The 57,671-nt window shown below is 49.9% G+C and carries 55 protein-coding genes and 2 tRNA genes (2 of these 57 only partly in view); 34 read left to right on the top strand and 23 right to left on the bottom strand.

Annotated features, from left to right (window positions below):
* The 7 genes in view from OGX66_RS16455 to OGX66_RS16425 are tightly spaced (at most 4 nt apart) and all read right to left on the bottom strand, a layout consistent with a single transcriptional unit that may run on beyond the window.
* Positions 1-743: the 5' portion of a glycosyltransferase family 2 protein gene (locus OGX66_RS16455; protein ID WP_270921902.1), read on the bottom strand. The gene continues 247 nt to the left of window position 1, outside the view; only the first 743 of its 990 coding nucleotides appear in the window; the start codon lies at positions 741-743; the stop codon falls past the left edge of the window.
* Positions 744-747: 4 nt separating this feature from the next.
* Positions 748-2,118, bottom strand: a complete 1,371-nt coding sequence (locus OGX66_RS16450; protein WP_003037174.1) for a hypothetical protein — start codon at positions 2,116-2,118, stop codon at positions 748-750.
* Complete coding sequence (locus OGX66_RS16445) at positions 2,115-3,326, bottom strand: lipopolysaccharide biosynthesis protein (protein WP_088903138.1); 1,212 nt, start codon at positions 3,324-3,326, stop codon at positions 2,115-2,117. Before OGX66_RS16445 ends, OGX66_RS16450 begins: the two co-directional genes overlap by 4 nt.
* Positions 3,323-5,452, bottom strand: coding sequence for a GumC family protein (locus OGX66_RS16440; protein ID WP_088903137.1), 2,130 nt, complete (start codon positions 5,450-5,452; stop codon positions 3,323-3,325). The genes OGX66_RS16445 and OGX66_RS16440 overlap by 4 nt, the downstream gene beginning before the upstream one ends.
* A 2-nt stretch (positions 5,453-5,454) precedes the next feature.
* Entirely contained in the window at positions 5,455-6,012 is a 558-nt protein-coding gene (locus tag OGX66_RS16435) for a polysaccharide biosynthesis/export family protein (RefSeq protein WP_003037180.1), read from the bottom strand.
* A 1-nt stretch (position 6,013) separates the two neighbouring features.
* A complete protein-coding gene (locus tag OGX66_RS16430; protein ID WP_016150852.1) occupies positions 6,014-7,300 on the bottom strand; it encodes an outer membrane beta-barrel protein in 1,287 nt (428 codons plus the stop codon).
* Entirely contained in the window at positions 7,290-8,705 is a 1,416-nt protein-coding gene (locus OGX66_RS16425) for an undecaprenyl-phosphate glucose phosphotransferase (protein WP_016150853.1), read from the bottom strand. Before OGX66_RS16425 ends, OGX66_RS16430 begins: the two co-directional genes overlap by 11 nt.
* Positions 8,706-9,745: 1,040 nt before the next feature.
* Here OGX66_RS16425 and OGX66_RS16420 point away from each other — a divergent pair.
* The 4 genes from OGX66_RS16420 to OGX66_RS16405 are packed head-to-tail and all read left to right on the top strand — an operon-like array spanning position 9,746 to position 14,724.
* The gene (locus OGX66_RS16420) at positions 9,746-10,333 is read left to right on the top strand and encodes a fimbrial protein (RefSeq protein WP_003839725.1); all 588 of its coding nucleotides are present in this window, start codon (positions 9,746-9,748) and stop codon (positions 10,331-10,333) included.
* Between the two features lie 54 nt (positions 10,334-10,387).
* Positions 10,388-11,059 carry a fimbrial biogenesis chaperone gene (locus tag OGX66_RS16415; protein ID WP_044713295.1) on the top strand — a complete coding sequence of 224 codons (672 nt, stop codon included), beginning with the start codon at positions 10,388-10,390 and terminating at the stop codon, positions 11,057-11,059.
* 13 nt (positions 11,060-11,072) lie between these two features.
* Positions 11,073-13,631, top strand: coding sequence for a fimbria/pilus outer membrane usher protein (locus OGX66_RS16410; protein WP_088903136.1), 2,559 nt, complete (start codon positions 11,073-11,075; stop codon positions 13,629-13,631).
* A 10-nt stretch (positions 13,632-13,641) separates the two neighbouring features.
* Complete coding sequence (locus OGX66_RS16405; RefSeq protein WP_121540396.1) at positions 13,642-14,724, top strand: fimbrial protein; 1,083 nt, start codon at positions 13,642-13,644, stop codon at positions 14,722-14,724.
* Here OGX66_RS16405 and OGX66_RS16400 read toward each other — a convergent pair.
* Together OGX66_RS16400 and tctD are read right to left on the bottom strand one after the other, a co-directional pair.
* Complete coding sequence (locus OGX66_RS16400) at positions 14,717-16,168, bottom strand: sensor histidine kinase (protein ID WP_044713301.1); 1,452 nt, start codon at positions 16,166-16,168, stop codon at positions 14,717-14,719. The two genes, OGX66_RS16405 and OGX66_RS16400, sit on opposite strands and share 8 nt — an antisense overlap.
* Entirely contained in the window at positions 16,155-16,829 is a 675-nt protein-coding gene (gene tctD, locus OGX66_RS16395; RefSeq protein ID WP_016150859.1) for a transcriptional regulator TctD, read from the bottom strand. Before tctD ends, OGX66_RS16400 begins: the two co-directional genes overlap by 14 nt.
* 153 nt (positions 16,830-16,982) lie before the next feature.
* On the opposite strand from tctD, the gene OGX66_RS16390 reads away from it, so the two are divergent.
* The 3 genes from OGX66_RS16390 to OGX66_RS16380 are packed head-to-tail and all read left to right on the top strand — an operon-like array spanning position 16,983 to position 19,934.
* Positions 16,983-17,960, top strand: coding sequence for a Bug family tripartite tricarboxylate transporter substrate binding protein (locus tag OGX66_RS16390; protein ID WP_003846007.1), 978 nt, complete (start codon positions 16,983-16,985; stop codon positions 17,958-17,960).
* Positions 17,961-17,974: 14 nt separating this feature from the next.
* Positions 17,975-18,409 (top strand): tripartite tricarboxylate transporter TctB family protein, encoded by a 435-nt coding sequence (locus OGX66_RS16385; protein ID WP_008321484.1) that lies wholly within the window; start codon positions 17,975-17,977, stop codon positions 18,407-18,409.
* Between the two features lie 10 nt (positions 18,410-18,419).
* Positions 18,420-19,934 (top strand): tripartite tricarboxylate transporter permease, encoded by a 1,515-nt coding sequence (locus OGX66_RS16380; protein WP_286511809.1) that lies wholly within the window; start codon positions 18,420-18,422, stop codon positions 19,932-19,934.
* A gap of 56 nt (positions 19,935-19,990) precedes the next feature.
* Here the strand turns inward: OGX66_RS16380 and OGX66_RS16375 are convergent, their stop codons facing one another.
* Complete coding sequence (locus OGX66_RS16375; RefSeq protein ID WP_088903395.1) at positions 19,991-21,361, bottom strand: sensor domain-containing diguanylate cyclase; 1,371 nt, start codon at positions 21,359-21,361, stop codon at positions 19,991-19,993.
* A gap of 749 nt (positions 21,362-22,110) precedes the next feature.
* Between OGX66_RS16375 and OGX66_RS16370 the strand changes: the two genes are divergently transcribed.
* Both OGX66_RS16370 and OGX66_RS16365 read left to right on the top strand, forming a co-directional pair.
* Complete coding sequence (locus OGX66_RS16370) at positions 22,111-22,407, top strand: PapB/FocB family fimbrial expression transcriptional regulator (RefSeq protein WP_071891781.1); 297 nt, start codon at positions 22,111-22,113, stop codon at positions 22,405-22,407.
* A gap of 19 nt (positions 22,408-22,426) precedes the next feature.
* Positions 22,427-23,002, top strand: a complete 576-nt coding sequence (locus OGX66_RS16365; protein WP_071891779.1) for a hypothetical protein — start codon at positions 22,427-22,429, stop codon at positions 23,000-23,002.
* 124 nt (positions 23,003-23,126) lie between these two features.
* Here the strand turns inward: OGX66_RS16365 and OGX66_RS16360 are convergent, their stop codons facing one another.
* Positions 23,127-23,801: a hypothetical protein gene (locus OGX66_RS16360; protein WP_143759629.1), complete on the bottom strand. Its 675-nt coding sequence runs from the start codon at positions 23,799-23,801 to the stop codon at positions 23,127-23,129.
* A 654-nt stretch (positions 23,802-24,455) separates the two neighbouring features.
* Here OGX66_RS16360 and OGX66_RS16355 point away from each other — a divergent pair.
* From OGX66_RS16355 to csiR, 7 genes are all read left to right on the top strand, one after another.
* Positions 24,456-24,800 carry a PapB/FocB family fimbrial expression transcriptional regulator gene (locus OGX66_RS16355; protein ID WP_044713312.1) on the top strand — a complete coding sequence of 115 codons (345 nt, stop codon included), beginning with the start codon at positions 24,456-24,458 and terminating at the stop codon, positions 24,798-24,800.
* A gap of 306 nt (positions 24,801-25,106) precedes the next feature.
* Entirely contained in the window at positions 25,107-26,084 is a 978-nt protein-coding gene (glaH, locus tag OGX66_RS16350) for a glutarate dioxygenase GlaH (protein WP_003839704.1), read from the top strand.
* A gap of 19 nt (positions 26,085-26,103) precedes the next feature.
* Positions 26,104-27,372 carry an L-2-hydroxyglutarate dehydrogenase gene (lhgD, locus tag OGX66_RS16345; RefSeq protein WP_088903133.1) on the top strand — a complete coding sequence of 423 codons (1,269 nt, stop codon included), beginning with the start codon at positions 26,104-26,106 and terminating at the stop codon, positions 27,370-27,372.
* A 23-nt stretch (positions 27,373-27,395) separates the two neighbouring features.
* Positions 27,396-28,844 carry an NADP-dependent succinate-semialdehyde dehydrogenase gene (gene gabD, locus OGX66_RS16340; RefSeq protein ID WP_088903132.1) on the top strand — a complete coding sequence of 483 codons (1,449 nt, stop codon included), beginning with the start codon at positions 27,396-27,398 and terminating at the stop codon, positions 28,842-28,844.
* A gap of 25 nt (positions 28,845-28,869) precedes the next feature.
* The gene (gene gabT, locus OGX66_RS16335; protein ID WP_088903131.1) at positions 28,870-30,153 is read left to right on the top strand and encodes a 4-aminobutyrate--2-oxoglutarate transaminase; all 1,284 of its coding nucleotides are present in this window, start codon (positions 28,870-28,872) and stop codon (positions 30,151-30,153) included.
* Positions 30,154-30,295: 142 nt separating this feature from the next.
* Complete coding sequence (gabP, locus tag OGX66_RS16330; protein WP_003839698.1) at positions 30,296-31,696, top strand: GABA permease; 1,401 nt, start codon at positions 30,296-30,298, stop codon at positions 31,694-31,696.
* A 45-nt stretch (positions 31,697-31,741) separates the two neighbouring features.
* Positions 31,742-32,428: a DNA-binding transcriptional regulator CsiR gene (gene csiR / locus OGX66_RS16325; protein ID WP_057102424.1), complete on the top strand. Its 687-nt coding sequence runs from the start codon at positions 31,742-31,744 to the stop codon at positions 32,426-32,428.
* Between the two features lie 12 nt (positions 32,429-32,440).
* Here csiR and lysM read toward each other — a convergent pair whose 3' ends face one another.
* Both lysM and OGX66_RS16315 read right to left on the bottom strand, forming a co-directional pair.
* The gene (gene lysM / locus OGX66_RS16320; RefSeq protein WP_003037241.1) at positions 32,441-32,890 is read right to left on the bottom strand and encodes a peptidoglycan-binding protein LysM; all 450 of its coding nucleotides are present in this window, start codon (positions 32,888-32,890) and stop codon (positions 32,441-32,443) included.
* 94 nt (positions 32,891-32,984) lie between these two features.
* Entirely contained in the window at positions 32,985-33,143 is a 159-nt protein-coding gene (locus OGX66_RS16315; protein ID WP_003037242.1) for a YqaE/Pmp3 family membrane protein, read from the bottom strand.
* Positions 33,144-33,327: 184 nt separating this feature from the next.
* Between OGX66_RS16315 and OGX66_RS16310 the strand changes: the two genes are divergently transcribed.
* The 3 genes from OGX66_RS16310 to OGX66_RS16300 all read left to right on the top strand — a co-directional run bounded on the left by OGX66_RS16310 (position 33,328) and on the right by OGX66_RS16300 (position 34,434).
* Positions 33,328-33,627, top strand: a complete 300-nt coding sequence (locus OGX66_RS16310) for an ArsR/SmtB family transcription factor (protein ID WP_003037247.1) — start codon at positions 33,328-33,330, stop codon at positions 33,625-33,627.
* A gap of 9 nt (positions 33,628-33,636) precedes the next feature.
* Positions 33,637-34,164, top strand: coding sequence for a rhodanese family protein (locus OGX66_RS16305; RefSeq protein WP_049002295.1), 528 nt, complete (start codon positions 33,637-33,639; stop codon positions 34,162-34,164).
* Between the two features lie 90 nt (positions 34,165-34,254).
* Positions 34,255-34,434: a GDFGVC terminal motif YodC-like protein gene (locus OGX66_RS16300; protein ID WP_088903130.1), complete on the top strand. Its 180-nt coding sequence runs from the start codon at positions 34,255-34,257 to the stop codon at positions 34,432-34,434.
* Positions 34,435-34,470: 36 nt separating this feature from the next.
* Here OGX66_RS16300 and stpA read toward each other — a convergent pair whose 3' ends face one another.
* Positions 34,471-34,872 carry a DNA-binding protein StpA gene (stpA, locus tag OGX66_RS16295; RefSeq protein WP_003839690.1) on the bottom strand — a complete coding sequence of 134 codons (402 nt, stop codon included), beginning with the start codon at positions 34,870-34,872 and terminating at the stop codon, positions 34,471-34,473.
* A 556-nt stretch (positions 34,873-35,428) separates the two neighbouring features.
* On the opposite strand from stpA, the gene alaE reads away from it, so the two are divergent.
* Positions 35,429-35,878 carry an L-alanine exporter AlaE gene (gene alaE, locus OGX66_RS16290; protein WP_003037259.1) on the top strand — a complete coding sequence of 150 codons (450 nt, stop codon included), beginning with the start codon at positions 35,429-35,431 and terminating at the stop codon, positions 35,876-35,878.
* Positions 35,879-35,914: 36 nt separating this feature from the next.
* Here alaE and OGX66_RS16285 read toward each other — a convergent pair whose 3' ends face one another.
* The gene (locus OGX66_RS16285; protein WP_003037262.1) at positions 35,915-36,265 is read right to left on the bottom strand and encodes a DUF2002 family protein; all 351 of its coding nucleotides are present in this window, start codon (positions 36,263-36,265) and stop codon (positions 35,915-35,917) included.
* A gap of 248 nt (positions 36,266-36,513) precedes the next feature.
* Positions 36,514-37,848, bottom strand: a complete 1,335-nt coding sequence (gene pdxR, locus OGX66_RS16280) for a MocR-like pyridoxine biosynthesis transcription factor PdxR (RefSeq protein WP_088903128.1) — start codon at positions 37,846-37,848, stop codon at positions 36,514-36,516.
* A 90-nt stretch (positions 37,849-37,938) separates the two neighbouring features.
* On the opposite strand from pdxR, the gene OGX66_RS16275 reads away from it, so the two are divergent.
* The 14 genes from OGX66_RS16275 to emrB all read left to right on the top strand — a co-directional run bounded on the left by OGX66_RS16275 (position 37,939) and on the right by emrB (position 52,106).
* The gene (locus OGX66_RS16275; RefSeq protein WP_088903127.1) at positions 37,939-38,370 is read left to right on the top strand and encodes a carboxymuconolactone decarboxylase family protein; all 432 of its coding nucleotides are present in this window, start codon (positions 37,939-37,941) and stop codon (positions 38,368-38,370) included.
* Positions 38,371-38,649: 279 nt separating this feature from the next.
* A complete protein-coding gene (nrdH, locus tag OGX66_RS16270; protein ID WP_003037270.1) occupies positions 38,650-38,895 on the top strand; it encodes a glutaredoxin-like protein NrdH in 246 nt (81 codons plus the stop codon).
* Positions 38,892-39,302: a class Ib ribonucleoside-diphosphate reductase assembly flavoprotein NrdI gene (nrdI, locus tag OGX66_RS16265; RefSeq protein ID WP_003037273.1), complete on the top strand. Its 411-nt coding sequence runs from the start codon at positions 38,892-38,894 to the stop codon at positions 39,300-39,302. Before nrdH ends, nrdI begins: the two co-directional genes overlap by 4 nt.
* The gene (gene nrdE, locus OGX66_RS16260; RefSeq protein WP_088903126.1) at positions 39,275-41,419 is read left to right on the top strand and encodes a class 1b ribonucleoside-diphosphate reductase subunit alpha; all 2,145 of its coding nucleotides are present in this window, start codon (positions 39,275-39,277) and stop codon (positions 41,417-41,419) included. Before nrdI ends, nrdE begins: the two co-directional genes overlap by 28 nt.
* A gap of 10 nt (positions 41,420-41,429) precedes the next feature.
* Entirely contained in the window at positions 41,430-42,389 is a 960-nt protein-coding gene (gene nrdF / locus OGX66_RS16255; RefSeq protein WP_088903125.1) for a class 1b ribonucleoside-diphosphate reductase subunit beta, read from the top strand.
* A gap of 354 nt (positions 42,390-42,743) precedes the next feature.
* The gene (proV, locus tag OGX66_RS16250; protein ID WP_003037282.1) at positions 42,744-43,946 is read left to right on the top strand and encodes a glycine betaine/L-proline ABC transporter ATP-binding protein ProV; all 1,203 of its coding nucleotides are present in this window, start codon (positions 42,744-42,746) and stop codon (positions 43,944-43,946) included.
* Positions 43,939-45,003: a glycine betaine/L-proline ABC transporter permease ProW gene (gene proW, locus OGX66_RS16245; protein WP_088903124.1), complete on the top strand. Its 1,065-nt coding sequence runs from the start codon at positions 43,939-43,941 to the stop codon at positions 45,001-45,003. The genes proV and proW overlap by 8 nt, the downstream gene beginning before the upstream one ends.
* 68 nt (positions 45,004-45,071) lie before the next feature.
* Positions 45,072-46,067, top strand: a complete 996-nt coding sequence (gene proX / locus OGX66_RS16240; RefSeq protein WP_003037288.1) for a glycine betaine/L-proline ABC transporter substrate-binding protein ProX — start codon at positions 45,072-45,074, stop codon at positions 46,065-46,067.
* 190 nt (positions 46,068-46,257) lie between these two features.
* Positions 46,258-47,442 carry an MFS transporter gene (locus OGX66_RS16235; protein ID WP_044713351.1) on the top strand — a complete coding sequence of 395 codons (1,185 nt, stop codon included), beginning with the start codon at positions 46,258-46,260 and terminating at the stop codon, positions 47,440-47,442.
* A 122-nt stretch (positions 47,443-47,564) separates the two neighbouring features.
* A complete protein-coding gene (locus tag OGX66_RS16230) occupies positions 47,565-48,302 on the top strand; it encodes an AzlC family ABC transporter permease (protein WP_003839672.1) in 738 nt (245 codons plus the stop codon).
* The gene (ygaH, locus tag OGX66_RS16225) at positions 48,292-48,627 is read left to right on the top strand and encodes an L-valine transporter subunit YgaH (protein ID WP_003037297.1); all 336 of its coding nucleotides are present in this window, start codon (positions 48,292-48,294) and stop codon (positions 48,625-48,627) included. The genes OGX66_RS16230 and ygaH overlap by 11 nt, the downstream gene beginning before the upstream one ends.
* A gap of 90 nt (positions 48,628-48,717) precedes the next feature.
* Positions 48,718-49,248, top strand: coding sequence for a multidrug efflux transporter EmrAB transcriptional repressor EmrR (emrR, locus tag OGX66_RS16220; protein WP_003037300.1), 531 nt, complete (start codon positions 48,718-48,720; stop codon positions 49,246-49,248).
* A 130-nt stretch (positions 49,249-49,378) separates the two neighbouring features.
* Positions 49,379-50,551, top strand: coding sequence for a multidrug efflux MFS transporter periplasmic adaptor subunit EmrA (emrA, locus tag OGX66_RS16215; protein ID WP_086529912.1), 1,173 nt, complete (start codon positions 49,379-49,381; stop codon positions 50,549-50,551).
* Positions 50,552-50,567: 16 nt separating this feature from the next.
* Complete coding sequence (gene emrB / locus OGX66_RS16210) at positions 50,568-52,106, top strand: multidrug efflux MFS transporter permease subunit EmrB (RefSeq protein ID WP_003037306.1); 1,539 nt, start codon at positions 50,568-50,570, stop codon at positions 52,104-52,106.
* A gap of 48 nt (positions 52,107-52,154) precedes the next feature.
* Here the strand turns inward: emrB and OGX66_RS16205 are convergent, their stop codons facing one another.
* The 7 genes from OGX66_RS16205 to OGX66_RS16175 all read right to left on the bottom strand — a co-directional run.
* Complete coding sequence (locus OGX66_RS16205; protein ID WP_016150873.1) at positions 52,155-53,522, bottom strand: carbohydrate porin; 1,368 nt, start codon at positions 53,520-53,522, stop codon at positions 52,155-52,157.
* 346 nt (positions 53,523-53,868) lie between these two features.
* On the bottom strand, positions 53,869-54,384 hold the full coding sequence (luxS, locus tag OGX66_RS16200) for an S-ribosylhomocysteine lyase (RefSeq protein ID WP_003037312.1): 516 nt from the start codon (positions 54,382-54,384) through the stop codon (positions 53,869-53,871).
* Positions 54,385-54,533: 149 nt separating this feature from the next.
* Positions 54,534-56,090 carry a glutamate--cysteine ligase gene (gene gshA / locus OGX66_RS16195; RefSeq protein WP_003037314.1) on the bottom strand — a complete coding sequence of 519 codons (1,557 nt, stop codon included), beginning with the start codon at positions 56,088-56,090 and terminating at the stop codon, positions 54,534-54,536.
* Between the two features lie 77 nt (positions 56,091-56,167).
* Positions 56,168-56,596, bottom strand: coding sequence for a YqaA family protein (locus OGX66_RS16190; protein WP_003839664.1), 429 nt, complete (start codon positions 56,594-56,596; stop codon positions 56,168-56,170).
* Entirely contained in the window at positions 56,593-57,159 is a 567-nt protein-coding gene (yqaB, locus tag OGX66_RS16185; protein ID WP_270921906.1) for a fructose-1-phosphate/6-phosphogluconate phosphatase, read from the bottom strand. The genes OGX66_RS16190 and yqaB overlap by 4 nt, the downstream gene beginning before the upstream one ends.
* A 247-nt stretch (positions 57,160-57,406) precedes the next feature.
* Positions 57,407-57,483: transfer RNA gene (locus OGX66_RS16180), tRNA-Arg, on the bottom strand.
* A gap of 171 nt (positions 57,484-57,654) precedes the next feature.
* Positions 57,655-57,671: transfer RNA gene (locus OGX66_RS16175), tRNA-Arg, on the bottom strand; it runs 107 nt beyond the window's last position.

The following is a 57,671-nucleotide window of genomic DNA, read 5'->3' as shown; positions in this document are numbered from 1 at the left end:
GCCTCGTTCCTGACCATTTTTAACGCTTTGCCGAAATAAGGTTTTCCCCAGGCACAACGTAAAAGCTCGCCAGGGGCCTGATAGTATCCGCTTTTCCAACGGTGCTTGAGCATCTGAAAGGTCGGCATGGTATGCGAAGTATGAATAAAATAAGGAATATCCAGACGCCGCAGTTTATAGCCCGCTTCGATTAAACGCAGACCCAGCTCAGCCTCTTCATACGCGTGCAAATTACGGTTAGTCAGATAACCAATTTTCTCAATCGCAGAGCGACGATATAATCCACCACCGCCTAAATGGTCACTATCCCCGAGCGGATATATTTTATTAATGCGTTGCTTACGAGACTTAAATTCATAGTTAACGGCATCATCCATTTCAACGGTTCCCGCAACGCCTGCATATTCTGGTTCAGCCTGCAAAAAGGCGACGGCCTGATCCACAAATCCTTCTTCCAGCTCCATGTCGCCGTCCATCAACAACAGATATTCCCCTTCACTATACAGATAACCTAACTGGTGCCCGACGCCACAACAGCGATCGCCAGGGTCAGTTAAGGACACTACGGTCACCCCTTTATCGATCGCAAGCTGTTGGGTGTTATCCGTTGAGAGACTATCTGCCACAATAATTTTATGTGGATAGTCAATAAGCTGCTTACGGATGCTGTCAATCGTCTTCTCAATACATTTAGATTCATTGAGTGTTTTAATGCTCACTGAAATAAACGGTTTTTGGTCCATACAATTACCCTACGCAGCGAAGGACGGTTCGACGAATCACTAAACTTGCCCCTAGTGATAAATAGAACAGGAATTGTAACATCGGTGTAATCATCAGTATCTGGCTGTAAGGTAAGCTAATTAAGCAACTGATAGCAAAAGCGTTAAACGCCGGTGCAAAACTCAGCAACTGGAGATCCTGCTGGTCCAGTTGTTCAAGTCTCAGTAATGGCTTTGGCTGACAAACTTTCAGGATATAAATGAATAAGCTAACAAAGAGTAATGTACCAATCGCCCCCACTTCCCACAGCAACATACTCAGGGAAGTCGAGTCGAGAATTAAGTTGTAGATAATATTTAAAAATCCCGGCGACACCGTACTACCACTGTTAGTGGCGTTGAGTCCGTAGCCAAATAACGTTCCTGAAAGCCCCCACAGATCGTTATTTTTCAACCAGAACAGGAACGTCGTAAAGCGCCCTAATTCACCGGTAGACATAATGTAGTTTGGATCAAAGATATAGCTTAAGGAGTCGATAAAAATACTTAACGAGCTTTTCGATGGATCGCCACCGAACGCCGTAGAATAATAGTACGCGAGGATCACAATCGACAGGCTAATGAGCAACAGCATTCCCGCCACAATAACCAATAACGTCTTCAGATTAACCTTACTAACGTCTTTGACGTAGCTCGGTGAGAGCCACACCCACGCCAGGAATATTGGCGATAGCAGGATGACAAACTTCACTTCACCAATTATGCATAACCCGATACCGAGAACAATATGCAGCGCCATGGATTTGAACGTGGTGAGCCCATGCTTATATTCGGAGACTTTTAACAACATAATTAACAGGCAAAACAGCCCCATTGCGGCAGTATTCCCGCCCCCCATGGGGTCACCGCCAAACGTGCCAACCACGGAGTCCCATTTCTCATCTTCGCCGCGCACCGCAACGCGCTGAGGAACGACCAGTAAAACCTGATAAATCATTACCGGGATCTGCGCGTAAAAAACCCAGTACAGATAGCGTGTTACACGATAAATCTGCGACTCCCTGCAAAACCCTAGCAGCAAACAGATCATCACCAGCGACAATGCAATTTCGTTTTTAAATGCCACAATCGCGACGGTGATCCCGCCCTGAATCAACGTCGATGTCCCAGCCAGTACCAGGAACGAGAAATACAACGCCAGAACAATCGTCTCCTGCGCATCCAGTTGCAGCGAGCCATCACGCGTCTGCATCACCAATAATCCCACCATCAATAAGGTGAGGAAAAAAGGTATCCACAGCACTGACTGCATACCGGTAAAGTATTGCACCAAGCCACACAGGATCAGCGTGACAAAAGTATAAACCTGTAAAAAGTATCCGGTATTCAGTGTCATATTATCACCGGCTTGTCTTTCAGGAGATTGGCTCGCTTATTCATTTTCAGATAAATGAAGGCGTAGCGAATAAATGTCAGTGAAGAAAACAAGATGACCGACGTTGCATAATCTTTATAAAAATAGGGCGTCACGACAAAAGCGAATAGTACAATCGCCAGCTGTTCCAGTTGGATACGCAGAAAATAGCGATGGGAACCAAAAATAAGTTCTATCACCGTCAGAGGGCTTATCGCCAGCGCAGGGAATAAATAGGGCAACATGTAGCGCGACGTCTCAATGGAGTTAATCCAGTCTTCGCTAAAACCGAGGCGCATCACAATCGGATAGAAAATAAAAACCCCAAGGGTACAGATAACCCCTAGTACCAGCAATAGCATACGTACCTTGGTATATTCCTGATAGTTAAAGGTATTATTTCTGAAGTCGATAGACCACTTGGAAAAAATAGTATTGCGTACCGCGTTGCCGATGATCACCACCGGTGCCAGGCAAAAGCGGCTAACCACGGAAAAATAACCCGCCGTCAGCGCCGAGAACCAAAAGTTAATCAGCATAATCGGCAAATTGCTGCTGGCCATCGCCAGCACTTCCGCACTGCCCACTTTGGTAATGTGATGAATATTCTGTTTGAAAAAATGCCAATTACTGGCGGGTCGCAGATGTCTGGCTGCCACCGAACGAATATCAAACGAATGCACAATACAGCTTATGGTCAGCACCATCGTCGCGCAGGCCCACGACCAATAAAACAGCTGTACATAATGCGTAACCAGAACCGAAAGTAATACCACCACTGAAACAGAAATACGCTGGAAAATCAGAAAACGAAAGTTAGCCGTGCGTAGCGACAGGTTTTCCGAGATCAAAACCCACGCCGTTGCCAACGTCAGCAAATAGAGAAACAGGATGTTCTGGTGAAACAGCCACGCGGTGAGCACGGCGTAAGGTAAGGCAATGATCGTGCTTTGGATCAGGCAAAACACAACATTCTGTACCAGTTCGTCATCCTGCTGTTTAGGAATTAACAGCTGTGATGCAAAGGTACATACCTGAGCGCCCACCACGGCGATACTGTAGTTGAGCGCATAAAGCCCCACCTCAGCCATATCGTACTTGTGTGAAATCAACCAAATAGACAGTGCACCAATCAACTGCGAGATGACTGATGAACCGGCTATCGTGGAAGCGCTCTTCAGTAGACTCATACGCGGCCTGGCGTGGTCATCAGTTGATCGGTACTGAAGTTCAGTGAACGCAGACCTTCTTGCGTCTCAAGATCTTTTTCTTCAACCGCATTAAGTACCGCGCCAATTACCACGCCGTTATTTTCTTCCAGCTTATCCAGCGCGTTGGCGATTTGCCCGGCGGACCCCGTCCCGGCTTTCACAATGAAAATCACCCCATCAACGGCGCGTTTAATCAGTTGAACATCCTGACTCTGATTCACAGCAGCGACATCAATAATAATGCGCTGATAGTGCGATTTCAGTTCACGCATTAAGGGCTCAACGTGCCCCGACGACAGCATCAGTAAAGAAGAGATGGTTGTCTTGCCGTGCGGAATAAAATCGAGATGATCACCGAGCGTAATCCGCGCCTGTTCAAGCTGAACCTCCCCGCGCAACAGTTCCGCCAAACCTGCGGATGTTGCCGACGCCAGTTCAGAAGATAGCCCGTCAGTGTTAAAGAAATCCGCATCAATAAGCAGTGTTTTCTGGTCGAAACTAAAAGAGTTAGCTAACAGATTCGCCAACAAAGAACGCCCATCGCCGTGCTCCGTCGACGCCACGGCAAGCGTCTGTAAAGGTCGATTATCCAGCATAATCCGGGTACGGATACCGTGCACAATATCGGCATTCAGCGGGTTCTTCATGATCATGTCCCGCACCTGCGCGCGCCCTGAGGTTCCGCTAAAACGACGGATTTCACCCAGCGGAGCAACATTGAGCCGTTTTTTCATGCGACTGAGGGTACCGATTGAGTTATCCATTGCCGCTTTAACAATGAAATACATGATACTGAACACCACCACCAGCATGACCACCATCAGCAACAGCAAAGATTTATTCGGTTTCGCCGGTTTTAAGGCGGGTACCGCAGGGTCGTATAACACCGCATCAGCATTCACGCCGGACAGAGACAGCTCTTGAGTACGTTGATAAAGCGATTTATACAGGTCTTCCATTTTATCTAACGACAGCTTTTGACTGTTCCAGGCATCCCGTTTTGACGCCATTTTCTGGAAGATCTCTTTCTGCTCAGTCACCTGCTGTTGATAGTTTTTTTCGTCCGCCAGCGCCGCCAGATATTGCTGGCGTAAACCGACTTTCAGCTCACCCAATACTCGTCCAGTCTGGTTTTGGATCGACTGAACATCGGCCTCTGCTTTTAAAATGGCGGGATTTTTTGGCCCGTAGACTTTACGCTGTTCGGACAATGTTCGTTGCGCCTGAATCAACGCAATGCGCAAATCCTGGATCTGAGCATGATTAGAGACCGAAGGCAGCGAGATAACGCTCTCAATGGACTTACCTCCCCCGTTCACCTCGTTATAGACGGATTCAGCGGCAACCCGACGCTGAGTTGCATCGGCCAGGCGATTGGTTACGATACTTAGCTGCTCGGTTTCAAAACCATCGATTCCACGGAAGGTCAGCAGCCCGGCATTTTTCAGATAGTTGTCCATCTCGTCTTTTTGCTTAGCTATCGACTTCTGAATCTCTTCCATTTTTTCAAAATTCAGTTCACGAGCTTGCTCCACTTTCAGACGCTTCTGCTCCACCGTGTAGTTGATGAAAGCCTGCGCGACGCCATTCGCAATGTCAGCCGCAACCTGTGGGGACGTTGATTCATAGGTAATAGACGCCAGGTTCGTCGTACGAATACCAATGACATTCAGATTTTTCGCCAGCGTTTTCAGCGCTTGTTCCATTCTCAGTTGCCGACTTTCATTGCTATCAGCCCCCCGAGCACCGGCTTTTTCCCCGGTAAACTCCGGGTTTTCATCCAGCTTCATATCACGTATGGCTTTCTCCAGCACAATACGTGAATGCATCAACGCATATTGTGTTTCGTAGTAACCACTACGCGTTGAATCGAAACCATCAACCTGTGGAAACGGAGAAACGTTATCAGCTTGCGCCTTAATCAGCACCGTCGCCGTTGAAACATACTTTGAGGACATCATGCTGATTAATGGATACGCGACGACCCCAGCAACGATACCGGCCAGCGCGATTTTCCAGGCGTTCTTTTTCAGCTCTTTGGCAAAGCGGGAGAATTCGACACTGCTTTCTCGTTTTTTGCCGTTTTCCACTATAGATAGTTTCATCGTTAGAAGAACCCCATGCCAATAATCACGACATCCCCTGGATGAACAGAGTGCGTTAAATCGACATTCTCAAGCAGCTGATTGCTACCCGACAGACGAATGTTGATATCTTGACGGTCCGCACGGTCTGTAAACCCACCCGCCTGCGCAATAGACTTCTCGACGGTAAGCCCTGGCTCATAGGCGAAGCCATTTGGACTTTTCACCTCGCCTGAAACATAGTATTTGCGGAACTCGGCGATGCTCACCGTCACCATCGGAGTGGTAAAATAATCTCCGGTCAGGCGTTGAGTTAATTCTTTTGTCACTTGATCAACGGTTTTATCTTGTAATTTAAGAGCACCAACAAACGGGAAATTAATTTCCCCACTCTTATCCAAAATAAACCGCATCGTCATATCGGGTTGACCATGAACAGCGATATTGACCGTATCCCCCGCCCCAAGTCGGTAATCCTGCTGAACAGTAGCAGGATCGTCCATTAATCGCGGGCTGGACGTTGTGCATCCGACCAACAGGATACTGAAAAGCAAAACCGCGCACAGTTCTATTATTTTCATTTTAGATCTGAACCTTAGCTTTAAGCATAATCATAGAATTATCATAACCCAACGTTCTAATGACTTCCTGATTGTCGTTGGGACCGATATAAAACGAGTCAGTATCCCTATTCGAATTTAATGTATCTATCTGATATTTAATCTCAAAATTAACCGACGGCGTATAGTCATAGCTCATGGTTACGCTAAACACACCATCTTTATCATGTCGATCCTTGTTCTGTTTTTTATAGTCTTCCGAAGTGAATGAGTAGTCCAATAAAGTAGAAAAACGAGTGCCTAACCAGAAATGCTGGTAAGAAAGACCATACTGGGTCACTAAAATATATCCACCAACTTCCGATGGGTCTTTAATGCTTTGCGCAGAGTGAGCCGTGAAAACAGATTGTTGTAATGGCTTCCACTCCGCTTTTATGTCCCAGTTTAGACCATTAAAATCATGCGAGTTTGCGTTGTTTTCAAATGTTTTATACAGCCATGAAATATTCATGTCGACATTGGTTTTCCCCGTCAACTGCGACTTCAGGCCATACAGCAAATAGTACTCATTCGTGTCTTTTTCTGAGTTGTTATCATAGCGACGCTGGTTAGTAATAAAACTATAGCGAAAGCGCGTTCTGGATGAGTATTGGTCAAAAACTTCCGCTATCAGGCTATTTTCATGCCATTCCTGTTCCTGAATATAATTGTAGAAGTCTTCACTGCTGTCCCGAACATCAGAAGTGTTACCGAAAGTCAGTTTTTTGTATAACAACGCCAGTTCCGCTTTGCCGCGACCATCAGGCGCACCGTAGCTGTAGCGCAATTCACTATTGATAAAATTTGTCGTCAGCGGGGATTTAATCCCATATTGCTCAAATTGACTCGGTAGAAAACCCTCGGTGATGTCACGACCACGGGATTCATGCCCAAGCGAATCCTCCAGATTAAGGGTTAAACCATGCTTGAGCCCATAACGCCAGGCACCGTTAAAACGGAAAAAATGATCGTTGTAGTTATCAGCAGAATCGCTTGAGTAGTTACGGTAATCCCCGGAGTACATCAGCAAATACTTATCCTGACCACGCTCTCCACTCATACTCAGCACTGGCGCTGCACTCTGAAATGAGGAACCGATAGCATCGTTGCTATGTGGCTGATAAGAGACGTTATCATTATAACCGTAGTCCACAGCAACCTTGCCCTGGAAGTCTATCCCCGCAAAGCCAATGTGTGATTTCGGTGTTAAATCAGCCCATGCGGACTGCGATATCACGATTCCGGTAATCACTATCAATTTAGTATGCATTCTTACCGACAAATCCTTTGAAAATAGTTTTAATAATAATTTTTAAATCCAGCCATAACGACCAGTTTTGAATGTACTCAATATCGTACTGAACCCGTTTTTCCATCTTATAAAGCGCATCAATTTCCCCACGGAACCCGTTGATCTGCGCAAGCCCAGTGATCCCAGGCTTAACTTTATGGCGGATCATGTAATTTTCAACCTGTTTGCGGTACTGCTCATTATGCGTAACCGCATGAGGTCTGGGACCGACAATCGACATACTTCCCTGCAAAACGTTAATAAATTGCGGAAGTTCATCCAGCGAAGTGCGGCGTAAAAAGCTCCCGAATTTGGTTACCCGCGGATCGTTTTTCGTGGCCTGAATAACCGTATCGGAATTCTCCATGACGCGCATAGAACGAAACTTCCAGACCTTAATTTTTTGCCCGCTAAGACCATAGCGGTCCTGTTTGAAAAACACCGGCCCGCGGGACGTGAGTTTGATACCAATGGCAATAGCCAGCATCAGGGAGGAAATCATCACCATAATGATGCTGCCAAGAACCAGATCTTCCGCCCGCTTAATAAACGACCCCGCCCCTTCAAACGGTGAACTGAAGATACCGATAGTTTGCAGGTTGTGGATGGAGCGTAACTTGGACATGTTGTTACTATAGGTATAAAAGTCAGGGACAATATAGGTATCTACGGTGGTGTCAGACATCATCGCTAAAAAATGACGAATTCGGTGTAAAGCAACCATCGGTAAAGCGATGTAGATTTCGTCTATATTTCCCTGCCTGGCTTCCTCAACTAAATTGCTCACCGAGCCGCGAAAGGGACTTTTTATTTTCTCCACCACATCGCCGCAACGGGATGGACTGCGCTCATCATAAAATGCCAGGTCTAATTTGATATTGGCATATTCAGTGGTCAATGCGTTTTCCGCCGCCAGACCGTTCTCAGTAAGCCCAATCACAGCAACGCGAATATTTTTCCTGGCGGTGTATTTGAAAAGAAAAAAGCGGATATAGTATAGAAAAGGTAATGGAATGAAGTACCAGTAAATAATGGCTGAATAAAACGGTGAAGGCAGTCTGTCTAAGTAGCCGAGTGATTCAGGCTCAGCCACCGTCATACTGACCAGTTCGTTAAAAAAAATCGCCAGCAGCGTACAAAAAACCAGGCGTTTTTGATTACGCAAACCGATCGTCTTAATCTTTTGCTGGTACATTTTAATGTATTCAGCAAACAGTAAGAAAAAGATCGAGAAGAGAAGACTCAAAATCGCAATGGTGTTAAAGGGCACCAAACCCAGCAGATGGGCGCTAAAAATTAACACCACATTGATAACAATGAAATCGACCAGTTTTAAAAAGACCGGATATCCTTGACTGCTAATCTTTAGCGAATTTTTAAGCATATCTCAACCTATTATCGATTGATCTTTAATTGTTTTTTTCTTATTTCATGAAGTTAATTATATCACAAGCTTAAAAAACACAAGGGTAGATTGTCAGCAAATGTAAAAAGAAAGATGATAAGTTGTGACAAGCACCTCACAAGATATCAGCATCAATATGATTTTATTGACTATTAAAATCAAGCTCGATTTATTTTCCACATTAGAAAATATAATTACCTGCAACAAAAATCGCATTGACAGATAACAGTTCATGAACTAATAGTAAGTGCAATTGTATGATGAATACCCGGGTCACTTACTGGGGTAGGCTCATCGGGAGCCTCTCACTTGCCGCCTTCCCACAACGAGAAATCCGTAGCATATATAAGCGTATATAATATCCTTTAGAAAAATAACACGGGAATATATTAACAAGAAAATGATTAGCAAGCTTATTGTGAGCGTGATGCTTACTGATTGGATCTTAGAATTATCGTCATTCTGATGTACAAAAATGAAGAACAATCAAATTCAGCACAAAAAATTTAGTTTAAATAATTGTAGCAACTCCGATGACTGAAGATGACCAACATGACTTTACAGGTATAAAAAACACACTGTAACTGTTCAACCCCAAAATGAATATCACATCTCGCTAATATCAACATTCTGCGAACTTATACATCTAACAACAGTAATTTCAACACAGATCAACCCGCTCATTCAAAACACCCAAAAAGAATAAATGACAACATTGATATTTTGTTAAATGTACCACAACGATAATCCCATACGTTATTTATAATCATGTATACACCGTGTTAAAAAACCTGAAAAGATTACTGAAACACCCTTTCATCACACATAAAAAATTATGTTTACTTATTTTTCGCAAATAAATAATATCCGCAGCGGATGACTTGTTGAGCAATTTACAAACGTTAATCGTTTCTTTTAAATGAAGTCCTGCATCATTTTTTGACATTGATGTACTCCGGCTGAATCTGCGCCTCTGACAAGTACTCTTCTGGGTAAATAATAAATTTAACGGAGTTATGATGAAGAAAATTACACTCACCTGCACCGCGCTGGTTGCTTTGTTTGCGGCTAATGTTGGCGCGGCAGGAAGTACTAATTACGCCACCACCGCGGGAGCAGGTTCTAAAGCCACCGCGACGGTCCATTTTACCGGTGAAATTGTTGCCAGCACCTGCGTAGTGAACACCGCCAATCCAACAAATACAAACGTCGTATTACCGCAAGTCACCAACCAGTTATTTGGCGGCGCAGGCTCTACCACCGGCGATACTCAGTTTACGTTGCAATTCACCGGCTGTAGTGGCGCAACGGGAGCACACAGCTATGTGGTGGTCTTTACCGGTAAAAATCCTGGCAGTAATACCACATTGTTGGAAGCAACTCGTACAACAGGAGCAGCCACCGATGTCGGCATTGAAGTGGACAATAAAGGTAACTCAGGTAAAGCCCTCGATTTCTCCGCTAGTCAGAATGAAGTGTCATTGACACCGAACCAAAACGGCGATGCACATATTGATTTGGTCGCCAAATATCAGCAAATAGGCGCAACGCTGCCTGCGGCAGGCACAATTACTGCGGATATGAATTACACCGTCATTTATAAATAACGGACGTTGATTGCTATGGATGGCACTGTTCCCTGAATCTGGAAAGTGCACCTGATGAATAAAGTCTTCTTTTATCTGTTGCTGTGCGTGGTTAGCACCGCACACAGCGCGATTAATTTGGGTCAAACACGCGTTATTTATAATGAGAACGATAAAGCAGCGATGTTTGACGTCAACAATAATACAGACAAGCCATATATGGTACAGACATGGCTGGATAAGGGTAATCCGGATGAGACGCCGGCCAATCTGCCAATGATAATTACCCCGCCGATCCTGAAACTCGACGGCCATAAATCCGCCGTGTTGCGGGCGATTTACCAGGGCAACGGGTTTCCCCAGGATGTTGAATCGGTATTGTGGATTAACGTGCAGGAAATCCCCACCATTGAAAACGAGGAAAATACCTTACAACTGGCGCAACGAATTCGCATCAAACTCTTTTATCGCCCTGCGGGGTTGAATATGACGCTACCTGAAGCGGTTGAGAAATTACAGTGGCAATGTCACGGAAATACTCTGCGTGCCGTTAATCCGACACCGTTACATATTTCTCTGACGCAATTGCATATTAACGGCCAAAACGTTGATGCCGATATGGTTAATCCTCATGGCGAACGCACGTTTACGCTGTCGCAGCAAAAAGTTAGCCACATCGACTTTAACTGGGTAGATGATTACGGCGGTACTAACGCGGTCAATAACGTCCCGATATCGTGTTATTAAGCCAGGGGTTGCAATGATGATAAAAAATAAGCAACCGCAACGGTTTAAGGAAAGGGTCTTTACGCTGTCAACGTTGGTCCTGTGTATGCCTGCTTACGCCAGCGGTGCGCCACAGTTTAATACCCGCTTTGTGCATGGTGCGCAAAATATCACCTCCGTGGTGCAAATCGCCCGTAATGATGGGCTTAGCGAAGGGACGTTTGAATACGATATTTATATTGATCATAGCTTCGTTGAGACGCGCAATGTTGCCTTCAAAAGACGTCAGCCAGAAGGCAAGCCACAACCCTGCCTAAGCGCTGACGATCTGCGCAGATACGGGATTAAAATCCCGGATGACCGCAGCGATACCTGCATTGAGCTCACAGCGCTGATAGCAAACAGCCGCCTGACGGCAGATGCAAACTACCAGCGTATTGATATTTCAGTGCCGGAAGCTTTTCTGCTCTCGACCGCACACGATGCAGTCCCGGAGTCTGCCTATGACGATGGGGTTAATGCCGCTTTTGTCGGCTACAACGTCAATACCACCCGCCTGGCCGAACAGGGTCAGGATCATGACTCCGTCTTTGCCAGTTTTGCCAACGGCATCAACCTGGCGGGATGGCATTTCCGTAACCAGTCCACGTTCAGCTACGCCAGCGGTTCAGGCCGCCAGTGGCAGGCGGTTTCTACGTGGGTGGAGCGCAATATTGTTGCGCTACGTAGCCGCTTGCGCATCGGGCAAACCTACACGGATGACAATGTGTTCGACAGCATCCAGTTTACCGGGGCGCAGCTCACCAGCGATGAAAATATGTTGCCTGATAGCCAACGCGATTTTGCCCCGGTCGTTCGCGGCGTCGCCAACAGCAATGCCACAATCGAAATCCGGCAAAATGGCTACCTGATCTACAGTAAAAACGTCGCGCCGGGCGCGTTTGACATCGACGATATTAACCCCAGCAACCAGAGTGGCGATCTGGATGTTAGCGTTATTGAAGCCGATGGCAGCCGTCTCAATTTCAGCGTGCCTTATTCGGCGGTACCGAACATGCTGCGCGCAGATAACAGCCGTTTTCAGTTTACGGCCGGGGAATACCGTGACGGTTACAGTGGCGGCTGGCGGCCCCGTTTTGTCCAGGGAACGTTGAGCTATGGCCTCAGTTCTGGAACCACGCTGTACGGCGGTTTACTGGCGGCGGAAAGTTACAACGCGATTGCCACCGGGGTCGCTCAGGATCTGCATCAGTTTGGCGCGATCTCCTTTGATATCACCACCGCCCGAGCACAGCTTGCCAGCGGAGAAGCGTCCACGGGGCAAAGTTACCGTTTCCTGTATTCTAAATCGCTGAACCAGTACGGCACGGATTTTCGTCTGGTTGGCTACCGCTACAATACATCCGGCTATTACAGCTTTAGCGACACCATTAACGAGCATAACAGCTGGTCCTCGGGTTATTACGACATCGCCTATGACGACCCCAATCAGCAGTTGCGTTACCCTGGCGAGCAGCACAACAAAAAGCATTACTACACCAGTAACTACAATAATCGCCGCCAACGTTTTGAGGTTTCTGTTAATCAGCGTTTGTGGGATAACGCCTCGCTTTACGTCAGCGCCAGCCAGCAAAACTACTGGCACAACGGGAGTCACGACCGCACGATACAACTGGGTTACAACGATACGCTGGGGAAAATTAACTGGAGCGTATACGTGCAGGACACCCGCAACCAGTACGACTACCAGGACCGCAGTATCAACCTGACGTTATCCATCCCATTTGATTTCATGGACAGCCACGGCTTTGTCTCTGCCAACGTGATGCATAGCCAGCAGAATGGCGACAGCTACTCCACCAGCTACAGCAACACCGCATTTGACGATCGTCTGAGCTGGGGCGTTCAAGGCAGTACCACCGATCGACAGGATTCCGCTGCCGGCGTTAACGCCGCCTGGCAAGGCGACAAGATGAACGTTCAGGGAGGCTATAGCGCCGGGCGCAACTACCAGAATATGAATATGGGCATCAGCGGCGGGGCGATGCTGCACGCAGGCGGCGTTACGCTTATGCACTCTCCGGGTGACACCATGGTGTTGGTCGAGGCTCAAAATGCCGACGGCGTCCATATCCAGCAACAAAACGGCGTGGCGATAGACGATAACGGCTATGCGGTCCTGACTGCGGCAGATGCCTGGCATTACAACGTGGTGAGTCTGAATACCGCCGATATTGGCGCCGGTCTGGATATTCCCCAGGCACAGAAAAAAATTGTCCCGACAGAGAAAGCCATCGGCAAAGTCGTGTTTGAAACTTTCAGCGGGCGCAACTATCTGGTGAATGCAGTCATACCCGGCAACATAGCCCCGCCGGTTGGTGCGATCGTTCGGGATGCCAAAGGCCGCAATCACGGCCTGGTCGGTTTGCATGGCGCTCTGTATGCCAGCGGCGTGGAAGATAATTCGCGCCTGGAAGTGCGCTGGGGCTCACATACCAATGAACACTGCTTTATTCAAATGCCGGATAACCATCACCAGCCGGTGAAGAAAATCGGATATACACAAATTACTGCCCAGTGCGTCGGTTCGTAAGGTGCAATCAATGAATCCGTTAAAAATAGTTAAACTCGTGGTGCTGTTTTGTTTGCCGATCTTCAGTAGTACAAGCTATGCGGTTACCTGTACAGCAAACAGCGTCTCTGTACACGTTGATCCGATTAAAATTAGCCATAGCACCACCGCCGGAGACACCGTCTGGGTGTCCAATTCACAGACCGTTAGCGTCACCTGCAGCGACACGGACCATATGCCCCAGGGCGAAGCGGCCAGAATCTACATCGATCCCGACCATGAGTTTGCGCATTTTTTGCAGGGAACCAATATGAAACTGGTGGTGAGCATCGATGGTCGTTCTTACGATCAGAGCGCGCAGGCCGTCACCACGCAATATCAGGCAACGCTGCCCCGAACAGGTTCAAACGGCTACTGCAATAGTAACAGCCACAGAAATACCAGTGCCTGCCTGGCACTTCCGCAAACTTTTTCTTTCACCTTTAACCTTAGTCTGGTCGCCACCGGAAAGCTCCCGGATCCTTTGCCCGCACTGGCGGGTCGCACCATCAACAAAGTTTTCGTCGTCGACGGTATTGGCAGCATTAACTCTTGCAGTACGCATTGTTCCGCCAGCAATCCGGCAAAAAACTTTGGCCCCGCGCTGACCGGCCTGAATAACATCAGTTATATCAACTGCGAACCGATCGTCTCTATTGCCTCAGACAAAGGAACGGATACCGTCGAGTTTGGCAGGATCAGCATTACCGAAGCCAAAGCGGGCAAGGATAACAGCCACAGCAAACAGTTTGCCGTTATCGCTGCAGAAGCTGCCGGGAAGCATGAATGTCGCGGCATCAATTACGCGATAACCTTTACCGGCACCACGCACAACAGCGGCACGGTTTTTACCGGTCAGGGTACGCCGGATATCGGCGTTACGCTTCAGGATGCTGCACGGCCCGGCGCCGGGGATATTATCAGCGGCAACCGCATCGATTTTACCAGCGGCGCGTTTAACAACCAGAGCGACAGTCGGCGCAAAGAGTTCATGGCGACCCTGTTCTGGCTGAAGAACCCTCCTCAACCAGGCGCATTTAGTATCCCGGTCAATGCGACAGTGACCTTTAAATAACGGGCGCTGGACGACACCGATCGTCCTGCCCTTCTCGCTCCAGACATAAAAACCGCATCCGTACGCTTAACCCGCCTAATGCTTCACTCCGGGATAGCTGTGGGTGCGTACGATGCAGGCGAGCAATGTCGTTGACCAGCGCCAGACCGATTCCTGCCCCAGGAATATTGCCGACGTTATCCAGACGATGAAACGGGAGCAGCGCCTGATGCACCATTTGTTCATCAATGCCTGGCCCGCTATCTTCAACCACCAGCACCACAGCCTCTCCTTCTCGCCGCAGTCGGGCAGTCACCACGCCTAACGGCGGCGTGTATTTCAGTGCGTTATCCAGCAGATTCCCGCACAGTTCCCCGAGCAAGACTTCGTCGCCCTCGACCCACACCGCGTCCTGATCCCCTTCATAGCCCAGATCGATCCCTTTACTACGCGCTTGCGCCAGTCGGGTAAAACAGCTGGTTTGCACCACCTCATACAGATTAACCGGCGAGAAATGCCTTTCCCCTTGCTCTTTGCGCTTCACCGCCGACAACTGTAACAGCCTTTCAGTCAGTTGAATGGTGTTATCCAGCGTGGTACTCATGGCTTGCAGACTCTCGTACCACTGCTGCGGCTGCTGACTGGCGAGAGCCACCGCCGCCTGAGTTTTCAGCACTGCCAACGGCGTTTTAAGCTGATGGGAAGCATCCGCGCTGAAGCGCTCCTGGCGAGAAATCAGGCCGCGAAGTCGGTCCAGATAGCGGTTAAACGCCACAATCAGTAGACGGGTTTCCGACCACGGCAGCAGCTCCGGCAGCGGCGTCAGTAGCCCCGGCTCACGACGCACCATCAGCGATGACAGCTGGCGCATCGGGCGTAGCACCCGGCGCAGCAGCCAGCCAACCAGCACCAGAGTCAGTAGTACCAGCAGCCCTTGCGAGACCCACGAGGAAAACAACAGCTGTCGCGCCAGATAACGCCGCGATTGCAGCGTTTCGGCAACATAAATCTCCGCCATGCCAACAATGCCACCTTCGTTGACAGGCTGCAGCAGACGCGCCACACGGATTGCCTCACCGCGATATTCAGTGTGATAAAACCATGCCAGCGCCGGATAAAGCCGCGTGCGCGAGGTAGCAGGCGGCATCGCCGGTAAATCGTCATAACCAGAGATAACCTTCCCCGCCGGATCAACCACTTTGTAATACAGTCGGTCGTTCATATTCAATTCAAAGCTGTCCAGCACCACCCATGGCACATTCACTTCTAACTGTTTATTGCGCACCACCAGCCGCTCGGAGACGGTCCTGGCGGATGAAAGCAGCGTGCGGTCATACGCCTGGGTCGCCGCCTGTAGCGCACTGACATAGCTGTTAAATGCTGACAGGCCCCACAGCAACATTAGCGGCAGGCCCAAAAACATCAGCAGTTGCAGGTATAACGATTGGGGTTTAACCCACTTCATCGCTACGCTCCAGCACATAACCCAGACCACGTAATGTGGCGATGCGCACATCGCTTCCCTGTAGCTTTTTGCGCAAACGATGGATATACAGCTCAATGCTTTCAGGACTGACCTCATCACTCAGGCTGAAGACCTGCTCAAACAACTGCTGGCGTGAAACTGGTCGCAACCGACGGTACATCAGCACCGTCAACAGCGCCTGTTCTCGCGGCGTGAGCGCCAACGGCTGCCCCTGCAACAGAAAATAGCCTTCATCGTGAAACGCCAGCTCCCCCAGTTGCTGTATGCCTTGCACCTGTCCCGCACTGCGACGCAGCAAGGCTCGCAACCGAGCATCCAACTCCTCAATCTCAAACGGTTTTGCCAGATAATCATCGGCTCCGACGTTCAACCCTTTCACCCTATCGGCCACTGCGCTACGCGCCGTCAGCAGCAGGACAGGAAGCGTCTGCCCGCGTTTGCGCAGCCGCTTAACGACTTCCAGACCATCCAGCCCCGGCATATTGATATCCAGCACCGCCAACGCGTATGTTTCGCCATGTAAAAGATGGTCGGCCGCCAGGCCATCAAAAACGCAGTCAACGGCAAAACCGTTTTGCACCAGCGCTTTCTCCAGCCAGTGAGCTAACTCACGGTTATCTTCCGCTAATAAGAGACGCATATCACATCCTGCAAAGTTTCTGCCGCATTGAAAGGGAATTGAAAGGTTAATGTTTTAACAATCACGCAACCGAACTGCTACACATCGGCTCACATAATCACAAAAATCTTCTTCCGTACCCGAAAATCCGGTTTTCCGGCGTGAGGATAAACAATGAAAAAACAGTTACTTCGTACCCTTACTGCAAGCATTTTACTGATGAGTACCTCTGTACTGGCCGAACAAGCGCCATCGCGCACTGAATGTATCGCCCCTGCTAAACCCGGCGGTGGTTTCGATCTCACCTGTAAGTTGATTCAGGTGAGCATGATGGAAACCGGTGCTATCGAAAAACCGATGCGCGTGACCTATATGCCTGGCGGCGTTGGGGCCGTGGCCTATAACGCGATCGTCGCTCAACGCCCGGCTGAAGCGGGAACCGTGGTGGCCTTCTCCGGCGGCTCCCTGCTGAACCTGTCACAGGGCAAGTTTGGTCGCTACGGTGTGGATGATGTCCGCTGGCTGGCAAGTGTCGGCACCGACTACGGCATGATTGCCGTACGTCAGGATGCGCCATGGAAGACGCTGAAAGATCTGCTTACGGCAATGGAGAAAGACCCTAACAGCGTGGTCATTGGCGCAGGTGCTTCTATCGGTAGCCAGGACTGGATGAAGTCGGCGCTGCTGGCGCAAAAAGCCAATGTCGATCCGCACAAGATGCGCTATGTGGCTTTTGAGGGCGGTGGCGAACCGGTTACCGCGCTGATGGGAAATCACGTGCAGGTAGTTTCCGGCGATCTTAGTGAAATGGTGCCCTACCTCAGCGGCGACAAAATCCGCGTGCTCGCGGTGTTCTCCGATCAACGCCTACCGGGCCAGTTAGCCAACGTGCCAACCGCCAAAGAGCAGGGTTATGACCTCGTGTGGCCTATCATTCGTGGCTTCTACGTTGGGCCAAAAGTCAGCGACGCTGAGTATCAGTGGTGGGTTGATGCCTTTAACAAACTCCAGCAGACCGATGAGTTTAAAAAACAACGCGATCTGCGCGGTCTGTTTGAGTTCAACATGAGCGGCAAACAGCTCGACGACTACGTGAAAAAACAGGTTACGGATTATCGTGAGCAGGCGAAAGCCTTCGGTCTGGCGAAGTAAACGCAGAGGCAAAGATGATGAGCGATCGTATTTTTGCAGGTATCTGGCTGTTGCTCTGCATAGCCGGGCTGTTCGTGGCCTGGCAAATCAGCAGCGAATACAGCTATGAACCCGTAGGGCCGCGTCCCTTCCCGCTGGGCATTATCAGTCTGATGTTGGTATGCGCCGTGGCGCTGCTGTTGCGCCATCCGGATACCATCAGTTGGCCCCGTCGCCACGTGCTGCAAAAGCTGCTGACGATGGTAATTGTTCTGTTGATGTACGCCTGGGGTTTTGAGTGGCTCGGTTTTCCCATCGCCACCGCCATTCTCACCGTGGTGATTGGCATGCTGTTCGGCGCAACCATCCCGGCTGCGGGTATTTCCGGCGCAGTGCTCGGCATTCTGCTGTGGTATGCCTTTGACCGACTGCTTGACGTCACCTTACCACTCGGCGCCTGGCTGGGTTAACGGAGAAACGATGGATACCTGGATTTATCTTTCTCAGGGTTTCGCGGTGGCAATGACGCCGGAAAACCTGGTCATCGCCTTGATAAGCTGTTTTGTAGGCACCATTGTGGGTTTGCTGCCTGGCCTTGGGCCAATCAACGGCGTGGCGATCCTGCTGCCGCTGGCCTTTGCTTTGCATCTGCCCGCAGAATCCGCGCTGATCCTGCTGGCTACGGTTTACATTGGCTGTGAATATGGCGGGCGCATCTCCTCCATCCTGCTGAATGTTCCCGGCGATGCGGCGGCGATTATGACCGCGCTGGATGGTTACCCGATGGCGCAGCAAGGACGCGGCGGCGTGGCGCTCTCTATCTCGGCGGTCAGCTCTTTCTTTGGTTCGCTTATCGCCATTGGCGGCATCATTCTGTTCGCCCCAGCGTTAGCCCAATGGTCGCTGGCCTTCGGTCCGGCAGAATACTTTGCCTTAATGGTTTTCGCCATTGCCTGTCTCGGCAGCATGATGGCGCAAAATCCGCTGAAATCATTTCTGGCAGCGCTTATCGGTCTCGGACTTGCGACCGTCGGCGTAGACGCCAACACCGGGGTTTATCGCTTTACTTTTGACAGTGTCCATCTCTCCGACGGTGTGCAGTTTATCGTAGTGGTGATTGGGCTGTTCTCTGTCTCTGAAATACTGTTAATGCTGGAACATACCAGCAGTGGCCAGACGCTGGTGCGTAAAACGGGCCGCATGTTGTTCAACGCCAAAGAAGGCGCACAGTGCGTAGGGGCCACCCTGCGTTCATCAGTGATTGGCTTTTTCGTCGGCGTTCTGCCTGGCGCTGGCGCCACCATTGCCAGTGCCATCACCTACATGACCGAGAAAAAGCTCAGCGGCAACAGCGACAGCTTTGGCAAGGGGGATATTCGTGGCGTAGCAGCACCAGAAGCCGCCAACAACGCCTCGGCCTGCGGCTCTTTCATCCCAATGCTGACGCTCGGCGTGCCGGGCTCCGGTACCACGGCGGTGATGATGGGCGCGCTGACGCTGTACAACATCACCCCGGGGCCGGCGATGTTCACTGAACAGCCGGATATCGTCTGGGGGCTGATTGCAGCGCTGCTGATCGCTAACGTAATGCTGCTGGTGATGAACATTCCACTGATCGGTCTGTTTACCCGCATGCTGACCATTCCGCTGTGGTTTTTGGTACCCGCTATTGCGGCAGTCTCCGCGGTAGGTGTGTACGCTGTCCACAGCACTACCTTCGATTTGGTGTTGATGGTCGCCCTCGGCGTGCTGGGCTACATTTTGCGTAAAATGCACTTCCCAATGTCGCCATTGATTCTGGGCTTCGTTCTCGGGGAAATGCTGGAGCAGAACCTGCGCCGGGCGTTGTCTATCAGTAACGGGAGTATGGATATTCTGTGGGCCAGCGGCGTGGCGAAAGTGCTGCTGGTGATGGCGGTACTGGTTATCGTGGTCCCGCCGGTGCTGCGCATGATCCGTAAACGCAACAGTAAACCGCAGGTAGATGCAGGTTAGTCAATATTGCCGGCCAACTACGCGATGGCGTTGTTGGCCGGCTAACATACTGCTGGTTATGGCTGTACGCACGGACACGTTAGCTCGTGGGGACCGCAGTAATACATCACTTTATTTCTGCCTGCATTTTTTGCGGCGTAAAGTGCAGCATCAGCATAGGAAACGACTTTATCACCCGATTCATCTTTCGGAGAACTAAAATAAACCCCGATGCTTATTGTCATCTGTTCTTTAATACCAAATACATTTGGCGGTAACGTGAGTTTTTCTACATTTTGTCGAATCCGCTCAGCCACCACCATAGCCTCCTGTTTATCATTGCATTTCAATAAAATACCAAACTCCTCTCCCCCCACCCGAGCAAATACATCGGAGTCACGAATCGATTTATTAATGATATAAACGATGGAGACGATCACCTTATCTCCCTCCTGATGTCCATAAGTGTCGTTAATCCTCTTAAATTTATCAATATCAAGCATCAACACACAAACATTTCCACGTAGCATGGCAGAGTTAAGTGTTTTATAGAACAGCTTACGATTATAAATTTTGGTTAGTGCATCTCTCATAGAGGATTCCGTTTCTCTTTTTAGTAGCAGGAAAGTATTAAACATTAAAATTGAGATTACGCATAATGCGCTTATTATTTCAAGTCCGCGACTGACGTACCAGATATACATACTGTACTCATCAAGAGTGATAAGTAATAAATTGGTTAATATCGCCGAGCAGCACATCAGAGCGATACTGACCCACAACGCATTGTTCAATCGGGTTTTCAACGTAAGGTAGACTAAAGCTATGGCCCAACCTGCAATTAACGAATAAATGTATCTTAATTCCCAATGCAACGTCACCAGATCGTCTTTTAAACAGGTGATATCTATCACGACATCGGGATTATAACTTGATAAATTATGAGCAAGAATACCTATTGCGACCACAACGATGACCGTTATCATCTCCAGTATCGGCTTCTTTTGTTGATCCTCAATGACAATCGTATCGTTTCTATACGCTTTAATGCCGATACACAGCGTAATGATAAAACTCAATTGCCGAAAGTAGTAAAAGATAGCAATGTCATTGCTTCTCTGTTCGATTGAAACACTATCATTAATCAGCGCCTGCACAATATAGATCGTTTCAATAAAATAGATATCACAGCTAATAAATGCTATACCCAGAATAAAGATATAGGATAACTCTTTTCGACATAGATATTGAAACAGCATAAACAAAAACATTATTGTATAGAGAAACAACAGTCCCACAATGACGATTAAGTATGTTGTTTGCGGGACGTTTTTTACACTTATTTTAAATTGCGAAAGACATAACCCCACGCCCAAATACAAGACGATCAATATAACATAAAAACCAATAATCCACCCATTACTAAATCTATACGTTTTTTTGTTCATACTTATCCAGGTGATGAATATTTCTGGCATTTTTATATTATTTATCTTTCCTTTGCAAATAAAGTTTATTAGTCATAATACAACTGTATGTTTTCTAAGAAAATTAAATTACTCATCAGCCAGATGTATAAAATTTATTATTGACATAAAATTCACTATTTTGTGTCGATATTGTTACCACACACAAAAAAATTATAATTTTCATAATAGCAAGTAATCCTCCTAAAAAAATTAACGTAGGTGCCTTAGAGATTTTTAAAAAGTTATACTCGTATGGCTTACACATCCAGTTACCAGAAGTACTTATGCTTTCATCACACAAAAGAGTTAATTTGCACCAGTCGGTTGTCTGGCAATGCATTGCACATTTCTTATGTTAGATCGATGCACATTTTAGTCCACATGGTAATTATTAGATCTTTATTCAAATTATATTATTTTTAATAAATTTAACATTTAATAAACATCAATTTTCTATTATATTGATTAAACCTTTATCATTATTTAATAAATACCAGGAGCATTATCGCCAAATTCATCAAAACACATAATGTTATAATTAACAAAAAAACATCTTCACAATTGATTTTATTGGATTTTTTGTAACTCCTGAATTAAATCAACCCGCAAAAATGCCAAATATAAAACTGTGAGCTATTTACTAAATCAATGTTAAAGCTATTATTAAAGAAGAGTTCATCAATGAACCATTCAAGCCAATAGTTATCATTTTGCGCCATGAGGAAGAAATGAACATTAAGGATGGCTTTGCAGAACATTACTCTTCTATTCCAGCGCCAGGGACCCTAACACCAGGAATGGTAGATAAAACCCATTTCCATTTGCTTATTGATATATCCAGTATATATAGTGAAAAGATTATATACGCACTCGAACTTCATTTAGTTAATGGATTAAAACGAAATGAAGCTTGTCTTATCAGCGGCATCTCACAGAGTTGTCTGTCAATTAAACTCAGGCAATTGCAACGCATTAGTCGCTCCGTCGTACAGATGTACCCTTGGTATTGTGCAAATATTAATTAACTTACCTAATTCATATAAAATGAGTAATAATATTAAGATCGTGTGCGTATCGGCTAATAGCTATCTGAAGTTAGCCATCCAGAACCTGGTGGATTTCACATGGATAAATGAATCAGACCTTTCGCCTGCGTTTTGCTATCCATCAGCAAGCATCGGCATCATGTTGCTAGTAACCACGGGTAGTACCCTTAAACAACGTATCAAAATGCTCGATATGACGCGTAAGATTTCCAACAACTACGGCTGGAAAGGCATTGTGTTATATGATCAAAAAAATGCGAATGAAAGACGTTTTGTCGATATGACCGGACTGAGGGCCTATGACATCAGAACGCCGATTGCGGATTTAAAAGATTCCATTGAAAGAAGTACTTATCTTCGCTCCCGTCATCCTCACTGTGCTAACGGCATATTGGGGCTTACAAAATATCAATGGGAAGCATTATGGCTCTCATTTATAGGTGTTGAGATAAAAGAGATTGCAGAAAAGACTGGACGTACACCACCAACATTGTATGCGCACAGGAAAGCAGGTCTAAACTATTTAAAATTGAATCATCTTCATGAATTCAAAAATGTCATAGCTAGCTTTTAATGTAGACACTTGAGAAAATCATTCTACTCCATTTTAAGTTCCTCTCCTCTATACGTTAATGAATATTTTAACGCCCCTTATCGATGCAAATCATCAGGGGCGTAATTACGTTAAGTGGAGCAGTTTACTTAATATTAAACTGACAATTTATACATTTATTTTCTTCTTGACGGTTATGGTAGCTTAACATCACCAATAACAAAGAAAAAATAAGTCCTACAAGCGCTGACAATAAAAGAACCATAGTAGTATTGTATCGAGCCACCACTACCGGCTCTGATATAATAACAATATCGCCCTTATCCAAATAACGTTTCGTTGCCACTGTGATTAGATAGGCACGCGATAGGGTCTCTGTTGATTTATTATCAGCGTGCCGCGCATTTAACTCCTGCAATACGTTGTCGACATCATCTGCATACCATGCATTGAGTGCGGCGTTAAGAGAGAGCAGTGAGTTCTCAATTTCATTTGCTTCATTCCTGGAAACCAAGGCTTTCAGATTCAGGGTATTACTTTTTTTATTTTCATTGACACTAAAGCGACTATCAACTCTGGACACCAATAATGTTTTGAATATTTCATTACGGCATTCAACATCATCGTTGCATGAAGTGTAAAAAAATGGTGAGTAAACTTTCGGTGTAATATCAAGTGTTAACGTCACCTTATCGTTATTGATGTAACAAAACACGCCACCTATTACAATACAGAAAAACACGATAAATGATATTAGTAGATATTTATTAAAGGCATACTTTATAAAATCTAATAAATCAATTTCTTCATTAGAGCTCATTTTTTCACCCAACATTTACAAAGTGACAATCCAGGAAAGCAAGCATGCGATAAAAACTGTGCTTACAGCCAGAGCACTAATGAATATCTTTGCTGATAAAGTATACTTCATTTAATCATCCATCTATCCCAGCCATATTTAACTTTGTATTATGATAGTAAAATAAGACCAAGTGTAAACATGGAAAAAAAGTGGCTATTTTTTTTGTTATTCAGCCTAACAAATATACAGTAAATTGTTAATAAAACAGTTAAAAAATTGTGATATAAAAATGCACGTATCGTTATTACAAATAAAAGTTATATAAATTTAATAAAATATATCGCTAAACAAAGAATAATCCATAACTCAAGTTAAAATGTAACAATATGTTTCATCAACCAAAGGAAAATAATCACCACCGCAAAATTTCATAAAAACACTTGAAAACCTACTCTATACATCGCCGTCCAGGATCGATAAACGCTTAATCATTCGCTCATGCTTCACAATAATGAACTCGTTATATATATCATTTTTTATATAAATTTATATAAAATTAGATTATTGATTTTTACGGATTTTAGATTAAATTAGAGTTATTACAAATTATTAAATTTTATATTTTTCTATGGCAAAAAATGAACTTTTGAAACCAAAGCCATGGATCCTTTTATGTCACAGCGCCATCCTTCTCAGTCACACTGCCGTCCACGTAGCTATCGTTCTTTGTCAAATGGAAGCCTCAGCGAAGAACATTTCAATGTTTTAATTAAAATCGCTCGCATCAACAGCAGGAATAATATTGCAGCACTAAAAGATTTCCTGGTCGTCGGGAAGAAACGCAAAGATGCCTGCAACGCGAATAAAACTTCATTAAGTTACTTCTCAGTTAAACTGCGTCAGTTACAGAGTATTAGCGACGATATTATTACCATCTACCCTTTCTACGCCGAGTATTCACAGTCGTATTCGGTCTCTGCCAATAGCGCAACTGAGCAATCAAAGCAGTCGCCATAAATCTGAAGAAGAAAAAGACTAATTGGCCACGTGGAACACGTGGCACCACTCAAAAAATTCATTAATATCCAAAAAGTTAGATAGACAAAAACTCTGCTGGTATGACGCCTGATAGCTCGCCTTCCCGCCTCACCCCGTGATATCCACACCGTTTACAATGTTAAATAATTGTTGCCTTTGATCACAAATAACAAACAAAGAAGCTCATTCTGTGCGCGCTTTTCAAAAATGTAGATATTTTTAATTTATGGCTACGAAACGAGCTGCGCCATATCTCCCTGACAATCTACTGAGAGGAACGATTTGATGAACGCACTGACTGCCGTAAAACCGAACGCTGAAGATCCAGCCCAGCACTACAGCGGTTTCACGCTGAAACCATCAGCCCAGTCCCCACGCCTGCTGGAGCTGACTTTTTCCGCTGAAACCACTGAGCAATTTCTGCAGGCCGTCGCGCAGTGGCCGGTGCAGGCGCTGGAATACAAATCCTTCTTGCGCTTCAAAGTGGGCAAGATCCTCGACGACCTGTGCGGCAATCAGTTGCAGCCTCTGCTGCTGAAAACGTTGCTCGATCGTGCCGAAGGCGCACTGCTGATCAATGCCGTTGGCGTGGATGATGTGGCGCAGGCAGAAGAGATGGTCAAGCTGGCGACGGCGGTAGCGCATCTAATCGGACGCTCGAATTTTGATGCGATGAGCGGTCAATATTACGCACGTTTTGTGGTGAAAAACGTCGATAATTCAGACAGCTATCTGCGCCAGCCTCACCGAGTGATGGAATTGCACAACGACGGAACCTATCTCGAAGAAATCACCGATTACGTGCTGATGATGAAGATTGACGAGCAGAACATGACCGGCGGTAACTCGCTGCTGCTGCACCTCGACGACTGGGAACATCTGGATCAGTACTTTACCCATCCGCTAGCGCGTCGCCCTATGCGCTTTGCCGCGCCGCCAAGCAAAAACGTGAGCCAGGAAGTGTTCCATCCGGTATTTGACGTTGACCAGCAGGGTCGTCCGGTGATGCGCTACATCGACCAGTTCGTCCAGCCAAAAGACTATGAAGAAGGCGTCTGGCTGAGTGACCTGTCCGACGCGCTGGAAACCAGCAAAAGTATTATTTCCGTACCGGTTTCAGTGGGTAAATTCCTGCTGATCAACAACCTGTTCTGGCTACACGGTCGCGATCGTTTCACCTCGCATCCTGACCTGCGCCGCGAACTGATGCGCCAGCGTGGTTATTTCGCTTACGCGACAAACCACTACCAGACCCATCAGTAAGCGCGAAGGAAAAAAGCGGATGTATGATTTTGTGATTATTGGCGGCGGCATTATCGGCATGTCGACCGCCATGCAGCTGATTGATGTCTATCCGGACGCCAGAATCGCGCTGTTGGAAAAAGAGTTCGGCCCGGCCTGTCACCAGACGGGCCACAACAGCGGCGTCATTCATGCCGGGGTCTATTACACTCCCGGCAGCCTGAAGGCGCAGTTTTGCCTGGCCGGAAATCGCGCCACAAAAGCCTTTTGCGACCAAAACGGCATCCGCTACGACGTCTGCGGAAAAATGCTGGTTGCCACCTCCCCTCTGGAAATGGAGCGCATGCGCGCGCTATGGGATCGCACCGCCGCTAACGGTTTGGAGCGCGAATGGCTGAATGCGCAGGAGCTTCGCGAGCGTGAACCGAATATCACCGGTCTGGGCGGCATTTTTGTTCCGTCGAGCGGGATCGTCAGCTACCGTGAAGTCACCGCCGCGATGGCGAATATTTTCCAGGCCAAAGGCGGTGAGATTATTTACAACGCCGAGGTCAGCGCGCTGAAAGAGCACGCTACGGGCGTGATTGTCCATACCCGTCAGGGCCAGAAATATGAAGGCGCGACGCTGATTAGTTGTTCTGGCCTGATGGCGGACCGACTGGTGAAAATGCTCGGCGTTGAACCTGGCTTTATCATCTGCCCGTTCCGTGGCGAATATTTCCGCCTGGCGCCAGAACATAATCAGATAGTTAACCATCTGATCTACCCCATCCCCGACCCGGCTATGCCGTTTCTCGGTGTTCATTTGACCCGGATGATTGACGGCAGCGTCACGGTCGGCCCAAACGCGGTGCTGGCATTTAAACGTGAAGGCTACCGTAAGCGTGACTTCTCGCTCAGCGATACGCTGGAGATCCTCGGCTCTTCTGGTATTCGCCGCGTGCTGCAAAACAACCTGCGCTCAGGGCTTGGCGAAATGAAGAATTCGCTGTGCAAAAGCGGTTATCTGCGTCTGGTACAAAAGTACTGTCCGAGCCTGACGCTTAAGGATCTGCAACCATGGCCTGCGGGCGTGCGGGCACAGGCGGTATCACCTGATGGCAAGCTTATCGACGATTTTCTGTTTGTCACCACGCCACGCTCAATTCACACCTGTAACGCGCCTTCTCCGGCGGCAACATCGGCAATCCCTATCGGTGCACATATTGTCAGCAAAGTTCATGCGCTGCTGGAGAACCAGAGTAATCCCGGACGCACGCTGCGTGCGGCACGTAGCGTGGAGACATTACACGCCGCATTTACCCGTTAAACCGATTAAGACAGGAAGCAATCATGCAACTTAACGATCCAACCTTATTTCGCCAGCAGGCATTGATCGACGGCAACTGGCGTGACGCCAACAGCGGCGAGACCATCGCGGTGACCAATCCCGCCAACGGTCAGAAATTGGGTAGCGTACCTAAAATGGGGGCAGATGAAACCCGCGAAGCGATTAACGCCGCAAACCGCGCTCTGCCGGCCTGGCGTGCGCTGACTGCCAAAGAGCGGGCCAACATTCTGCGCCACTGGTTCAACCTGATGATTGAGCATCAGGACGATCTCGCCCGCCTGATGACCCTGGAACAGGGTAAACCGCTGGCGGAGGCCAAAGGCGAAATCACCTATGCCGCCTCATTTATTGAGTGGTTTGCCGAAGAGGGTAAACGCATCTATGGCGATACGATCCCTGGCCATCAGGCCGATAAGCGTCTGATCGTCATCAAGCAGCCGATCGGCGTTACCGCCGCGATTACGCCGTGGAACTTTCCCTCAGCGATGATCACCCGTAAAGCCGGTCCCGCGCTGGCGGCAGGCTGTACGATGGTGCTTAAACCCGCCAGCCAGACCCCCTACTCCGCACTGGCACTGGCAGAACTGGCTAATCGCGCCGGGATCCCGGCTGGCGTTTTCAGCGTGGTGACCGGTTCTGCGAGCGCGGTCGGTAACGAACTGACCGGCAACCCGCTGGTGCGCAAACTGTCATTTACCGGCTCAACCGAAATTGGCCGTCAGTTAATGCAGCAGTGCGCCAAAGACATCAAAAAGGTATCGCTGGAACTGGGCGGCAATGCGCCGTTTATCGTCTTTGACGATGCCGATCTCGATAAAGCTGTGGAAGGCGCGCTGGCCTCGAAATTCCGTAACGCCGGGCAAACCTGCGTCTGCGCCAACCGCCTGTACGTGCAGGACGGTGTGTATGAGCGTTTTGCCGAAAAACTTCAGCAGGCTGTGAGCAAACTGCATCTCGGCGATGGTCTGCAACCAGAGGTCACCACCGGACCGCTGATCGACGATAAAGCGGTTGCCAAAGTGCAGGAGCACATCGCCGATGCTCTGGATAAAGGCGCGCGCATTATCGCGGGCGGTAAACCTCATGCGCTCGGCGGTAACTTCTTCCAGCCCACCATTCTGGTAGATGTGCCTGACAACGCGAAGGTCGCCAAAGAAGAGACGTTCGGACCGCTGGCTCCGCTGTTTCGTTTTAAAGACGAAGCCGACGTCATCGCTCAGGCCAACGACACCGAGTTTGGTCTGGCCGCCTATTTCTACGCCCGTGATTTAAGCCGCGTCTTCCGCGTTGGCGAAGCGCTGGAATACGGCATTGTCGGCATTAACACCGGCATTATCTCCAACGAAGTCGCCCCGTTTGGGGGAATCAAAGCCTCCGGTCTTGGCCGTGAAGGATCAAAATACGGCATCGAAGACTACTTAGAAATCAAATATATGTGCATCGGCCTTTAATAAAATAAATACTGGAGAACACCTGATGAGCACCAACAAAGAACTTATGCAACGTCGCAGCGACGCCGTTCCCCGTGGCGTAGGCCAGATCCACCCTATTTTTGCCGAGCGTGCAGAAAACTGTCGGGTTTGGGACGTTGAAGGCCGTGAATTCCTTGACTTTGCTGGCGGTATTGCAGTGTTGAACACCGGTCACCTGCACCCGCAGATCGTCTCTGCGGTAGAAGCGCAGTTGAAAAAGCTGTCCCATACCTGTTTCCAGGTACTGGCCTATGAGCCATACCTGGAGCTGTGCGAAATCATGAATAAGAAAGTGCCGGGTGATTTCGCCAAGAAAACCCTGCTGGTGACCACCGGTTCTGAAGCGGTAGAAAATGCGGTGAAAATCGCCCGCGCCGCCACCAAACGCACCGGCACAATCGCCTTCAGCGGTGCTTACCACGGCCGTACCCACTACACCTTGTCACTGACTGGGAAAGTGAACCCATACTCTGCCGGAATGGGGCTGATGCCGGGCCACGTGTATCGCGCGCTTTATCCTTGCCCGCTGCACGGCATCAGTGACGACGATGCTATCGCCAGCATTCACCGCATTTTCAAAAACGATGCCGCGCCAGAAGACGTCGCCGCCATCGTAATTGAACCCGTCCAGGGCGAAGGTGGTTTTTACGCCGCTTCCCCTGCTTTTATGCAACGTCTGCGCGCTATTTGTGACGAACACGGGATCATGCTGATTGCTGATGAAGTACAGAGCGGTGCGGGCCGCACCGGTACGCTGTTTGCCATGGAGCAGATGGGCGTTGCGCCCGATCTCACCACCTTCGCCAAATCCATCGCCGGAGGCTTCCCGCTGGCAGGCGTGACCGGACGCGCCGACGTCATGGACGCTATTCCACCGGGCGGTCTGGGCGGTACCTATGCCGGTAACCCAATTGCCTGTGCCGCTGCGCTGGCGGTACTAAACATTTTCGAGCAGGAAAATCTGCTGCAAAAAGCCAACGAGCTGGGGCAAACCCTGCGTGAAGGCCTGTTGGCTATCGCGGAAACCCACCGCGAGATTGGCGACGTACGCGGGCTGGGCGCGATGATTGCTATCGAACTGTTCGAAGACGGCGATCGCACGAAGCCCGATGCCAAACTGACAGCTGAAATCGTCGCTCGTGCCCGCGATAAAGGGCTAATCCTGCTCTCCTGCGGACCTTACTACAACGTGCTGCGCATTCTTGTCCCGCTGACTATTGAAGATGCGCAAATCCGCCAGGGGCTGGACATTATCGCCCAGTGTTTTGCCGAGGCAAAGCAGGGTTAAACCCGTATCAAAACGGGGAGTTTTAAGCCGGATAAGGCGGAGCCGCCATCCGGCAAACAGGGTCAATAACAATAATACGCGTGCCCCGGCGCGGGAATGCCGGGGTGCTCTCCCAAGTGAAATACTTTCGAGAGGTTTAAAGATGGGGCAAGTGTCACAATCACATGATTTAGGGGGCGGGCTGAAATCACGCCACGTCACCATGCTGTCTATTGCCGGGGTAATCGGCGCAAGTCTGTTTGTCGGTTCAAGCGTGGCGATTGCAGAAGCCGGTCCCGCAGTATTATTAGCCTATCTGTTCGCCGGATTGCTGGTGGTGATGATTATGCGCATGTTGGCCGAAATGGCCGTCGCCACACCGGATACCGGTTCTTTTTCCACTTACGCCGATAAGGCCATTGGCCCGTGGGCGGGTTACACCATCGGCTGGTTGTACTGGTGGTTCTGGGTGTTGGTTATCCCGCTGGAGGCGAATATCGCCGCCATCATTCTTCACTCCTGGGTGCCTGGCATTCCTATCTGGCTGTTTTCTCTGGTTATCACGCTGGCATTAACCGGCAGTAATTTACTGAGCGTCAAAAATTACGGTGAGTTCGAGTTCTGGCTGGCGCTGTGCAAAGTGATTGCCATTCTGGCGTTTATAACCCTCGGCGCAGCGGCGATTAGCGGTTTCTACCCTTATGCCGATGTCAGCGGGGTTTCGCGCCTGTGGGATCAGGGCGGCTTTATGCCCAACGGTTTTGGCGCCGTGATCAGCGCAATGTTAATCACTATGTTCTCCTTTATGGGCGCAGAGATAGTTACCATCGCCGCCGCCGAATCCGATACCCCGGATAAACATATCGTTCGCGCCACCAACTCGGTTATCTGGCGTATCTCCATCTTCTATCTGTGCTCTATTTTTGTGGTGGTGGCGCTGATCCCGTGGAACATGCCGGGACTGAAAGAAGTCGGTTCTTACCGCTCGGTACTGGAGCTACTGCATATCCCGCACGCGAAACTGATCATGGATTGCGTCATTTTGCTGTCGGTGACTAGCTGTCTCAACTCCGCGCTGTATACGTCCTCGCGTATGCTCTACTCCCTGAGCCGCCGTGGCGATGCCCCCGCTTTTATGGGGAAAACGAACCGCAGTAAAACGCCTTATGTGGCGGTGTTGCTGTCTACCGGTGCCGCATTCCTCACCGTCATCGTCAACTATTACGCCCCAGCCAAGGTGTTTAAATTCCTGATCGACAGTTCCGGTGCCATCGCACTGCTGGTCTATCTGGTCATTGCCGTTTCTCAACTGCGGATGCGCAAAATCCTGCTGGCGCGAGGCGGCGAAATTAAACTGAAAATGTGGCTCTATCCGTGGCTTACCTGGCTGGTCATCGCGTTTATTATCTTTGTGCTGGTGGTCATGCTGTTTCGCCCGGCACAACAGCTGGAAGTTATCTCTACCGGGTTGTTAGCCATAGGAATTATTTGCACCGTGCCCATTATGTCACGCTGGAAAAAACTGCTATCTTGGCAAAAAGCACCATTGCAAAATACGCATTAAACCTGTTCCCGGCGCAGGCCGGGAAATCCTTTCAGGAGTATGACTATGACCGCCATTCCCCAACCGACGGCCATTGATGGATACCGCTGGCTGAAGAACGACATCATCCGCGGTGTGTATCAGCCTGATGAAAAACTGCGTATGAGCCTGCTGACCTCACGCTATGAGCTTGGCGTGGGACCGCTACGCGAAGCGCTTTCGCAGTTAGTTGCCGAGCGGCTGGTGACGGTGGTAAATCAGAAAGGGTATCGGGTTGCCCCGATGTCAGAGCAGGAGTTGCTCGATATTTTCGATGCCCGCGCCAATATGGAAGCCATGCTGGTCGCGCTGGCCATTGAACGCGGCGACGACGCCTGGGAAGCTGAAATTCTGGCGCGCGCGCATATGCTTAGTAAGCTTGAAGCCATTGATGCCAGCGAACAGATGCTCGACGAGTGGGATCAGCGCCATCAGGCGTTTCACTCGGCGATTGTCGCTGGCTGTGGTTCACAATATCTGCTGCAAATGCGCGAACGACTGTTCGATTTGGCGGCGCGCTACCGGTTTATCTGGCTGCGAAAAACGGTGCTGTCGGTGGAGATGCTGGAAGACAAACACGATCAGCACCAAACGTTGACCAAAGCAATTCTGGCACGCGACGCCGCGCGCGCCAGCGAATTAATGCGCCAGCACCTACTGACGCCGATTCCGATTATTCAACAGGCGATGTCCGGTAAATTGCTGACGGAATAAGCCTGAATAATGTTACTGCTCCGGAATACGTAAAACCTGCCCAGGATAGATTTTATCCGGACTTTTCAGCATTGGTTTATTCGCTTCAAATATCTGGTTATACAGGTTGGCATTACCGTAAACCTGTTTAGCAATAGCGCTCAGGGTATCCCCTGATTTCACGGTATAAAACTGGCTTTCGCTGGCGGGCGCAGAGGTTTTAACCTGATCATCTACGCTGGCAATACCGGAGATATTACCAATCGCGATCAGAATTTTTTCTTTCGCCTCCTGACTTAATCCATCACCAGAAACAGTGGCTTTGCCTTCGTTAATTTGCACGTCCACTTTATCCGCATCAGGGATGCCAGTTTTGTTCAGGTGTTCCTGCACTTTTTTTGCCAGATCGGCTGTGTCATGGTTTCCAGTGACCGCATCCCACAGTTTTTCACCCGCATCTTTTACAAAATTGAAGAGTCCCATATCCACCTCGGTAATTAACAATTAACACCCAAAAGTGTAGCAGAGGAGAAAGGGGCCAAAGAAAACGGCGCCAAAGCGCCGTAGTTGAAAGGAATTAATTACGCGTCTGTATCCAGAAGGCATGGATCAAACCAGGGATGTAGCCCAGCAGCGTCAGAACGATATTGAGGATAAATGCCCAGCCGAACCCCTTCCCCAGCAGCACGCCAAGCGGGGGCAGAATAATAGTAAAAACGATTCTCCAGAAACCCATACACACTCCCTACAAGCAAAAAATTAATCATTGTTTAAAAAGAGATTTTATCTCTAAGAGTAGCCATTCTACCCAACTCCGCCAGCATTCCGCGGCTGTTTTACCCTCCTTTACGCTCTTTACGCTGGCGTACGTTGGTTGTTTATTTTAGAATATGCTTAATTTAGATTATGCTTAAATACATATGACTGAACTTGAACAACTCCAGGCCAGCGCTGAACAAGCTGCCGCCCTGCTAAAAGCGATGAGTAACCCGAAACGGTTGCTGATTTTGTGCATGCTCTGCGGTTCACCCGGTACCAGCGCAGGCGAGTTAGCCCGTGTTACCGGCCTTAGCCCTTCCGCCACTTCCCAGCATCTGGCGCGTATGCGTGAAGAAGGTCTGATAGAAAGCCAGCGCGATGCCCAGCGCATCCTCTACTCCATTAAAAATGCGGCCGTGAATTCGCTGATCGCCACATTAAAAACACTGTATTGCCCATAAGGAGCCATCATGACTATTGGGACGATTTCCCCGCGCGAGGCGCAGACACTGGTCGCGCAAGGTGCAAAACTGATTGATATCCGCGACGCTGACGAGTATCTGCACGAGCATATTCCTGAGGCTCATCTGGCGCCGTTGCCCGCGCTTGAGCAGGGATCGCTGCCTGCGAATTTACGCGCTGAGCAGGTGATTTTTCACTGCCAGTCAGGCAAACGTACACAAAATGCGGCAACAAAATTGAGCGCCATTGCTGCGCCCGCGCAGGTCTGGCTGCTGGAAGGTGGAATTGACGGCTGGAAAGCCGCAGGGTTGCCGGTGACGAAAGACAGTTCACAACCGTTACCGCTGATGCGTCAGGTGCAGATAGCCGCAGGTAGCATTGCCTTACTCGGTGTTATTCTGGGTTACACCGTCAGCAGTGCTTTCTTCCTGCTGAGCGGTTTTGTCGGGGCCGGGCTGATTCTCGCTGGCGTGACCGGCTTTTGCGGCATGGCGCGTCTGCTGGACAAAATGCCCTGGAACCGACGTACTCATTAAGCGGTAATCATTGAAACAGCACTGTACCCGCCGGTTGACGTGATCTATGGTGAGTTCTGCGATAAATGATAAATAAAGGAGCGCAACAATATGTTTAAACCTGGCGATCTGGTTCAACCGCGTATGGGCGGTCCAAAACTGAAGGTTGTTGAAGTCAATGACGATCAAATTGTGGCGGTACAAGCCAATAATGAAAACGGTGATAAATTCACGCTGAAAGCAGCTGATGTCACGCGATATACCGAAGAGGGTGATTTCGGCGTTTGCTGAAAATAAGCGGTGAGGATCTCCTCACCGCCTTCGTAATTAGATCAGAAAGTCATCAAGAGATTTACCGGTAGCCAGCGCCTGGGCAATTGGCTTCGGTGTGCGACCTTGCCCGGTCCATGTTTTCGTTTCACCATTGAGATCGATAAAACGATATTTCGCCGGGCGCGGTTGGCGTTTTTTAACTGAACGTGTCGTAGCAGGTGTTATGCTCAGCAGCTCCTCCGGGCTGATCCCGTCTGCCTGCATCTGCGCCAGCAAGGCATTAATTTTTGCCTGCTGTTCTGCGCGTTGGCGCTGTAGCTGTTCTTCTTCATCGCGCCGTTCTTTGGTCACTACCCTGAATTTTTCAAGCATATCTTCCAGTACATCGACGGAAAATTCACGAGCCATTGCACGCAGCGAGCGGATATTATTTAAGTTTTTTAACATTGAACTCATATTAACAAAACCTCTTTAACGTAAAACATAAAATGGTATTACGCTAAATATTGTATGCAACTGATTATTATATTTCCAGTCTAATTTATTCGCAGGTCATTAAACAAATAGCCAACTCTGATATTTATAGCATCCATTCTGCTATCGCTCAGACAATATATTCTATGACCCTGATTGCAGCTTTGAATATACCTGCAAGGTATCTCAGTACGTCACTTAAGAAACAGGCCACGGCATCGCGTGGAACCAACGAGTATACATATTGCACATCAGTCAACATTCAGAAAAGGAGCGCAAAAAATCCAGAAAAACAAGCAAAAATAACTCTTTGATCTAAAAGAATTTTAATTAACACAGCAACGAAAACACCAAAACGAACAAAAAACAAACCATTACAGAGCACTTTATCGACAAAAAGACAATAAATAAAAATTTTAAGCTAGTTGCTAGTTATTATCCAGGCAGATATCCTATTAAAACGCGAAAGCAGCAAGACAAATCACTAGCAGTTAAGGTATGCAAAACCTTTTTCCCCCTTTTTACAAGGAGCATTAACATGTTCTCTCCGCAGTCACGCTTGCGTCATGCAGTAGCAGACACGTTCGCGATGGTTGTTTATTGTTCTGTCGTGAACATGTTGATCGAAATATTCCTTTCTGGAATGAGCTTCGAACAGTCGCTGTATTCCAGATTAGTCGCTATCCCTGTCAACATACTGATCGCGTGGCCATACGGCATGTACCGTGATTTGTTCATGCGCGCGGCGCGTAAAGCCACGCAGGCAGGATGGGCAAAAAATCTGGCGGATGTGCTGGCTTATGTCACCTTCCAGTCGCCGGTGTATGTGATTATTCTGCTGACGGTTGGCGCAGACTGGCACCAGATTACGGCTGCAGTAAGTTCGAACATCGTGGTATCAATGCTGATGGGCGCTGTCTATGGCTACTTTCTTGATTATTGCCGCCGCTTGTTTAAGGTCAGCAGCTATCATCAGGCTAAAGCCTGACACGCTTCTTCGCGACTGGCACTGCCAGTCGCGTTATTAGTTAGAATTAACGTCGCCAAACAACCCACTCAGATAACGCTCCAGCGCAATTCGCGAGCTAAAGCCGTGCGGAATACCATAATGTTCGTGTGTCTCACCGGCTAAATACAGTGGGAATTGCTGATAATGATCGCAGGTTTTAATATCCGTCGCCGGTTCTGCCAGCGAAGAGCTGCGCTCTTTTAGCGTGGGATGGATAATTAATGCGGTACGTCCCATGCGTGCTTCACGGTTAACGTACACATAATTTTCGCCACGACGATAGCCGTACGTTTTCTGCGTCACTACATCAACGGTAAAGCCCACTTTTTCAAGTACGCGCGCCACCTCATCAGGTCGTAAATACATATTATTTTCCTCGTTATCTTTTACTGCGGGCTTACCTTACCTGATTCAGCATTAGCAACGCTTTCAGAAAAGTCCATAAACGGGTGGCGATGGTGGGACGCATATCGTAAGAACCTTATATACCCTAAATAATTCGAGTTGCAGGAAGGCGGCAAGGGAGCGAATCCCCAGGAGCTTACTAAAGTAAGTGACTGGGGTGAACGAACGCAGCCAACGCACATGCAACTTGAAGTATGACGGGTATAGATTTATGTCAGCGCCATCCGCAGTTGGTACGCCGCCTGTTGCGCCATTTCCGCCGAGCTGATATTGGTAAATGACAGCAATATTCCCCCCTTTCCTTCTGACGTTATTCGCCAGCGGCTTAACGCCTGAACAGCTAACCCGGCCTGATTCGCTTTACGCACCAGCGCAACATCATCTCCGTCCACACTCATCACCAGTTGAATCCCACCTTCCTGAGGAATGACGCTAAATCCTTGTTCGGTCAGGGCGTTTTCCATCCATTGTCGTCGTTCGGCATAATGTTGTCGCATACGTTTTAAGTGTCGCCAGAAGTGGCCGTCTCGCATAAAATCCGCCAGCGTTTGCTGCCATAGAACCGGGACGCTACAGGCCGTTAGCGCCGCTTGTTGGCGAAAGTGTTCAACCTGGGTCAGGGGCACCACCAGCCATGCCGTACGCAAAGCCGGAAACATCGATTTGCTGAACGTTCCGGCATAAACCACCCGCTGGGGCGCATCCAGACTTTTTAGCGGCGGCAACGGCTTACCGTGGTAACGAAATTCACTGTCATAGTCATCTTCGATTACCCACGCCTGCGCACGAGTCGCCCACTCCAGCAACTGGTGGCGACGGTCTAAAGACAGTGCTACCCCCAGTGGGCTTTGATGTGCGGGAGTAAGCAGTACAAAACGCGCCTGCGGGTAGTCGCGGATCCCGGCGCTGACATCCAGACCATCGGCATCCACCGCTACCGGCTTCAACTCAATGCGTTCTTGAGCCACCACAGGCCGAATCAGCGGAAAGCCGGGATCTTCGACCCACATTCCCTCTCCGGGATGCGCCAGAGCGCGCAGGATTAACGTCATTGATGCCGCATAGCCTGAAGTGATAAAAATCTGCTCTGGCTGGCATTCAATGCTGCGTGAGACCCGCAGGTAATCCACAATCGCCTGACGTAACGCCTGCTCGCCACACACATCGCCCACCGCCAGATCAAAACGCGTTTGGGTGCGTAAACGCCGTCCCATCACCCGCGCCCAGACTTCGCGCGGAAAAAGATCGAGTGCGGGTAATCCCATCTGAAAAGGTTGCGGTCTGGGATTTTCTCCGGCAAAGATGGCAGGAGATGCAGACGCCCTTTCTGGTTGCAGTTGCTCACTGACAAACGTTCCTGCCTGTCCACGCCGCGCGAGCCAGCCCTGCGCCACCAGCTCTGCATAGGCATTTTCCACCGTCGAGCGTGATACTCCCAGCTCCTGGGCCCAGGTCCGACTGGAGGGCAATCTGGTACCGGGCTTGAGTTCACCTTTCTCAATTGCGTTTTTTAACTGACGGGCGATTTGCTGATAGCGCGGCATTTATGGTCTGCTTTTTTTGCAAAAATATGGCTCTCTGTAGCAGTCCATTATAGTGCTACATTGCGGGTCATCCAAACGAGGAGAAATACCATGACCATGTTACGCCAGCCCTATTATGAACTCAGCCCTGAAATCTATAACGCTCTGATTCAGGCAAGCAAAGCGCTGGAAAACTGCGCGCTGGAACCTACGCTGACGGAACTGATTTACCTGCGGGTCTCGCAAATCAACGGCTGCGCCTTTTGTCTGGAAATGCACAGTAAAGCACTGCGCAAATCCGGAGTTGCGCAGGCCAAACTGGATGCGCTGGCAGGCTGGCGGGTGAGTCACCACTTCAGCGAGCAGGAACGTGCGGCGCTGGCGTGGGCCGAATCGGTCACTCAAATTGCCACTAGTCACGCCGAAGATGACGTTTATCTGCCGCTGCTCGACCATTTCAGCGCGAAAGAGATTAGCGACCTGACATTCGCCATTAGCCTGATGAACTGCTTTAACCGCCTGGCGGTGGGGATGCGCATGTGATTCTGCGCTGCCGGATGGCGGCATAAACGCCTTATCCGGCCTGGGAAGTGCTTTCCTGTAGGCCGGATTAGACGCGACGCGCGCCATCCGGCAACCTGCGATGGTACATATCACTTCCCCTGCCATGCCCATAACCCAGCCCATCATCAATCTAAAATTCCCATATCTTGTATGGTTGAATCTTTTTAAAACTACATCTAGTATCTTTCCTATCAGGACACACACAACCCGACGCCCTCTATCGCGCCGATCTTTTATTTTTAAATGGAAATACGAATCATGCGTATTATTATTTACACTCGCAATAACTGTGTTCAGTGCCATGCCACCAAACGGGCAATGGAAAGCCGTGGTTTTGACTTTGAGATGGTAAACGTCGATTTACAGCCCGATTTGGCTGATAACCTGCGCGATCAAGGGTTTCGCCAGTTACCGGTCGTAGTCGCGGGTGAAACCAGTTGGTCAGGGTTTCGCCCGGACATGATCAACCGTCTGCATCCGGAACACCGTGTGGCCAGCGCATGAGTCAGCTCGTCTACTTCTCCAGCAGCTCCGAAAATACGCACCGCTTTATGCAGCGTCTGGGGCTGCCTGCCATCCGCATTCCGCTTAACGAACGCGAGCCGATCCGGGTAGACGAACCTTACATATTAATCGTGCCGTCCTACGGCGGCGGCGGCACTGCTGGCGCGGTCCCAAGACAGGTGATCCGCTTTTTAAACGATACGCATAACCGGGCGTTAATCCGTGGAGTGATCGCCTCCGGCAATCGTAATTTCGGTGACGCCTACGGTCGCGCGGGTGATGTCATCTCACAAAAATGCGGCGTGCCGTGGCTCTATCGCTTTGAGCTGATGGGCACCCAAAGCGATATCGACAACGTTCGAAAAGGAGTGAGCGAATTTTGGCAACGACAACCGCAGAACGTGTAATGCAGCCAACGCTGGATTATCACGCCCTGAACGCCATGCTGAATCTGTATGATAAAGCCGGGCGCATTCAGTTCGACAAAGACCATCAGGCGGTGGAGGCCTTCTTTGCCGCACACGTCCGCCCCAACTCGGTGGCGTTTGCCAGCCAGCAGGAGCGCCTGGAAACGTTGGTGGATGAAGGCTATTACGATGCCAGCGTGTTAGCCCGCTACGATCGCGCGTTCGTGCTGAAGCTATTCGCCCACGCCCACGCCAGCGGATTCCGTTTCCAGACGTTCCTCGGCGCATGGAAGTTCTACACCAGCTATACGTTGAAAACGTTCGACGGTAAGCGCTATCTCGAAGACTTTGAGGATCGGGTAACGATGGTGGCACTCACGCTGGCGCAGGGCGATGAAGCACTCGCGATGCAACTGACCGATGAAATGCTCTCCGGGCGCTTTCAACCCGCCACACCAACCTTTTTAAACTGCGGTAAACAGCAACGCGGTGAGCTGGTCTCCTGCTTCCTGTTGCGTATTGAAGACAACATGGAGTCTATTGGTCGGGCGGTCAACTCCGCACTTCAGCTCTCCAAACGCGGCGGCGGCGTGGCATTTTTGCTCTCCAACCTGCGCGAGGCAGGTGCGCCCATTAAACGCATTGAGAACCAGTCCTCTGGGGTGATCCCGGTAATGAAAATGCTGGAAGATGCGTTTTCTTATGCGAATCAACTCGGGGCACGTCAGGGCGCAGGCGCGGTGTATCTGCACGCACACCATCCGGATATTTTACGTTTTCTCGATACCAAGCGCGAAAACGCCGACGAGAAAATCCGTATCAAAACGCTCTCGCTTGGCGTGGTGATCCCGGATGTTACCTTTCGACTGGCGAAAGAAAATGCCCGGATGGCGCTGTTCTCACCGTATCACGTGGAACGGATTTACGGCAAACCGTTCGGTGATATCGCCGTGAGTGAGCGGTATGACGAACTGGTGGCCGACGAACGCGTGCGCAAAAAATACATTAACGCCCGCGAATTCTTCCAGCGGCTGGCCGAGATCCAGTTTGAGTCTGGTTATCCTTACATCATGTTTGAAGATACGGTGAATCGCGCCAATCCGATTGCCGGTCGGATCAATATGAGCAACCTGTGCTCGGAGATTTTGCAGGTTAACAGTGCCTCCACCTACGATGAAAATCTCAATTACGCGCAGATCGGGCACGATATCTCCTGCAATCTCGGCTCCTTGAACATTGCCCATACCATGGATTCACCCGATTTTGGTCGTACCGTGGAAACGGCGGTTCGCGGCTTAACCGCCGTTTCGGACATGAGCCACATCCGCAGCGTGCCTTCGATCGACGCCGGGAACAGCGCGTCGCACGCGATTGGTCTTGGGCAGATGAATCTGCACGGGTATCTGGCGCGGGAAGGGATCGCCTACGGCTCGCCGGAAGGGCTGGATTTCACCAATCTCTATTTCTACACCATCACATGGCATGCGCTGAATACGTCAATGAAGATCGCTCGCGAGCGGGGTCAAACCTTTGCCGGATTCAAACAGTCACGCTACGCCAGCGGCGAGTATTTTAACCAGTATCTGCAGGGCGACTGGCAGCCAAAAACCGACAAGGTCCGCACACTGTTTGCCGCCAGCGGCATTACGCTGCCGACGCGCGAGATGTGGGCACAACTGCGTGAAGATGTGATGCGCTACGGTATTTATAACCAGAATTTACAGGCGGTTCCGCCCACCGGTTCTATCTCCTACATCAACCATGCCACGTCAAGCATTCACCCGATCGTGTCGAAAGTGGAGATTCGCAAAGAGGGCAAAACCGGGCGCGTTTACTACCCTGCCCCGTTTATGACCAATGAGAATCTGGCCTTGTATCAGGATGCCTACGAGATCGGTCCACAAAAAATCATTGATACCTACGCTGAAGCAACGCGACATGTCGATCAGGGGCTTTCACTGACGCTCTTTTTCCCCGATACCGCCACCACGCGCGATATCAACAAAGCGCAGATTTACGCCTGGCGTAAGGGCATCAAATCCTTGTACTACATCCGACTACGCCAACTGGCGCTGGAAGGCACCGAAATCGAAGGCTGCGTGTCATGCGCGCTGTAAGGAGGAGAAAATGACATTATCCCGCGTGAGCGCCATCAACTGGAACAAGATTGAAGATGATAAAGATCTTGAGGTATGGAACCGTCTGACCAGTAACTTCTGGCTCCCGGAAAAGGTTCCGCTCTCCAATGACATTCCGGCCTGGCAAACGTTGAACGCAGCCGAACAGCAGCTAACAATCCGCGTTTTTACCGGGCTGACGCTGCTCGACACCATTCAGAATGTTGCCGGAGCACCAGCGTTAATGACTGATTCGTTAACGCCGCATGAAGAGGCGGTGCTGTCGAATATCAGCTTTATGGAGGCGGTGCACGCCCGTTCCTATAGCTCTATTTTCTCCACCCTTTGCCAGACCAAAGATGTGGATGCAGCTTACGCCTGGAGTGAAGAAAATACCCCACTCCAGCGCAAGGCGCAGATCGTTTTGGCACATTACGCCAGCGACGAACCGTTGAAGAAAAAAATAGCCAGCGTGTTTCTGGAATCCTTCCTGTTCTATTCTGGCTTCTGGTTACCGATGTATTTCTCCAGTCGCGGTAAACTGACCAATACCGCCGATCTCATTCGTCTGATCATTCGTGATGAAGCGGTTCATGGGTATTACATTGGTTATAAATATCAAAAAGGTCTGGAGCATATTTCCGAATCAGCACGCGACGAGTTAAAGCATTTTGCCTTTGACCTATTGATGGAATTGTATGATAACGAAGCGCGTTATACGGAAGAATTGTATGCAGAGACCGGCTGGGTGGATGACGTCAAAGCCTTCCTTTGTTACAACGCCAATAAGGCATTAATGAATTTGGGATATGAGGCGCTATTTCCGCCTGAAATGGCGGAGGTTAACCCGGCAATCCTTGCCGCGCTGTCGCCCAACGCTGACGAAAACCACGATTTCTTCTCGGGTTCCGGTTCATCCTATGTGATGGGAAAAGCGGTCGAAACCGAAGATGACGACTGGAATTTCTAGCACTCATTTTCACGGGAAATACCGTACATTTTTCGCGGAAATATTTTAACAGGATCACACTTTTGTCGTGCAAATATAATTGTGTGATCTACACTCAATATCAGACGCATTATTCGCCTGCATTCCAGCAATTCAGGCGACTTTTCATTGCCATTTACAAAAAATATTAATCCGCTCACATTCGCGCTCAGCCCTTATATCACGGGAAGTCCCGCCACCTGGCCTTTGGCAATATTCATGCCACAACCAAATTCAGGGTTGTCTCAGATTCTCAGTATGTTAGGGTAGAAAAAGGTCACTATTTCCATCAGGTAATATATCGATATAAACAAATAACAGGAATCATTCTATTGCATGGCAATTAAATTAGAAGTTAAAAATCTCTATAAGATATTTGGAGAGCATCCGCAGAGAGCCTTCAAATATATTGAAAAAGGACTTTCAAAAGAGCAGATTCTGGATAAAACGGGGCTATCGCTTGGCGTTAAGAACGCCAGTCTGGCCATTGAAGAAGGCGAGATATTTGTCATCATGGGATTATCCGGTTCGGGTAAATCCACAATGGTACGCCTTCTCAATCGCCTGATTGAACCCACCCGCGGGCAGGTATTGATTGACGGCGTAGACATCGCCCGGATATCCGATGCTGAGCTTCGCGAGGTGCGCAGAAAAAAGATTGCGATGGTGTTCCAGTCCTTTGCCCTGATGCCGCACATGACGGTGCTGGACAATACGGCATTCGGCATGGAATTAGCCGGTGTTGGTGCGGATGAACGTCGTGAAAAAGCGTTAGATGCGCTACGTCAGGTTGGTCTGGAGAATTATGCTCACGGATACCCGGATGAACTTTCCGGGGGTATGCGCCAGCGTGTAGGCCTCGCCCGCGCATTAGCCATTAACCCTGATATCTTATTAATGGATGAGGCCTTCTCAGCCCTCGATCCATTAATTCGTACTGAGATGCAGGATGAACTGGTAAAACTACAGGCGAAGCATCAACGCACCGTGGTCTTTATATCGCATGATCTCGACGAAGCTATGCGTATTGGCGACAGAATTGCCATTATGCAAAACGGTGAAGTGGTCCAGGTCGGCACGCCGGATGAAATCCTGAATAATCCAGCCAATGATTATGTACGCACCTTCTTCCGCGGCGTTGATATTAGCCAGGTCTTCAGTGCGAAAGATATTTCACGCCGTAGCCCCGAAGGTTTAATTCGTAAAACGCCCGGGGTGGGCCCACGTTCGGCGCTGCAATTATTGCAGGACAAAGATCGCGAATATGGTTACGTGATCGAACGCGGCAATAAATTCGTTGGCGTTGTTTCAATCGACTCCTTAAAAACAGCGTTAAGTCAGGCGCAAGGTATTGAAGCGGCATTGATCGATGAGCCGTTAGCCGTAGATGCACAAACTCCTCTCAGCGAGTTGCTTTCTCATGTCGGCCAGGCCCCGTGCGCGGTGCCGGTTGTTGATGAGGAACAGCAGTATGTGGGCGTCATTTCAAAACGCATGCTGTTACAGGCTTTAGATCGTGAGGGGGTAAACAATGGCTGATCAAACTAATCCGTGGGATACCACACCAGTGGCCGACAGCGCCGCACAAACTGCCGATGCCTGGAGCACGCCATCCGGTGCGCCCACTGATGGCGGTGGCGCGGACTGGCTGACCAGCGCCCCCGCGCCGGAACCAGAGCATTTCAATATTATGGATCCGTTCCATAAAACGCTGATCCCACTGGACAGCTGGGTCACAGAGGGGATCGACTGGGTCGTTACCCATTTCCGTCCGGTCTTCCAGGGCATTCGTGTCCCGGTGGATTACATTCTCAACGGTTTTCAACAGCTGCTGTTAGGTATGCCAGCCCCGGTGGCGATTATCCTGTTCGCGCTGATTGCCTGGCAGATTTCCGGCGTTGGGATGGGCGTTGCTACGCTGATTTCCTTGATTGCCATCGGTGCCATCGGCGCGTGGTCGCAGGCCATGATAACCCTGGCGCTGGTGTTGACCGCGTTGCTGTTCTGCGTGGTGATCGGTCTGCCGATGGGGATCTGGTTGGCGCGCAGTCCACGGGCCGCAAAAATTGTTCGCCCGCTGCTGGACGCCATGCAAACCACACCCGCGTTTGTCTATCTGGTGCCGATTGTCATGTTGTTCGGTATTGGTAACGTCCCGGGCGTAGTGGTGACGATTATCTTCGCCCTGCCGCCAATCGTACGTCTGACTATTCTGGGGATTAACCAGGTGCCAGCCGATCTGATTGAAGCCTCGCGCTCGTTTGGTGCCAGCCCACGTCAGATGCTGTTTAAAGTGCAGCTCCCGCTGGCAATGCCCACCATTATGGCCGGGGTTAACCAGACGCTGATGCTGGCGCTCTCAATGGTCGTCATCGCGTCGATGATTGCCGTAGGCGGGCTGGGTCAGATGGTTCTGCGCGGAATTGGTCGTCTGGATATGGGGCTTGCCACCGTCGGCGGAGTTGGGATTGTGATCCTCGCTATCATTCTGGATCGCCTGACGCAGGCCGTTGGTCGCGATTCGCGTAGCCGTGGCAACCGTCGCTGGTACACCACTGGTCCCGTTGGGCTTATCACTCGCCCTTTCACGAAGTAATTCACCCGTTGCCCGGTGGCGCATTGCTTACCGGGCCTACACGTCCCTCCAATAATTAAGGAACAACGATGCGACAGAAAGCAATTATTGCCACAGCGTTTGCCACCCTTGTCTCCACCAGCACTTTCGCTGCCGACCTGCCGGGCAAAGGCATTACCGTACAGCCAATCCAGAGCACTATCTCTGAAGAATCCTTCCAGACGCAGTTAGTCGCCCGTGCGCTGGAGAAACTGGGTTACACCGTTAACAAAACCAGCGAAGTTGACTACAACGTCGGCTATACCTCCATTGCCTCTGGCGATGCAACTTTTACCGCCGTGAACTGGCAGCCGCTGCATGATGATATGTACGCCGCGGCGGGCGGAGACAAAAAGTTTTATCGCGAGGGGGTATTCGTTACGGGTGCCGCACAGGGTTATCTGATCGACAAAAAAACCGCTGAGCAGTACAAAATCACCAATATCGCCCAGTTAAAAGATCCGAAGATCGCCAAAATCTTTGACACCAACGGTGACGGAAAAGCCGATATGATGGGCTGTTCACCAGGCTGGGGTTGTGAAGCAGTAATCAACCACCAGAACAAAGCTTTCGATTTGGAAAAAACCGTCGAAGTCAGCCACGGTAACTATGCAGCAATGATGGCTGACACCATTACCCGCTTCAAAGAAGGTAAACCCATTCTTTACTACACCTGGACACCGTACTGGGTCAGCGACGTAATGAAGCCGGGTAAAGATGTGGTCTGGCTGCAGGTGCCGTTCTCTTCCCTGCCAGGCGAGCAGAAAGATATTGATACCAAGCTGCCAAACGGCGCCAACTACGGCTTCCCGGTGAACACGATGCATATTGTCGCCAATAAAGCCTGGGCAGAGAAAAACCCGGCTGCGGCGAAACTGTTTGCCATCATGAAGCTGCCGCTGGCGGATATCAACGCGCAGAACGCAATGATGCACGACGGGAAAGCGTCTGAAGCCGACGTGCAGGGTCACGTTGACGGCTGGATCAAAGCCCACCAGCAGCAGTTTGACGGCTGGGTGAACGAAGCGCTGGCCGCGCAGAAATAACCCACTCATAGGCCTGATGAGCGTGTTGCTATCAGGCCAGTAACCGCATAAATGCCGGATGGTGGCGCGATGCGCCTTATCCGGCCTATCCACCCTCCTCCAATCGCACAATCCATCACTCAACAAATCAGCAACATTTAATCACTTCCGTTATGATTGTTTTCTGCAATCCATTATTCAGTTGAAAACCATGACGAAAACAACTCAGGGACTTAGCCCTTCGCTAATCCTGTTAATGTCTATCGCCACCGGCCTCGCCGTCGCCAGTAACTATTATGCGCAGCCGCTGCTCGACACCATCGCGCGCAACTTTTCGCTCTCTGCCAGTACCGCAGGGTTTATCGTCACCGCGGCCCAGCTCGGCTACGCCGCCGGCCTGCTGTTCTTAGTGCCGCTCGGCGATATGTTTGAACGCCGGATGCTGATTGTCTCCATGACGCTGTTAGCGGCTGGCGGCATGCTGATCACCGCCAGCAGCCAGTCGCTGGGTATGCTGATCCTTGGTACTGCCCTGACCGGGCTGTTCTCGGTCGTGGCACAGATTTTGGTTCCGCTGGCGGCAACACTTGCCACACCGGACAAGCGCGGTAAGGTCGTCGGCACGATTATGAGCGGCCTGTTGCTAGGTATTCTACTGGCGCGAACCGTGGCGGGATTACTGGCGAATCTTGGCGGCTGGCGCACCGTATTTTGGGTCGCATCAGTATTAATGGCGCTGATGGCGGTTGCACTGTGGCGCGGCCTGCCGAAGATGAAATCCGATACCCATCTCAACTATCCGCAGCTGTTAGGCTCCGTATTCAGCCTGTTTATTAACGATAAATTGCTGCGTACCCGCGCGATGCTGGGCTGCCTGACTTTTGCCAATTTCAGTATTCTGTGGACCTCGATGGCATTTTTGCTCGCCGCGCCGCCGTTTAACTATTCGGAAGGAATGATTGGTCTGTTCGGTCTGGCGGGTGCCGCAGGGGCGTTAGGCGCACGTCCGGCGGGCGGTTTTGCCGATAAAGGTAAATCCCACCTGACCACAACCATGGGGCTGCTGTTACTACTGCTCTCCTGGCTTGCTATTTGGTTTGGGCATGCTTCAGTCCCCATGCTGATTATCGGTATTCTGGTGTTGGACCTCACCGTTCAGGGAGTGCACATCACCAACCAGACGGTTATCTATCGCATTCATCCTGACGCGCGTAATCGCCTGACCGCCGGATACATGACCAGCTATTTTATTGGCGGAGCGGCAGGTTCGCTGATTTCAGCCTCTGCCTGGCAGCATGCCGGGTGGGCTGGCGTTTGTCTGGCAGGTACGACCGTTGCCATACTCAACCTGTTGGTCTGGTGGCGAGGTTTTCACCGTCAGGAAGCCGTAAATTAAGCGTATAACGCATGTTTACCGCTGATTGGGCTCCACAGGGTGTTAAGGAGCCCATCAGTCTGCTAAGGTTATAACTCATTGAACCAAGTTATATTAATTTCGGTAATGAAACCTATAACCCTATGGAAAGCCCTGTACCCCAGTCTGAATCCAGTTCGGCAACGTTAACGGAAGGATTCAAAGACAGCCTGCCAATAGTTATCAGCTATATTCCGGTCGCTTTTGCATTTGGTCTCAATGCCACTCGCCTTGGCTTTACGCCGGTTGAAAGCGTCTTTTTCTCCTGCATTATCTATGCGGGAGCCAGCCAGTTTGTCATTACCACCATGCTCGCCGCAGGCAGTTCGCTGTGGGTCGCCGCGCTGACCGTCATGGCCATGGATGTCCGTCATGTTTTGTACGGCCCTTCCCTGCGTAGCCGGATCGCCCAGCGACTGAGTAAACCCAAAAGCGCGCTGTGGGCTTTTGGCCTTACCGATGAAGTCTTTGCCGCTGCAACGGCGAAACTGGTACGGGATAACCGGCGCTGGAGTGAAAACTGGATGATCGGCATTGCGCTATGCTCCTGGGCCTCCTGGGTGTTTGGTACGGTGCTCGGCGCGTTTTCCGGCAGTGGTTTACTCAAAGATTACCCGGCGGTTGAAGCGGCACTGGGCTTCATGCTCCCGGCGCTGTTTATGAGCTTCCTGCTCGCGTCATTCCAACGAAAACAGGCGCTTTGCGTGACTGCGGCCCTGGCCGGGGCGCTGGCTGGCGTCATGCTGTTTTCCATCCCTGCCGCTATCCTTGCAGGTATTGTCTGTGGATGCCTGACGGCGCTCATCCAGTCATTTTGGCAAGGAGGTCCTGATGAGCTATGAAGTTCTGCTACTTGGCCTGTTGGTCGGCTGCGTAAATTACTGTTTTCGCTATTTGCCGCTCCGTCTTGGGGTCGGCAATGTTCGCCCGACGAAGCGCGGCGCGACGGGCATATTACTCGACACTATTGGCATTACATCAATTTGCGCCCTGCTGGTGGTGTCTACCGCGCCAGAAGTGATGCACGACGCTCGTCGGTTCGTGCCTACTCTGGTGGGGTTTGTCATACTGGGTGCAAGCTTCTATAAGACCCGCAGCATCATCATTCCAACGTTACTGAGTGCTCTGGGCTATGGATTAGCCTGGAAAATGCTGGTTGTCTTATAGATAAAAACAATCATTTTAAATTAATAATACATTTACTTTATTTGTCACCGTCGTTACTATATCGGCTGAAATTAATGAGGTTATACCCAAATGGATAGTTCGTTTACGCCCATTGAACAAATGCTAAAATTTCGCGCCAGCCGCTACGAAGAGTTCCCTTATCAGGAAGTGCTTCTGACTCGTCTATGCATGCACATGCAGGGCAAGCTGCTGGAAAATCGCAATAAGATGCTGAAAGCTCAAGGGATTAACGAGACGTTGTTTATGGCGTTGATTACGCTGGAGTCTCAGGAAAACCACAGTATTCAGCCTTCTGAACTGAGTTGTGCGCTTGGCTCGTCACGTACTAACGCTACCCGCATCGCGGATGAGTTAGAAAAACGTGGCTGGATCGAACGTCGCGAAAGCGATAACGATCGCCGCTGTCTGCATCTGCAATTGACCGAGAAAGGCCATGCATTTTTGCAAGAGGTGTTACCGCCTCAGCATAATTGCCTGCACCAGCTCTGGTCGTCTCTTAGCACCACCGAAAAAGATCAGCTTGAGCAAATTACCCGTAAACTTCTGACCCGTCTTGATCAGATGGAGCAGGATGGCGCGGTGTTAGAAGCGCTGCGCTAAGGCGTCGACTCGCTCAGAAATCCAGATTTATAAATGAAAAAACCGACAGGCCAGCACGCATACTGCTGGCCTGTCTGATAAACAGGTCGGCTCAGCCGATGTGAATAAAAAGAAGATCGTGGAGAACAACATGAGCGCAAATGCGGAGACTCAAACCCCGCAGCAACCGGTCAAGAAGAATGGCAAACGTAAAAGTCTGCTTCTCCTTCTGACCTTGCTCTTTATTATCATTGCCGTGGCATATGGGATTTATTGGTTTTTAGTACTGCGTCATTACGAAGATACAGACGATGCGTACGTGGCAGGGAACCAGGTTCAAATCATGGCGCAGGTATCAGGCAGCGTGACGAAAGTCTGGGCTGATAACACTGACTTTGTAAAACAAGGCGATGTGCTGGTCACCCTCGACCAGACAGATGCCAAACAGGCATTTGAAAAAGCCAAAACTGCGCTGGCCTCCAGCGTGCGTCAGACGCACCAGTTGATGATCAACAGCAAGCAGTTACAGGCCAACATTGAAGTGCAGAAAACAGCTCTGGCGCAGGCACAAAGCGATTTTAATCGCCGAGTCCCGCTGGGCAACGCCAACCTGATTGGCCGCGAAGAGCTGCAACATGCGCGTGATGCCGTCGCCAGCGCTCAGGCTCAGCTTGATGTCGCAATCCAACAATATAATGCTAACCAGGCAATGATTCTCGGCAGCAAGCTGGAAGATCAACCCGCCGTACAACAGGCCGCCACCGAAGTGCGCGATGCCTGGCTGGCGCTGGAACGTACCAGAATTGTCAGCCCAATGACCGGTTATGTATCCCGTCGCGCCGTACAGCCTGGTGCGCAAATTAGCCCAACCACGCCGTTAATGGCGGTTGTTCCGGCCACCAACCTGTGGGTGGATGCCAACTTCAAAGAAACACAGCTCGCCCACATTCGTATTGGTCAACCCGCGACGGTTGTCAGCGATATTTATGGCGATGACGTGAAATATACCGGTAAAGTTGTCGGCCTCGATATGGGAACGGGCAGCGCCTTCTCCTTGCTGCCAGCACAAAACGCGACCGGTAACTGGATCAAAGTCGTCCAGCGTCTGCCGGTGCGTATCGAACTGGATGCGCAGCAACTGGCACAGCATCCTTTGCGGATCGGTTTGTCTACGCTGGTTACAGTCGATACCTCCAATCGTGAAGGACAAATTCTGGCAAGCCAGGTCCGCACCACGCCAGTATCAGAAAGTAATGCACGTGAAATCGACCTTGCTCCGGTCAATAAGATGATCGAAGAGATCGTGCGGGCCAACGCGGGCTAATTCAAAGGTGCGTGTGATGCAACAGCAAAAACCGCTGGAAGGCGCGCAGCTCGTCATAATGACGATCGCGCTGTCCCTGGCGACATTCATGCAGGTGCTGGACTCCACCATTGCTAACGTGGCGATCCCCACTATCGCCGGGAACCTCGGCTCTTCATTGAGCCAGGGAACCTGGGTGATCACCTCATTCGGGGTAGCGAACGCTATCTCTATTCCGATCACCGGCTGGCTGGCAAAACGCTTTGGCGAAGTAAGACTCTTTATGTGGTCAACTATCGCCTTCGTCATTGCGTCATGGGCATGCGGGATGTCCACCAGCCTGAACATGCTGATTTTCTTCCGCGTAATCCAGGGTATTGTCGCCGGTCCATTAATTCCGCTGTCACAGAGCCTGTTGCTGAATAACTATCCACCCGCCAAGCGCTCCATCGCCCTCGCGCTATGGTCGATGACGGTGATTGTTGCCCCGATATGTGGTCCTATTCTGGGGGGCTATATCAGCGACAACTATCACTGGGGCTGGATATTTTTTATCAACGTGCCAATCGGGGCTGCGGTGGTATTGATGACCCTGCAAACCCTGCGCGGCCGGGAAACCAAAACCGAGCAGCGGCGCATTGACGCCATTGGTCTGGCACTGCTGGTCATCGGTATCGGCAGTTTGCAGATTATGCTCGACCGCGGCAAAGAGCTGGACTGGTTCGCCTCGCAGGAGATTATCATCCTGACGGTGGTCGCAGTGGTTGCTATCAGCTTCCTGATCGTCTGGGAACTTACCGACGAGCACCCGATTGTCGATCTCTCGCTGTTTAAGTCGCGCAACTTTACCATCGGCTGCCTGTGTATTAGCCTGGCCTATATGCTCTACTTCGGCGCCATCGTCCTGCTGCCGCAGCTATTGCAGGAGGTTTACGGCTATACGGCAACCTGGGCTGGTCTGGCGTCCGCGCCGGTAGGGATTATTCCGGTGATCCTGTCGCCAATTATCGGCCGCTTTGCGCACAAGCTGGATATGCGTCGGCTGGTGACGTTCAGTTTTATTATGTACGCCGTCTGTTTCTACTGGCGCGCGTGGACGTTCGAGCCGGGTATGGACTTTGGCGCATCGGCCTGGCCGCAGTTTATTCAGGGGTTCGCAGTAGCCTGCTTCTTTATGCCGCTGACGACCATTACGCTGTCCGGTTTACCGCCTGAGCGTCTGGCGGCTGCATCGAGCTTGTCTAACTTTACGCGAACGCTGGCTGGCTCTATTGGTACATCGATTACAACAACGATGTGGACTAACCGTGAGTCGCTGCACCATGCTCAGCTAACGGAATCTGTTAACCCCTACAACCCAAATGCTCAGGCAATGTACGACAAGCTGCAGGATTTAGGGATGACGCACCAGCAGGCGTCAGGGTGGATAGCTCAGCAGATCACTAATCAGGGTCTGATTATTTCCGCCAACGAAATCTTCTGGATGTCGGCGGGTATCTTCCTGGTTTTGCTTGGTCTGGTGTGGTTCGCTAAACCACCCTTCGGCGCGGGCGGCGGCGGCGGCGGAGCGCACTAACTATCTGATAAAAGGGATCTGCGGATCCCTTTTTTATTGTGGCCAGCATCAGAAATAATATTTGAATCTCAGGCGTCCGCCGTAACGTGCATCTTCGCTGTTGTCGCCATTGTTCGGATCGGCCTCAACCCATGAGGCATAAGCACCGAGATAGATATTAAAGTTTTTCATATCCATCACATTGGGGAATAAATATGAGGCATGAATAGTGTGAATGTCATAATTGCCGGGATCGGTGATCCAGCAATCGTTCTCACAAACGGCATCGATATTGGTAGCATTGAAGGCTTCGATTTTGTTATGCGCATAGATATAGCCCAGTTCGAATCGATGCCACAACGCGTTCACCCCAGCGGTAAAATCGGTCTCATCGGTCGCGTCCATATAAGCAGTATTCAGGTTAATCACCGCGCCGTCTTCCGCATCGGTTTTTTGTCCGTCCCAGGTCATGGTAAAACCATACCCCGTACGATCGGACTGATCGATCCACTTCCCGTTCTCATAATAGCCGTAGGCGTTGTTAACGACGTTACTTTCCATCGCCACTGCCGTCGAGAAACGCCCGTTTTGCCAGGCGATCACCGGGCGCACGTAAGCCACGTTTTTATCATTGGTTAAGTCCATCCCGTGGTACTGCTTCTCGGTATAGAGCGTACTGCCATTTTCCATCAATGTATTCACTTCAAAATACCAGTTATCGATGGTTTTACTTATCAGGAAATTACCGCCGCTGTCGCTACGTCCACGCCCCTCTTTCATCATATAAATATAGCCATAGCCATCACTGTAAAGATCATTCGCCGTATTACCTGAATATTCAATAAACGTATCCTGATTCAGCGGGAACATATCGTACGCTTCAAAACGTCCGACCTTAATTTGCCAGTCTTTTTCCTGGCCAAAAAAGAACACTGCATCATCGAGATTCATTTTTCCGGTCAGGTCTGCCAGCGGCTGAACTGAGAATCCGGCGAAATTACCGTTGTTCAGTCGTTGGTAGCCATCAAACCCTAATAGCAGACGCCCGTTGATATCCCAACGTTCATTCGTTCCCGGCGCCCAATCTTTATTTGCTGAAGTTCTGGTTGATGTCAGGCTACCAGAACGGCTTGCCGCATCCATATTAAACTCAACGTCGCCATAGAACTTGATATCGCTAAAACCGGATAGCGTTAACTTGGGTGGATTTTCCGTAGAGGCGGAGGGTTCAGCAGATTGTACTTGCACCGTCGGCGCTGCGGCTACCTGCTGCTGCCTCAGCGAGCGAATTTGCGATTCAGCATCTGCGGCTCGCTGTTCGGCATTAATCACGCGCTGCTCCAGTTCGGCAAGACGCTGTTCAATAGCGGTATTTGCTGCCCAAAGGTTATGCGAAAAGCAAGCGCCGACCACAAGCGCTAAATATTTCACCTTCATTTTTTATCCCTAAAGTTTAATGTATACCAGATAAGATTTGATAAAAACCCCATCCACCAGCGATGAAAAGAGTCTTTTTATTACCTGGATACCTGGCGTATTCCATTATGTTTTTCTATTAATTATTTATGTTTTTTGATTTATGTGATCGGCGTGAGCTAGCATCGTTAATTATCCATTATTTTCTGTTTACCAGATCACATTTTATTATTTAACAGGTCACCCATTAATTAACTTAAATTATATTCCTGTCGTAAATATAATAGATATAGATTATATTACGAAATAAAAAACCCCGGACATAAACCGGGGTTAATTTAAATACTGGAACAGCTAATCAATAAGACTAAATATGCAGTTCCTGCAATTTCTCTTTCGGCAGCGCCAGCTCTTCATTGCTGTTCACGCGTACATCACGCTCCAGAATATGACGCGCGATATCCTGTGCTTCGCTAAGAGAGTGCATCTGATACGTACCGCACTGGTAAACGTTCAGTTCCGGGATCTGGTTCTGATCCTGTACTTTCAGCACGTCCGCCATTGCCGCTTTCCACGCATCGGCAACACGCTGCTCGTCCGGCGTACCAATCAGGCTCATGTAGAAGCCGGTACGGCATCCCATCGGAGAGATATCAATAATCTCAACGCCATTACCGTTCAGATGGTTACGCATAAAACCTGCAAACAGGTGCTCCAGCGTATGGATACCTTTCTCAGGCATGACTTCTTTGTTCGGAATGCAGAAACGCAGATCAAACACGGTGATTGCGTCGCCATGCGGGGTGTTCATCGTTTTTGCAACCCGGACCGCGGGAGCTTCCATCCGGGTGTGATCGACAGTAAAACTATCTAACAACGGCATTTAGCCACCTCCGATAAATTTTTTAAAAATAATCTGAACTCTTTGTTCCGGGGCGAGTCTGAGTATATGAAAGACGCGCATTTGTTATCATCATCCCTGTTTTCAGAGATGAAATTTTGGCCACTCCCGAGTGGCCTTTTTCTTTTGTATCAAGCGTGCTTTTCCAGCCACACGCTAAACGGCTCAGTATCAGCCGCTTCAATCTCCTGCTGACGACGCTTCGAAGCCTCGGTTTCAGCAATAAATTCAGCTTCCTGCAATATTTCTAATGGCTCTTCACGCAGCAGATTTCGGTAAGCCTCACCCAGCGCTTTGCCCGTACCGCCAATGCCTTCATCAATCATAGACCGTAGGATCCGGGCAGAGAAAGTCAGTTCAGGATTGTCAAAACAGACAACCAGTTCATCACAGACCTTCTGATACTCCTCTCCCCCATCGATGCTGTCCAGCGTTTGTGCCACGCGTTTCAGATCGCGGAACAAATCTTTCCCAACCTTAGGCAGCGGGAACTGGGCTGTTTCACAGCCAATACCTAACGTCAGTCCAGGCTTACGCCCTTCGAGAATCACACGATTCCAGTTTTTACGTGTACACAGCAATTCATCACTGCTCATTTCCGGGGCATCGGCCAGCGCACACCAGACCATAAACAGATCGAGGAAGCGTACCTGCTGCTCGTCCACGCCGATCGGTGAGAACGGGTTGATATCCAGCGAGCGTACTTCGATGTACTCGATACCGCCACGCAGAAGCGCATCAGATGGTGTTTCACCACGACGAGTAACGCGTTTCGGGCGAATAGGCGCATACAGCTCATTTTCAATCTGCAGAACGTTGCTGTTGATTTGCAGACGCTTACCGTCTTTCTCCAGACCGATCGCCGCGTACTCCTCGGAAGGAGTCTTAATCGCACGCTTTAATCCTGCCACATACTCATGCAAATCGTTAAACGTAATTCCGAGATTGCTTTGCGACTTATTGGTATACCCCAAATCACTCAGACGCAGCGATGTCGCGTACGGCAGGTAATACATTCCACAATCGGTTTTTTCAAACGGCAGGGTTGTCGGTTTTCCTTGCAGGAAAGAGGAACAAATGGCCGGAGAGGCGCCAAACAGATACGGGATCACCCAACCAAAACGGTAGTAGTTGCGGATCAGACGGAAGTAGCCCGCGGAGATCTTCTCTTTAGCATCTTCGCCTTCGGTTACGCCGCACTTCGCCTGCCAGAAAGCCATTGGCAGCGAGAAGTTGTAGTGTACGCCCGAGATTGTCTGCATCAACGCACCGTAACGGTTTTTGAGGCCTTCACGGTACAGCGTCTTCAGGCGACCGGTGTTCGACGTGCCATACTGCGCCAGTTCGATATCCTGGCCTTCGGCAATATAGCAAGGCATGCTCAACGGCCACATACGCTCGTCGCCAAGGTTTCTGGCGGTATAACGATGCAGGTCGCGCATGAATGTGAGCATTTTCTCAATGTCATCGCCTGGCGGAGTGATAAATTCCAGCAGCGCCTCGGCAAAGTCAGTAGTTATCCATTTATGCGTTAGCGCTGAGCCTAACACCTCAGGATGGCCTGTCGTTGCTAATGACCCATCTGCATTAACACGCAGCGTTTCGCGCTCCAGACCACGTTGAATCCCCTTTAACGCCTGAGGATGGTTTTCCAGCCAGGCCAGCGCCTGTGATACGTCCGGGATCAAATTGACCTCCCGCCTGTCAAAATCGTTTTAATTAGCATAATGGTATTGGTTACCCTGAAGGCTATCTCACAACACAATTAGTGCCACCACATAATGCCTTGCGTCGTAACTGCTGCGACAACAACATAGCGCAGCGCCTTGCCAAGGCATAAGAAAAAGAGAACTGGACCCCACGAGATGCGCATCCACCCGGCTAACAGGCACAATAAATCACCTACAACCGGCATCCAGCTTAATAATAGTGTGACAGCGCCATAGCGCCGCAGCCAGCCAGTGGCTTTTTCTTGCCAGCGCGATGTTTTACGCAAAGGAAAGAAACGCCCAAGGATAACGTTAGTTAACCCTCCAAGGCTATTACCCATTGTTGCTGTTAAGACTAAGACCCAGGGATGACTTATCCCGGAGACCAGCAAAGCAACTAAAACAACTTCAGAATTGCCGGGTAATAGCGTGGCGCTGAGAAAACTACTGGCAAACAGTGACAGGAGCGACAGTCCATCACTCACAATAACCGGACATCCACGGCGTCCATTCCCGCAGCATGCGCCGCCTGTATTCCAAAATCGGCATCTTCAAAAACGACGCAACGCGCCGGAATAACCCCCATACGTTCGGCACAAAGCAAAAACGTATCAGGAGCAGGTTTGTGGCGTTGTACGTGATCGGCTGCGACGACAGCATCAAAATAGCGACGCAGTCCAAGGTGAGCGAGCAGCGCTTCTGCAATTGCGCTTTCACTCCCCGTTCCTACCGCCATAGGCCGACGCCCATGCCAGGCTTTCACGACGTCAACCAACGGCAGAGGCTGGACGCTATCCAGCAACATGCTTTTCACCTTGTCAGTTTTCTCGCGCGCTAAGGCATGGGGGTCAAGATCGGCATGATTCAATTCAATTACCGACTGGGCAATACGCCACGTTGGGGAGCCGTTGAGGGCGACCATGGCTTGTTCATCAAACCGCAGCCCATAATGCCCCAATACCTCATACCACGCCTTACGGTGCGTTGGCTCAGTATCCAGGATGGTGCCATCCATATCAAAAATCAAACCCGCATAACGTTCGTACATCGTCTTCTCACAAGCCGAATGACCAGACGTTATTTTATCGTAATTGATTGATTTTGTCGCTGACAGCGAATTGAGGGGTGTTCAGAGAGTATGTGGAAATAATTTAAAGGGGGAGATGGTGCATCCGGGAGGATGACTCACTAGCGTTCGCCCTGCGGGCCGTTGCTGGAGCAACGTTATCCTTCCTGGTACTGGCGATTATCTCGCAGACCATGAAACAACAGTTTTGCTGCTATCTCGGAGAAGATGGTGCATCCGGGAGGATTCGAACCTCCGACCGCTCGGTTCGTAGCCGAGTACTCTATCCAGCTGAGCTACGGATGCATCGGGAATTGCTGATTACTACTGATATTGCAAAGAAGATGGTGCATCCGGGAAGATTACTCGGCTGCGCCTCGCCCTGCGGGCCGTTGCTGAAGCAACGTTATTCTCCCTGGTACTGGCGATTATCTCGCAGACCATGAAACAACAGTTTTGCTGCTATCTCGGAGAAGATGGTGCATCCGGGAGGA

It is taken from the genome of Citrobacter sp. Cf072, from assembly GCF_030334485.1.
GTDB lineage: Bacteria > Pseudomonadota > Gammaproteobacteria > Enterobacterales > Enterobacteriaceae > Citrobacter > Citrobacter freundii.
Note: the sequence above shows the minus strand (reverse complement) of the source record. Positions and strands in the feature narration are given on the sequence as shown.

Excerpts from the sequence above, each read along its gene's own strand:
- OGX66_RS16450 (WP_003037174.1), bottom strand. The coding sequence starts at position 2,118 with ATGACACTGAATACCGGATACTTTTTACAGGTTTATACTTTTGTCACG.
- OGX66_RS16445 (WP_088903138.1), bottom strand. The coding sequence starts at position 3,326 with ATGAGTCTACTGAAGAGCGCTTCCACGATAGCCGGTTCATCAGTCATC.
- OGX66_RS16440 (WP_088903137.1), bottom strand. The coding sequence starts at position 5,452 with ATGAAACTATCTATAGTGGAAAACGGCAAAAAACGAGAAAGCAGTGTC.
- OGX66_RS16435 (WP_003037180.1), bottom strand. The coding sequence starts at position 6,012 with ATGAAAATAATAGAACTGTGCGCGGTTTTGCTTTTCAGTATCCTGTTG.
- OGX66_RS16430 (WP_016150852.1), bottom strand. The coding sequence starts at position 7,300 with ATGCATACTAAATTGATAGTGATTACCGGAATCGTGATATCGCAGTCC.
- OGX66_RS16425 (WP_016150853.1), bottom strand. The coding sequence starts at position 8,705 with ATGCTTAAAAATTCGCTAAAGATTAGCAGTCAAGGATATCCGGTCTTT.
- OGX66_RS16420 (WP_003839725.1), top strand. The coding sequence starts at position 9,746 with ATGAAGAAAATTACACTCACCTGCACCGCGCTGGTTGCTTTGTTTGCG.
- OGX66_RS16415 (WP_044713295.1), top strand. The coding sequence starts at position 10,388 with ATGAATAAAGTCTTCTTTTATCTGTTGCTGTGCGTGGTTAGCACCGCA.
- OGX66_RS16410 (WP_088903136.1), top strand. The coding sequence starts at position 11,073 with ATGATGATAAAAAATAAGCAACCGCAACGGTTTAAGGAAAGGGTCTTT.
- OGX66_RS16405 (WP_121540396.1), top strand. The coding sequence starts at position 13,642 with ATGAATCCGTTAAAAATAGTTAAACTCGTGGTGCTGTTTTGTTTGCCG.
- OGX66_RS16400 (WP_044713301.1), bottom strand. The coding sequence starts at position 16,168 with ATGAAGTGGGTTAAACCCCAATCGTTATACCTGCAACTGCTGATGTTT.
- tctD (WP_016150859.1), bottom strand. The coding sequence starts at position 16,829 with ATGCGTCTCTTATTAGCGGAAGATAACCGTGAGTTAGCTCACTGGCTG.
- OGX66_RS16390 (WP_003846007.1), top strand. The coding sequence starts at position 16,983 with ATGAAAAAACAGTTACTTCGTACCCTTACTGCAAGCATTTTACTGATG.
- OGX66_RS16385 (WP_008321484.1), top strand. The coding sequence starts at position 17,975 with ATGATGAGCGATCGTATTTTTGCAGGTATCTGGCTGTTGCTCTGCATA.
- OGX66_RS16380 (WP_286511809.1), top strand. The coding sequence starts at position 18,420 with ATGGATACCTGGATTTATCTTTCTCAGGGTTTCGCGGTGGCAATGACG.
- OGX66_RS16375 (WP_088903395.1), bottom strand. The coding sequence starts at position 21,361 with ATGAACAAAAAAACGTATAGATTTAGTAATGGGTGGATTATTGGTTTT.
- OGX66_RS16370 (WP_071891781.1), top strand. The coding sequence starts at position 22,111 with ATGAACATTAAGGATGGCTTTGCAGAACATTACTCTTCTATTCCAGCG.
- OGX66_RS16365 (WP_071891779.1), top strand. The coding sequence starts at position 22,427 with ATGAGTAATAATATTAAGATCGTGTGCGTATCGGCTAATAGCTATCTG.
- OGX66_RS16360 (WP_143759629.1), bottom strand. The coding sequence starts at position 23,801 with ATGAGCTCTAATGAAGAAATTGATTTATTAGATTTTATAAAGTATGCC.
- OGX66_RS16355 (WP_044713312.1), top strand. The coding sequence starts at position 24,456 with ATGTCACAGCGCCATCCTTCTCAGTCACACTGCCGTCCACGTAGCTAT.
- glaH (WP_003839704.1), top strand. The coding sequence starts at position 25,107 with ATGAACGCACTGACTGCCGTAAAACCGAACGCTGAAGATCCAGCCCAG.
- lhgD (WP_088903133.1), top strand. The coding sequence starts at position 26,104 with ATGTATGATTTTGTGATTATTGGCGGCGGCATTATCGGCATGTCGACC.
- gabD (WP_088903132.1), top strand. The coding sequence starts at position 27,396 with ATGCAACTTAACGATCCAACCTTATTTCGCCAGCAGGCATTGATCGAC.
- gabT (WP_088903131.1), top strand. The coding sequence starts at position 28,870 with ATGAGCACCAACAAAGAACTTATGCAACGTCGCAGCGACGCCGTTCCC.
- gabP (WP_003839698.1), top strand. The coding sequence starts at position 30,296 with ATGGGGCAAGTGTCACAATCACATGATTTAGGGGGCGGGCTGAAATCA.
- csiR (WP_057102424.1), top strand. The coding sequence starts at position 31,742 with ATGACCGCCATTCCCCAACCGACGGCCATTGATGGATACCGCTGGCTG.
- lysM (WP_003037241.1), bottom strand. The coding sequence starts at position 32,890 with ATGGGACTCTTCAATTTTGTAAAAGATGCGGGTGAAAAACTGTGGGAT.
- OGX66_RS16315 (WP_003037242.1), bottom strand. The coding sequence starts at position 33,143 with ATGGGTTTCTGGAGAATCGTTTTTACTATTATTCTGCCCCCGCTTGGC.
- OGX66_RS16310 (WP_003037247.1), top strand. The coding sequence starts at position 33,328 with ATGACTGAACTTGAACAACTCCAGGCCAGCGCTGAACAAGCTGCCGCC.
- OGX66_RS16305 (WP_049002295.1), top strand. The coding sequence starts at position 33,637 with ATGACTATTGGGACGATTTCCCCGCGCGAGGCGCAGACACTGGTCGCG.
- OGX66_RS16300 (WP_088903130.1), top strand. The coding sequence starts at position 34,255 with ATGTTTAAACCTGGCGATCTGGTTCAACCGCGTATGGGCGGTCCAAAA.
- stpA (WP_003839690.1), bottom strand. The coding sequence starts at position 34,872 with ATGAGTTCAATGTTAAAAAACTTAAATAATATCCGCTCGCTGCGTGCA.
- alaE (WP_003037259.1), top strand. The coding sequence starts at position 35,429 with ATGTTCTCTCCGCAGTCACGCTTGCGTCATGCAGTAGCAGACACGTTC.
- OGX66_RS16285 (WP_003037262.1), bottom strand. The coding sequence starts at position 36,265 with ATGTATTTACGACCTGATGAGGTGGCGCGCGTACTTGAAAAAGTGGGC.
- pdxR (WP_088903128.1), bottom strand. The coding sequence starts at position 37,848 with ATGCCGCGCTATCAGCAAATCGCCCGTCAGTTAAAAAACGCAATTGAG.
- OGX66_RS16275 (WP_088903127.1), top strand. The coding sequence starts at position 37,939 with ATGACCATGTTACGCCAGCCCTATTATGAACTCAGCCCTGAAATCTAT.
- nrdH (WP_003037270.1), top strand. The coding sequence starts at position 38,650 with ATGCGTATTATTATTTACACTCGCAATAACTGTGTTCAGTGCCATGCC.
- nrdI (WP_003037273.1), top strand. The coding sequence starts at position 38,892 with ATGAGTCAGCTCGTCTACTTCTCCAGCAGCTCCGAAAATACGCACCGC.
- nrdF (WP_088903125.1), top strand. The coding sequence starts at position 41,430 with ATGACATTATCCCGCGTGAGCGCCATCAACTGGAACAAGATTGAAGAT.
- proV (WP_003037282.1), top strand. The coding sequence starts at position 42,744 with ATGGCAATTAAATTAGAAGTTAAAAATCTCTATAAGATATTTGGAGAG.
- proW (WP_088903124.1), top strand. The coding sequence starts at position 43,939 with ATGGCTGATCAAACTAATCCGTGGGATACCACACCAGTGGCCGACAGC.
- proX (WP_003037288.1), top strand. The coding sequence starts at position 45,072 with ATGCGACAGAAAGCAATTATTGCCACAGCGTTTGCCACCCTTGTCTCC.
- OGX66_RS16235 (WP_044713351.1), top strand. The coding sequence starts at position 46,258 with ATGACGAAAACAACTCAGGGACTTAGCCCTTCGCTAATCCTGTTAATG.
- OGX66_RS16230 (WP_003839672.1), top strand. The coding sequence starts at position 47,565 with ATGGAAAGCCCTGTACCCCAGTCTGAATCCAGTTCGGCAACGTTAACG.
- ygaH (WP_003037297.1), top strand. The coding sequence starts at position 48,292 with ATGAGCTATGAAGTTCTGCTACTTGGCCTGTTGGTCGGCTGCGTAAAT.
- emrR (WP_003037300.1), top strand. The coding sequence starts at position 48,718 with ATGGATAGTTCGTTTACGCCCATTGAACAAATGCTAAAATTTCGCGCC.
- emrA (WP_086529912.1), top strand. The coding sequence starts at position 49,379 with ATGAGCGCAAATGCGGAGACTCAAACCCCGCAGCAACCGGTCAAGAAG.
- emrB (WP_003037306.1), top strand. The coding sequence starts at position 50,568 with ATGCAACAGCAAAAACCGCTGGAAGGCGCGCAGCTCGTCATAATGACG.
- OGX66_RS16205 (WP_016150873.1), bottom strand. The coding sequence starts at position 53,522 with ATGAAGGTGAAATATTTAGCGCTTGTGGTCGGCGCTTGCTTTTCGCAT.
- luxS (WP_003037312.1), bottom strand. The coding sequence starts at position 54,384 with ATGCCGTTGTTAGATAGTTTTACTGTCGATCACACCCGGATGGAAGCT.
- yqaB (WP_270921906.1), bottom strand. The coding sequence starts at position 57,159 with ATGTACGAACGTTATGCGGGTTTGATTTTTGATATGGATGGCACCATC.